Origin of the sequence: uncultured Gardnerella sp., from assembly GCF_947280595.1 — a bacterium.
GTDB classification, from domain to species: Bacteria; Actinomycetota; Actinomycetes; order Actinomycetales; family Bifidobacteriaceae; genus Bifidobacterium; species Bifidobacterium vaginale_A.
The window spans coordinates 1-57,671 of record NZ_CAMYOS010000007.1; the positions used below are offsets into that span (position 1 = coordinate 1).

Annotated in this window: 40 protein-coding genes and 4 tRNA genes (1 of these 44 running past the window's edge); 29 read left to right on the forward strand and 15 right to left on the reverse strand. The window is 39.4% G+C overall.

Annotated features, from left to right (window positions below; translation table 11 throughout):
* Positions 1 to 227: 227 nt before the first annotated feature.
* The 11 genes from rbsD (at position 228) to Q0X59_RS03325 (ending at position 14,681) form a co-directional block, all read left to right on the forward strand.
* Positions 228 to 623 carry a D-ribose pyranase gene (gene rbsD, locus Q0X59_RS03275; protein WP_103042853.1) on the forward strand — a complete coding sequence of 132 codons (396 nt, stop codon included), beginning with the start codon at positions 228 to 230 and terminating at the stop codon, positions 621 to 623.
* Positions 624 to 711: 88 nt separating this feature from the next.
* Positions 712 to 1,767, forward strand: coding sequence for a ribokinase (locus tag Q0X59_RS03280; RefSeq protein ID WP_296156388.1), 1,056 nt, complete (start codon positions 712 to 714; stop codon positions 1,765 to 1,767).
* A gap of 212 nt (positions 1,768 to 1,979) precedes the next feature.
* Positions 1,980 to 2,996 carry a ribose-phosphate diphosphokinase gene (locus Q0X59_RS03285; RefSeq protein WP_075524023.1) on the forward strand — a complete coding sequence of 339 codons (1,017 nt, stop codon included), beginning with the start codon at positions 1,980 to 1,982 and terminating at the stop codon, positions 2,994 to 2,996.
* A gap of 167 nt (positions 2,997 to 3,163) precedes the next feature.
* A complete protein-coding gene (gene rpsF, locus Q0X59_RS03290) occupies positions 3,164 to 3,460 on the forward strand; it encodes a 30S ribosomal protein S6 (protein WP_075524022.1) in 297 nt (98 codons plus the stop codon).
* A gap of 231 nt (positions 3,461 to 3,691) precedes the next feature.
* Positions 3,692 to 4,276, forward strand: coding sequence for a single-stranded DNA-binding protein (locus Q0X59_RS03295; protein ID WP_075524021.1), 585 nt, complete (start codon positions 3,692 to 3,694; stop codon positions 4,274 to 4,276).
* Between the two features lie 87 nt (positions 4,277 to 4,363).
* Positions 4,364 to 4,612, forward strand: a complete 249-nt coding sequence (rpsR, locus tag Q0X59_RS03300) for a 30S ribosomal protein S18 (RefSeq protein ID WP_004105399.1) — start codon at positions 4,364 to 4,366, stop codon at positions 4,610 to 4,612.
* Between the two features lie 16 nt (positions 4,613 to 4,628).
* Complete coding sequence (gene rplI / locus Q0X59_RS03305) at positions 4,629 to 5,075, forward strand: 50S ribosomal protein L9 (protein WP_075524020.1); 447 nt, start codon at positions 4,629 to 4,631, stop codon at positions 5,073 to 5,075.
* Positions 5,076 to 5,399: 324 nt separating this feature from the next.
* Positions 5,400 to 6,893: an Mbeg1-like protein gene (locus tag Q0X59_RS03310; protein ID WP_297643233.1), complete on the forward strand. Its 1,494-nt coding sequence runs from the start codon at positions 5,400 to 5,402 to the stop codon at positions 6,891 to 6,893.
* Positions 6,894 to 6,925: 32 nt separating this feature from the next.
* On the forward strand, positions 6,926 to 7,825 hold the full coding sequence (gene truA / locus Q0X59_RS03315; RefSeq protein ID WP_297643169.1) for a tRNA pseudouridine(38-40) synthase TruA: 900 nt from the start codon (positions 6,926 to 6,928) through the stop codon (positions 7,823 to 7,825).
* Positions 7,826 to 8,042: 217 nt separating this feature from the next.
* Positions 8,043 to 8,129, forward strand: a tRNA-Ser gene (locus Q0X59_RS03320).
* Between the two features lie 990 nt (positions 8,130 to 9,119).
* Entirely contained in the window at positions 9,120 to 14,681 is a 5,562-nt protein-coding gene (locus Q0X59_RS03325; RefSeq protein ID WP_297643171.1) for a sugar-binding protein, read from the forward strand.
* A 67-nt stretch (positions 14,682 to 14,748) separates the two neighbouring features.
* Here Q0X59_RS03325 and Q0X59_RS03330 read toward each other — a convergent pair whose 3' ends face one another.
* The gene (locus Q0X59_RS03330) at positions 14,749 to 15,867 is read right to left on the reverse strand and encodes a hypothetical protein (protein WP_297643174.1); all 1,119 of its coding nucleotides are present in this window, start codon (positions 15,865 to 15,867) and stop codon (positions 14,749 to 14,751) included.
* Positions 15,868 to 16,104: 237 nt separating this feature from the next.
* Here Q0X59_RS03330 and nusA point away from each other — a divergent pair, with 237 nt between their 5' ends.
* The 5 genes from nusA (at position 16,105) to Q0X59_RS03355 (ending at position 23,595) form a co-directional block, all read left to right on the forward strand.
* Positions 16,105 to 17,160, forward strand: a complete 1,056-nt coding sequence (gene nusA / locus Q0X59_RS03335; RefSeq protein WP_297643176.1) for a transcription termination factor NusA — start codon at positions 16,105 to 16,107, stop codon at positions 17,158 to 17,160.
* A 256-nt stretch (positions 17,161 to 17,416) separates the two neighbouring features.
* Positions 17,417 to 20,530, forward strand: a complete 3,114-nt coding sequence (gene infB, locus Q0X59_RS03340; RefSeq protein WP_297643178.1) for a translation initiation factor IF-2 — start codon at positions 17,417 to 17,419, stop codon at positions 20,528 to 20,530.
* A 2-nt stretch (positions 20,531 to 20,532) separates the two neighbouring features.
* The gene (gene rbfA / locus Q0X59_RS03345; protein ID WP_103042860.1) at positions 20,533 to 21,165 is read left to right on the forward strand and encodes a 30S ribosome-binding factor RbfA; all 633 of its coding nucleotides are present in this window, start codon (positions 20,533 to 20,535) and stop codon (positions 21,163 to 21,165) included.
* A 9-nt stretch (positions 21,166 to 21,174) separates the two neighbouring features.
* Positions 21,175 to 22,242: a tRNA pseudouridine(55) synthase TruB gene (gene truB / locus Q0X59_RS03350; RefSeq protein ID WP_075524013.1), complete on the forward strand. Its 1,068-nt coding sequence runs from the start codon at positions 21,175 to 21,177 to the stop codon at positions 22,240 to 22,242.
* A 75-nt stretch (positions 22,243 to 22,317) separates the two neighbouring features.
* Positions 22,318 to 23,595, forward strand: a complete 1,278-nt coding sequence (locus Q0X59_RS03355; RefSeq protein WP_297643235.1) for a riboflavin kinase — start codon at positions 22,318 to 22,320, stop codon at positions 23,593 to 23,595.
* A 77-nt stretch (positions 23,596 to 23,672) separates the two neighbouring features.
* Here the strand turns inward: Q0X59_RS03355 and radA are convergent, their stop codons facing one another.
* On the reverse strand, positions 23,673 to 25,214 hold the full coding sequence (gene radA, locus Q0X59_RS03360; protein ID WP_297643181.1) for a DNA repair protein RadA: 1,542 nt from the start codon (positions 25,212 to 25,214) through the stop codon (positions 23,673 to 23,675).
* Between the two features lie 115 nt (positions 25,215 to 25,329).
* Here radA and Q0X59_RS03365 point away from each other — a divergent pair, with 115 nt between their 5' ends.
* Both Q0X59_RS03365 and Q0X59_RS03370 read left to right on the forward strand, forming a co-directional pair.
* Positions 25,330 to 25,944, forward strand: coding sequence for a hypothetical protein (locus Q0X59_RS03365; RefSeq protein ID WP_075524010.1), 615 nt, complete (start codon positions 25,330 to 25,332; stop codon positions 25,942 to 25,944).
* 202 nt (positions 25,945 to 26,146) lie between these two features.
* Positions 26,147 to 26,236 carry an AURKAIP1/COX24 domain-containing protein gene (locus Q0X59_RS03370; protein ID WP_004268639.1) on the forward strand — a complete coding sequence of 30 codons (90 nt, stop codon included), beginning with the start codon at positions 26,147 to 26,149 and terminating at the stop codon, positions 26,234 to 26,236.
* Positions 26,237 to 26,533: 297 nt separating this feature from the next.
* On the opposite strand, the gene rpiA is transcribed toward Q0X59_RS03370, so the two are convergent.
* Both rpiA and Q0X59_RS03380 read right to left on the reverse strand, forming a co-directional pair.
* Positions 26,534 to 27,232, reverse strand: a complete 699-nt coding sequence (gene rpiA / locus Q0X59_RS03375; RefSeq protein WP_075524009.1) for a ribose-5-phosphate isomerase RpiA — start codon at positions 27,230 to 27,232, stop codon at positions 26,534 to 26,536.
* 175 nt (positions 27,233 to 27,407) lie between these two features.
* The gene (locus Q0X59_RS03380) at positions 27,408 to 28,520 is read right to left on the reverse strand and encodes an RNase H family protein (protein WP_297643184.1); all 1,113 of its coding nucleotides are present in this window, start codon (positions 28,518 to 28,520) and stop codon (positions 27,408 to 27,410) included.
* Between the two features lie 975 nt (positions 28,521 to 29,495).
* On the opposite strand from Q0X59_RS03380, the gene Q0X59_RS03385 reads away from it, so the two are divergent.
* Positions 29,496 to 38,384, forward strand: a complete 8,889-nt coding sequence (locus Q0X59_RS03385) for a hypothetical protein (RefSeq protein WP_297643186.1) — start codon at positions 29,496 to 29,498, stop codon at positions 38,382 to 38,384.
* Positions 38,385 to 38,567: 183 nt separating this feature from the next.
* Here Q0X59_RS03385 and pgm read toward each other — a convergent pair whose 3' ends face one another.
* The 3 genes from pgm to Q0X59_RS03400 all read right to left on the reverse strand — a co-directional run bounded on the left by pgm (position 38,568) and on the right by Q0X59_RS03400 (position 41,841).
* The gene (gene pgm, locus Q0X59_RS03390; RefSeq protein WP_297643188.1) at positions 38,568 to 40,241 is read right to left on the reverse strand and encodes a phosphoglucomutase (alpha-D-glucose-1,6-bisphosphate-dependent); all 1,674 of its coding nucleotides are present in this window, start codon (positions 40,239 to 40,241) and stop codon (positions 38,568 to 38,570) included.
* A gap of 6 nt (positions 40,242 to 40,247) precedes the next feature.
* Positions 40,248 to 41,384, reverse strand: a complete 1,137-nt coding sequence (locus Q0X59_RS03395) for a diacylglycerol kinase family protein (RefSeq protein WP_297643237.1) — start codon at positions 41,382 to 41,384, stop codon at positions 40,248 to 40,250.
* A gap of 202 nt (positions 41,385 to 41,586) precedes the next feature.
* On the reverse strand, positions 41,587 to 41,841 hold the full coding sequence (locus Q0X59_RS03400) for a DUF2530 domain-containing protein (protein WP_297643239.1): 255 nt from the start codon (positions 41,839 to 41,841) through the stop codon (positions 41,587 to 41,589).
* 192 nt (positions 41,842 to 42,033) lie between these two features.
* Here Q0X59_RS03400 and Q0X59_RS03405 point away from each other — a divergent pair, with 192 nt between their 5' ends.
* From Q0X59_RS03405 to Q0X59_RS03415, 3 genes are all read left to right on the forward strand, one after another.
* Positions 42,034 to 43,065, forward strand: a complete 1,032-nt coding sequence (locus Q0X59_RS03405) for a CHAP domain-containing protein (RefSeq protein WP_297643191.1) — start codon at positions 42,034 to 42,036, stop codon at positions 43,063 to 43,065.
* A 151-nt stretch (positions 43,066 to 43,216) separates the two neighbouring features.
* The gene (locus tag Q0X59_RS03410; protein ID WP_297643193.1) at positions 43,217 to 43,963 is read left to right on the forward strand and encodes a C40 family peptidase; all 747 of its coding nucleotides are present in this window, start codon (positions 43,217 to 43,219) and stop codon (positions 43,961 to 43,963) included.
* 192 nt (positions 43,964 to 44,155) lie between these two features.
* Entirely contained in the window at positions 44,156 to 45,175 is a 1,020-nt protein-coding gene (locus Q0X59_RS03415; protein WP_199172721.1) for a universal stress protein, read from the forward strand.
* Positions 45,176 to 45,577: 402 nt separating this feature from the next.
* On the opposite strand, the gene Q0X59_RS03420 is transcribed toward Q0X59_RS03415, so the two are convergent.
* A complete protein-coding gene (locus tag Q0X59_RS03420) occupies positions 45,578 to 46,828 on the reverse strand; it encodes a glycosyltransferase (protein WP_297643195.1) in 1,251 nt (416 codons plus the stop codon).
* Between the two features lie 112 nt (positions 46,829 to 46,940).
* Positions 46,941 to 47,360, reverse strand: a complete 420-nt coding sequence (locus Q0X59_RS03425) for an OsmC family protein (protein ID WP_075523023.1) — start codon at positions 47,358 to 47,360, stop codon at positions 46,941 to 46,943.
* 192 nt (positions 47,361 to 47,552) lie between these two features.
* Between Q0X59_RS03425 and Q0X59_RS03430 the strand changes: the two genes are divergently transcribed.
* From Q0X59_RS03430 to Q0X59_RS03450, 5 genes are all read left to right on the forward strand, one after another.
* Positions 47,553 to 49,523 carry a DEAD/DEAH box helicase gene (locus Q0X59_RS03430; RefSeq protein WP_297643198.1) on the forward strand — a complete coding sequence of 657 codons (1,971 nt, stop codon included), beginning with the start codon at positions 47,553 to 47,555 and terminating at the stop codon, positions 49,521 to 49,523.
* Between the two features lie 115 nt (positions 49,524 to 49,638).
* Positions 49,639 to 49,710 (forward strand) — tRNA-Glu (locus Q0X59_RS03435).
* Between the two features lie 174 nt (positions 49,711 to 49,884).
* Complete coding sequence (locus Q0X59_RS03440) at positions 49,885 to 50,967, forward strand: DUF4190 domain-containing protein (protein WP_297643200.1); 1,083 nt, start codon at positions 49,885 to 49,887, stop codon at positions 50,965 to 50,967.
* A 243-nt stretch (positions 50,968 to 51,210) separates the two neighbouring features.
* Positions 51,211 to 51,284 (forward strand) — tRNA-Asp (locus tag Q0X59_RS03445).
* A 42-nt stretch (positions 51,285 to 51,326) separates the two neighbouring features.
* Positions 51,327 to 51,399: transfer RNA gene (locus tag Q0X59_RS03450), tRNA-Phe, on the forward strand.
* Between the two features lie 231 nt (positions 51,400 to 51,630).
* Here the strand turns inward: Q0X59_RS03450 and galE are convergent.
* Entirely contained in the window at positions 51,631 to 52,641 is a 1,011-nt protein-coding gene (gene galE / locus Q0X59_RS03455; protein ID WP_296156586.1) for a UDP-glucose 4-epimerase GalE, read from the reverse strand.
* A gap of 173 nt (positions 52,642 to 52,814) precedes the next feature.
* On the opposite strand from galE, the gene Q0X59_RS03460 reads away from it, so the two are divergent.
* Positions 52,815 to 53,771: a tRNA (guanine-N7)-methyltransferase gene (locus Q0X59_RS03460; RefSeq protein WP_297643241.1), complete on the forward strand. Its 957-nt coding sequence runs from the start codon at positions 52,815 to 52,817 to the stop codon at positions 53,769 to 53,771.
* Positions 53,772 to 53,889: 118 nt separating this feature from the next.
* Positions 53,890 to 54,477, forward strand: a complete 588-nt coding sequence (rsmD, locus tag Q0X59_RS03465; RefSeq protein WP_297643202.1) for a 16S rRNA (guanine(966)-N(2))-methyltransferase RsmD — start codon at positions 53,890 to 53,892, stop codon at positions 54,475 to 54,477.
* Between the two features lie 81 nt (positions 54,478 to 54,558).
* Here rsmD and trmD read toward each other — a convergent pair whose 3' ends face one another.
* The 5 genes from trmD to Q0X59_RS03490 all read right to left on the reverse strand — a co-directional run.
* On the reverse strand, positions 54,559 to 55,440 hold the full coding sequence (trmD, locus tag Q0X59_RS03470) for a tRNA (guanosine(37)-N1)-methyltransferase TrmD (RefSeq protein WP_297643243.1): 882 nt from the start codon (positions 55,438 to 55,440) through the stop codon (positions 54,559 to 54,561).
* A gap of 218 nt (positions 55,441 to 55,658) precedes the next feature.
* The gene (gene rimM, locus Q0X59_RS03475; protein WP_075523028.1) at positions 55,659 to 56,249 is read right to left on the reverse strand and encodes a ribosome maturation factor RimM; all 591 of its coding nucleotides are present in this window, start codon (positions 56,247 to 56,249) and stop codon (positions 55,659 to 55,661) included.
* 27 nt (positions 56,250 to 56,276) lie between these two features.
* Positions 56,277 to 56,510, reverse strand: a complete 234-nt coding sequence (locus tag Q0X59_RS03480; protein WP_296156591.1) for an RNA-binding protein — start codon at positions 56,508 to 56,510, stop codon at positions 56,277 to 56,279.
* Between the two features lie 2 nt (positions 56,511 to 56,512).
* Positions 56,513 to 56,959, reverse strand: a complete 447-nt coding sequence (rpsP, locus tag Q0X59_RS03485) for a 30S ribosomal protein S16 (RefSeq protein ID WP_075523030.1) — start codon at positions 56,957 to 56,959, stop codon at positions 56,513 to 56,515.
* A gap of 124 nt (positions 56,960 to 57,083) precedes the next feature.
* Positions 57,084 to 57,671 carry the 3' portion of an endonuclease/exonuclease/phosphatase family protein gene (locus Q0X59_RS03490; protein WP_297643205.1) on the reverse strand. 465 nt of this gene lie beyond the right edge of the window, so only the last 588 of its 1,053 coding nucleotides appear in the window; the start codon falls outside the window, past its right edge; its stop codon occupies positions 57,084 to 57,086.

Sequence of the window (57,671 nt, forward strand, 5' to 3'; positions counted from 1 at the left end):
ATTAAAAAATAATTAAAAAATAATTAAAAAATAATTAAAAAATAATTAAAAAATAATTAAAAAATATGAAAATGATTATATGGCGTTGGAATCGTTGCTTGATTGTAAATTGATACAGCGTTTTCAACGCCATATTTTTAAGAAGACTAATCATTCTAAAGTAAGCGGCAATCACTGTCGATACCGCACAATTGTAGAGTTTTCACGTCATAATTTAAGGAGAGAAAATGCTTACTCATGGTGTTTTGAATGCGCAACTAGCTCAAGCTATGGCTGGATTAAGGCATAAAGATCAATTTGTGATTTCAGATTGTGGTCTTCCTGTACCTGATGGCGTTGAGGTTATTGATTTAGCACTAGTATTTGGCGTACCTCGTTTTAAAGATGTGTTGGATGCTATTAAAGGCGATTTAGTGCTCGAGTCTGGTGTGATGGCTGAAGAAGCTTTAGGAAAAGAGCCTGAATCTTTAGTAAAAGACGCATTTGCAGTACCTTTAACTTATGTTCCTCACGATGGTGAAGATGGTTTCAAAGCATTGGTATCTCAAGCAAAATTCGTGATTAGAAGTGGGGAAACAACGCCATATTCTAATGTGATTTTGCGTTGTGGTGTGCCTTTTTAAAAGTGAATTGTGTAGAAAAATTGCGCTTGTTTTAAGTTGAATTTTATTGTTTGCTGTTATTGGCAAAAATCTTAGTTAGAGGGATAAAATGAGGCATTACGAAGAACTTAGCTCGCTTGAGAATTTGAGTAAAATTGCGGCTGTAAAAAATTTAAATGCAAATAGTGAGTCTGATTGCGCGGCTTTATCGCGTAAAAATGGCATTGCAGTAGTTGGCTCAATGAACGCAGATTACACGATTGTGGCAGATCGTTTGCCTAATCCTGGAGAAACTGTAAATGGCAATGAGATATGCGTGCTTCCTGGAGGAAAATCTGGGAATCAAGCTGTATCTGCTGCAAAAATTGGTGCAAACGTTTGCATGTTTGGTGCAGTCGGAAATGATTCTAACGCTGATTTTCTTATAAATTCTTTGAAATCTGCTGGAGTAGATACAAAACATGTTCGTCATGTAGAAGATGTTAAAAGTGGAGCTACAGTAATCACAGTAGATTCTAAAAGTGGCGAAAATACAATAGTTTATGCTTCTGGATCTAACTGCAAAGTAGATGTTGAGTATATTGAATCGGACTCAGTAAAATCTGCTTTAACAAGCGCAAAAGTTTTAGGACTCTGTTTTGAAAGTCCTATGGAAACGGTTGCGCATTGTGCAAAATTAGCGCATGAAAATGGTGTTAAAGTATTGATTAACGATTCACCATTTTTAGATAAAATTCCTCAAGATTTAATTGATTCTTCAGATATTTTGCTTGTAAACGAACATGAGATGGCACAATTATTGCATATTCGTGAGCCTGAAGATGGCGATTGGGATTCGTTTGACTGGGAGCATACAGCGAAAGTTATGCATGATTTCGGTTTTGATGAAGCTATTGTGACTCTTGGATCAGAAGGCTCTGTTGTGTTGAATTATGCTGAAGAGGATCCTGTTTGCCGAATCCTGCCGCAAAAAGTTAAAGCAGTCGATACAACAGGATGCGGTGACGCTTTTATGGGCACAGTTTTAGCTTGCTTATCTTGCGATATGCAATTAGACGATGCTGCTGCTCTTGCTTCATACGTGTCTGCATACGCTGCTACTGGATTTGGCGCTCAAGCTTCATATGGAAGTGTAGAAGAGATTCGTAAATATTTTGGCAAGTGATTTTGAAAGCTTACTTTGAAGCACTTTGAATCTTTTTGAGCTTTTCGAATAGTTTCGAATCGTTTATATTCGTTTCAAATTGTTTTTGAAATTGTACTTTCGAATCGTACTTTCGAATCGTTTTGAATCGTTTTGAAATCGCCTATTTTCCTCACGACTTTACCAACTGGTAACATAAAGACCAGTATGTGCAATTTCGAAGGAAGGCTGATATGTCTACGATTCTTGAAGGTAATCCTACAAAGCACTTAATGCTGGTAACTGGTAGAGCATATCCGCAACTTGCGGATGAAACAGCACAATATCTTGGAATTGATGTACTAGAAACTACAGCTTACGATTTTGCAAATGGTGAGATGTACGTGCGTTTTACTCAGCCTGTTAGAGGAGCTGACGTATTTGTTTTACAAGCGCATACAGATCCTATTAACAATTGGATTATGGAACAATTGCTTATGGTTGATTCTTTGCGCAGAGCTTCCGCTAGAAGTATTAACGTTGTAGCTCCATTCTTCGGATATTCTCGCCAAGATAAAAAGCATCAAGGAAGAGAGCCTATTACAGCGCGATTGATGTTTGACTTATTCCGCGCTGCAGGTGCAACTCGCATCTTGACTGTAGATATGCATGCTGCTCAAGAGCAAGGATTCTTTGATGGTCCAGTTGATCATTTAACTGCAATGCCTGTGTTAATTGATTATGTGCGAAATACTATGAAGCTAGATAATGCAACAATTGTTTCGCCAGATGCTGGAAGAATTAAAGTTTCAGAACAATGGGCTGCAAAGTTAGGCGGTTTGCCTTTGGCGTTTATTCATAAAACGCGCGATATAACTCGTCCAAATCATGCAGAAGCTCATGGAATTATTGGAGATATCAAAGGTCGCGATTGTATTGTTGTTGACGATATGATTGACACAGCCGGAACGATTTGTGAAGCTGTTCGAACTTTGCGTCAAGCAGGTGCAAAGTCTGTAACTCTTGTTGCAACTCACGCTTTGCTTTCTGGTCCTGCAGTAGAACGACTTAAGAATTGCGGAGCTCGCGAAATTATTTTGACAGATACAGTTCCAGTTCCAGAAGAAAAGCGTTTAGAGAATATGACAGTTCTCTCTATTGCTCCGCTTTTAGCTGCTGGAATTAGATCCGTATTCCGTTCTGGCTCGCTCGTTTCATTGCGTAATGCACTTCCTGAAGATATGAAGCAGAGGAATATTTACGCGCATTAAGCGATAAATATGGATATTGGATCTTTTAGATTAAGCTAATTTTTACAGTCGTTACTTTAAGTTAAACTTAACAGGTTGTTCGTGTGGCAAATAAGCTACTGTGAACGACTTGCAAACACACTCCTGCTATGGAAAGCCCATAGCCGATAGTCCGAAGGAGGTGGGTGATGTCTGCACATAAGTATGAACTGATGTTCATTGCTGATCCAGAGCTTGATGATCGCGGTCTTAAGAAGTTGACTGAGCAATATCTTGAGCTCGTCACCAAAGAGGGCGGTTCTATTGATAACGCCGATTATTGGGGTCGTCGTAAGCTTGCTTATGAAATCAATGGCAAGACTGAAGGCAACTATGCTGTGGTGAGCTACACTGCTGAGCCATCTGTTAGCGATGAGCTTGACCGTGTTTTGAATCTTAATGAGTCTGTAATTCGTACGAAGATTCTTCGTAAGGATGCTAAGTAAACAGTAAAAACAGTAAAAATAAATAAGTACTGTATAAATCTGTAGATAAAAACTGTATATAAAGCAATAAGTAAAATTACACAAAATCACATTGATTTTATAAGACGGATTTTTTAAATCGCGTATATTGCGAAAAGCTTTAGAAAATCTGTGATATTTAAGAAAATCGATTGTATTTTGTAAAACGCAAGTCGAAAATATTCTCCAACTGCGATTCAAAGGGAGACTGATATGGCAGGTGAACCGGTTCTTACAGTGGTGGGAAACCTCATTGCAGATCCTGAATTAAGGAATACGCCTAGTGGCGCATCTTTAGCGAGTTTTACTGTGGCTTCTACGCCGCGCTCGTTTAATCGCAATTCAGGTAAATATGAGGACGGCGCTACTTTATTCATGCGTTGCACTGCTTGGAACGATTTAGCAACACATTGTGTAAATAGTATTCACAAAGGTGTTCGAGTAATTGTTCAAGGCCGTGTAGTTCAGAACTCATACGTAGCTAAAGATGGTTCTAAGCGTAATACTATTGAAATGGTTGTGGATGAGATTGGTCCATCACTAAGATATGCGACTGCTCAAATCACAAAAGTTTCATCAAATAGTGGTTTCGTTGGGAACGCCAATTCTTCAAATCAACCTATGAATGGTTCTAGCGGTTATGCTGGAGGTGCGAATTATACTAACACCAACAGTAATTCTATGAATGTAACTCCTGCAGAAGATCCGTGGAGTGCATCTGCTCCTTCAAATGATGGTTTTGCAACATTTGGTTCAACATCAGATTTTGGCGCAGCAGGTGATGAGCCTGAATTCTAAATTGAGTTTAGGAATTTAATAATTTGCTTATTTGCTTATATTTACTAATAAAACATCAGTTAAAACGTATTTGAGAGAGGACATCCTATGTCACGCAAAAGGCCGCAACCACCGGTCAAGCCTTTCAAGAAGAAGCCAAATCCTTTGAAGGCTGCCAAGATTACTGAAATTGATTACAAGGACGTTGCATTATTGCGCAAGTTCGTTTCGGACCGCGGTAAGATTCGTTCCCGTCGTATCACTGGTGTAACCGTTCAGGAACAGCGCAAGATCGCGAAAGCAGTGAAGAATGCTCGCGAAATGGCTTTGCTCCCATACGCCACCACCGGTCGCTGATTGAGAGGATAAGAACATGGCTGAAACCAAGGTTATTCTCACGAAGACTGTTGCCAACCTCGGTCACTCTGGTGACGTTGTTGAAGTTAAGTCTGGCTATGCACGTAATTATTTGATTCCTCAAGGCTTAGCTTTTGCTTGGAATAAGGGAGCTGCTTCACAAATTGAGGCAATGCGCCGCGCTCGCCTTGCTAAGGCTGTAGCCACTCGTGAAGAGGCTGTAGCTCAGAAGGCTCAAATTGAGGGCACTGTTGTAGAAATCTCTGCTAAGGTTTCCGAATCCGGTAAGCTTTTCGGTGGTATTTCTGCAGATAAGATTGCTTCTGCTTTGTCTTCTAAAGCTCAAGTTGAAGCTCGTGCAATTAGCGTTGCCGCTATTAAGACTACTGGTGAGTTCCCAGCAACAGTTACGTTGCATCCAGAAATCACTGCTTCCTTTACTGTTAAGGTTGTAGCCGAGTAGTTTGAATAATCTGTGTTTATAGGTGTCTTACATTTTATTTAGATATCTAATTCAGGTTTTTCATATAACTCGAGTAGTTAAACGTGTTTAGTCTTCTAGTTTGACTAGTTAAATTCCTTGAATTCTTTCTCCGGATTTTTGAATTCTTTGAATTCTTTGGATTTTTCGAATGTGTAAAGTAGAGCTAGAAGACAAGTCCATTTGGATTGATCTTAAGCATTTACCTCGTGCATGTATGTAAAGTGTTTACAGCGTGCGCGAGGTTTTTTCATGTGCTATATCATAAATTCACAGTATGGGCAATTAGTCTACTATCATATAAATATGCCTAATATTCTCGATTTAATTACAAGCGATTTTCGTACTTTTGCACAGCGTCCATTTAATGCTACTGATTCGCTTGTATTTTGTGAATTATCTTATCTTCGTATGCCTTCATCTGTGCCATTATATAGTGCGGATTCAAAAGGAATATCCACTGTTCCTATTACTGATTTACTCAGAGCTGAAGAGTTTTCAACGATGTTCTCTTGCGGTTCTCCTAAAGTGGATGAATTTCGTAAGAATTTACTTATGGCTGTTTTAGCAAATCCTAGATATCGCGGATTGCGTGTTGGCGAAGTTTTAGAACGCTTTGATGAATCGCATGAACAACAATTTGCTGGAGTTACTTTTGACTTAAGTAATTGTGAAGGTATTGATGATTCGTTTTTTGATGCAAGATCTAAGATGATTGGTTCTGGTTCTGGAGTAGCTGGTTCTGGAGCAACGGGTTCTGATTCTGTGTTTGGGGCAATAGGTTCTGATTCTGATTCAATTAACTCTGTTGACTCTGATTCTGCTGAAACTGACTCTGTTGTAAGTGATTCTGCTGAAACTGATTCTATTGAAACTAGTTCTATTGAAAACTCTTCTGATTCTGGAATTTCTAATAATTCTAGTCGATTCGGATTTTTTGCAAGTGCTGTAAAGCTTTTCAATAATATTCATAATATTTCGCAATTATTCGGTAAAAAATCCTCTATGTTCTCGAATCTTTCTAAGAAGAGATCATATTCTGGAGCGCTTGTAGTCGCATTTAGAGGTACTGATAATACGCTTGTTGGTTGGAAGGAAGATTTCAATATGGCATTTCGTTGCCCTATTCCAGCACAAGAATCTGCAGAAGAATATTTAACTTCTGTAGCGAAAAGATCTTCAAATAAGCGTTATAACTTGCGCTCAAATATACCTAGATTGCTTGTTGCAGGCCATTCAAAAGGCGGAAATATGGCAGTTTACGCGTCTATGAAGTTGGATTCGAATGATAAAAAATTAGGAAGTCGTATTGAGAAAATTTACTCTATGGATGGTCCCGGGTTTGCATCTGATGTAGTTAATATGGAAGTTTTTTCAGATGTTTCTTCGCGTGTTGAAAAAGTTGTTCCGACTTCTGCATTCATTGGATTGCTTATGGATTCAGCTTTAAAGTATCGCGTTACGCAAGCAGAATCTATAGGCTTAATGCAACATTTTGGAATGTATTGGCAAATTAAAGATGGCGATTTTGCTTATTGTGATTCCGTCACTCCGCGTGCTTTAGCGGTTTCAAATGCAGTTAATCATTGGATGTCTGGACTAGATTTTGACGATCGTAAGCGCAGAATAGAGAATGTGTATAACGCGTTATCTAGTTTAGGCTATTGCACTTTCGATGAGATGTCTTTGCATTGGTCTGAAGTGTTGCCTAAATTATGGCAAATAACTTCTAATCTAGATGTGAAGTCTAAAGAATTATTGCGAGATGTTTTAATGGCTTTCACTGGTTTATCAAAGTAGTTTGAAAAAAATAGAAAATATGAGGATATTTGATGAGGATTCGCTTAGATTTTGCGTATGACGGTAGTGGATTTTATGGTTGGGCTAAACAGCCTAATTTGCGAACCGTTCAAGGTGAATTGGAATCTGCTTTGCATAAAGTTTTGCGAGTTCCAGAGTGCGATTCAGTCAATCCTTTGCGTCTAACAGTTGCTGGACGTACTGATACAGGCGTTCACGCATCTCACCAAGTTTGTCATTTAGATGTTTCGCAAGATGTTCTAGAAAATTGTATTGGTCACATGTCTTGCGATTCTTTGAGTGCTCTTGAATACAGATTGCGTCACGTTTTACCTCAAGATATTTCTATTCATCGTGTTAGTGCAGCTCCGGATGGATTTGATGCTAGATTTTCAGCATTAGAGCGCACGTATGTGTATCGCATTGTTGACAGATCTGGTTTTGCGTTTGTAGATCCGCGTATGCGAGGATTTGTGTTACAAGTTGATTATGCGTTAAACGTTGATTGCATGAATCAAGCTGCCAAAATGATGGTTGGTTTGCATGATTTTGGATCTTTTGCAAAGCCAAATCCTGGTGGTACTACTATTCGCGAAGTTAAAAAAGCGTATTGGAATAGAATCTCACAGTGCGCTTGCGATCGTCTTGTTCCTCCTTTAGAGCAAGGTTTATTGGAGTTTACGATTGTTGCAGATGCTTTTGCGCATAATATGGTGCGCTCGCTTGTGAATGCTTCTGTGCAAATTGGCATGTCGAAGCGTTCTCTTGATTGGTTTGACGATAAAATTCATAATCCTGTTAGAGAAGGGTCAACTGGACCAATTGCACCTCATGGTTTGACTTTAGAAAATGTTGCTTATCCTTGTGATAGTGATTTAGCTCTTCGAGCTAATGCTATTCGCGCGCGCCGTGATATTTCTGAACTAAATTAGTTATTTAATTAGTTTTTTGTTTGTGATTTGGTTGGGTGATCTGGTTTGGCTGCTCTGGTTGGGTGAGTGGTTGTGAGTGTTTTGTGGTTGTTTTTTGGTTGTTTTATGGTTTTATTTATTTGCTCAAACTCGCAGGTAGCTTTGCATATTCGCACGTTGGTTTATAATCGAAAAGTTGCATTTGCTTTTAGCTCACAGTTTTGTGATTGCAATGATTGGATGAATGTCCGAGCGGTCTAAGGAGCACGCCTCGAAAGCGTGTGAGGGTTTACGCCCTCCGCGAGTTCAAATCTCGCTTCATCCGCGAATAGGGTTTCTGGCGATCGGCTAGAAGCCCTTTTTATATATATATATATATACTAGTGAGTAATGGCTGTTACTTGTCTCACAGACGTTACGCTCTTATGAGGTACATTGTCATTATGCTTGTGTTACTAGTATTTAGATTTTTAATTTAACTTTTTATTCCCAACAGGATTGGATTATGTTGGAATTTATTTAGAATCGCTCCACTTTTATATTGTTCGACCAAGCAACACCCATCCCTCACTAGTATTTTATGTGTGAATTTATTTGCCAGACGCGCTTTGCTATTAGTTAGGCAGAGATTTAAGATTTTTCGCACTGAATGAGATCTTTAGTGCCATTTTTTATCGCGCGCGCAGTAACATCTCAACACTTCGCTGGCAGGGAAGTCCACTGGACTTCCTCTCTGTGCCAGCTCACTCATCGAGGGAGCTTAAAGCGCACTATGCTGCTTTAATCTCGGTCGATTCGCAGCCCGATGGTGATTCATCGAATGAAGAAGAAAAATCGAAAAATCTCAGTGATTAACCGAAGATTAAAAGACTAAACATGCAAAGAGCTCTCGGAGTTTCTCTTAGAGCAATGTAAAAATCTTGCGATGAGAGAAACTCCGAGAGCTCAGCAACAACAAATAGGAAAATTCTGTAAACTAAACTATTATTTTGATTACAAACGGGGTGTTTAGTGGGGGAGTAAATGAATAATCATGTGTAAATAACATAAAACACACTGGTGATGTTGTTATAACAAATTTAGTGATGAAAATCACTGTATAAATAATTTGAAATTTATGAATATTTTGGTATTATACACAACGTATATCTGTAGTTTGCGCACGTTGTGTTGCGAAAAAATGATGCGAAAGATGATGCGAAAAACTAGCATTTGCGCTAATTATGGATGTCAAAAAATGAGAACAAACGATATTTCTGTTACTTTAGTTTTATGCAAAACGGCAGCAACAGTTGAATAAACGGAGCGAAGAAAAATGAAGAGGAATGTGAATATCAATAATTTTGTTGATTTACAAAAAATTGCAAAAAAGAATTCTTATGCGCCACTTTCTAAGAGTGTGTGCGCTGCGATGCTTGCAGGTGCAATGGTCCTTGGGGGGGGGGTATTCATTTCTCCTTCGCTTGCATATGCTGATGGGTATGTAGCGCCTGACGGAAACATTTACTACGGTTACAAGTCTGACGCGGATTATAGTAAAAACCGCATTAAAATTGAAGTTCATTACTACAGCAACAAAGAAGATGCTGATAAAGATGAGAACCGAGATCCTCTTGGCAAGTTTGTACGCGTAAAGTACGTTGCAAATCTTAATTCTAAAGATAATTCATTTGATAGATGGGCATTCCGTCCAATGTGGTGGTATGGTGTTCCAGCTGGTTTAACTGACGTACACAATATTATCTACAGCCGTTTTGAGAAGTATACAGATGCAGGAACGCCTTCTACTTCGCAGCCTTCTGCTCCGGGTATTAAAAAAGATAGTGATAACGTAACTAAGCACTACAAAGACGCAAAGGACTGGAAGAGTATTTCCAGATTCTACGTTGAAGATCCAAGCAAGCTTAAGTCTATGAACGGCTTGAAAACTCTACTTGGAATAGATGGCGGTCAAAACAAAGGTTACGATGGTAATACTGCAGGAAATTGGGAAGAATTTTATGCTGCATCTAAGGGCATGCAAGGAATGTTTATTGATTGGGAGTCTGCAGGTAAGCGCTTCTATGAGATGACTTACGTTGCAGAGTTGAAGGATGAAGCATGGAAGAACCGTGATGAGCATCCGCTTCGTTTTGCTGCTGGTGTTTACCGTTTTGCTGGTAATTGGCATATTGCTACTGGTCAGATTCATCGCGCTCCAAAGATTGCAGACAGCTTGAAGAACGTTAAATATCCATCTTTGACGACTGTTGTTAATGCTAATGAACTTAATGGTAATGAAAAGACTTCAGTTGAGAACGCTATTAAGAAAGCTAATGAAAACACAAATCATTTCACAGAGCTTCTTGAAAAGATTGATGTAGCTAAAGACGGTACTGCAACTCTTACTTTCCATGACAAGACAACGATTACAATGCCTGGAAAGTTGCTTGTAGTAGAAGATAAAAAAGATAACGTTAAGTTCCCACCTGTATACCCTGCTCCGATTGGCGTTGTAAATCCTAAGAGTTTAAGTGATAAGGATCAGCAGGCGATTATTGACGGATTTAAGAAAGCTAATAAAGACAAAGACTTCCTTAATAAAGTTAAGACTAATGATTCTGAAGCCTATAAGTTTGACAACACCAAGCATGAACTTACTATTACTTATACTGATGGCTCTACAATCACAGTTCCTTATTCATCTTTGGTGTATCAAGGTGCAACTATCGCTGATTGGGCTCCTTACGTTGTGCCTTCTCCAATTGAGGTTGAAAATCTTTCAAGCTTAAGTGAACAAGAAAAGAAACAGGTTACTGACGCTTTCGACACAGCAAACGCTGACTTGGATGTTTACAATAATGCAAAGAAGAATGGTGCAACTCCTGTAACATTTGATGATGGTTTTAAGAACGCTATCATTACTTGGGCTGATGGTTCTACTAGCGCAATTCCTTCATGGCAATTCTTAACTAAGAAGCCTGCTGCTCCAACTCCTCAGCCACCTGCTCCAAAGCCAGCTGAAGAAAAGAAGACGTTCACGGTTGATTTGCCGGTTAAACCTACTTCTGTTAATTTTAATCCATTCAATATGAAGGACTCGGATTTAACAGATACTAATAATTCTACGCAACTTGATTCTATTAAAGGCGTATTGAAAGCAAAGGGTGGTAAGGATTCTAAGAATCCAAATACAAAAGTAGCCATTGATAGCGTTGAATATAGTGTTGAAAACGGTATAGGCTACATCACATTTAAGGCAACTGGATACGAAAATGCCAAGTATCCAATGGGTATGTTCTTTAAGCAGAAACCTGGTATGCAAACTCCTAAGGAAACTGAACATAATCCACAAGGAAAGACTCAATATAAGTACAAAGTTCAGCCTGTAGAATATGAAGGTGATACCGCTAACGCTCTAGATTGGGTAAAGGCTTTGAAGCAGTTTGTTAAGTCTAACTACGGCAAAGATTTAACGAATGATCTTACAGTTACTGAAACATATGTATTGCCTGAAGGTATAAAACCTGTAGAAGGTACTCAAGGATTACAACGTTTCGTTAAAGGTGAGAATGACGATAATGGTGTAGCTACTATTCATATTGGTGATAAGGGAGTCTTAGAAGTACAAGGTTACGAAAAGGGAGATAGTAGTCCGAAGACTCTATTCACTGTTCCAGCGAGCGAGTTGTACGTTAAGAAGAATGCTAGTGGCATTGATCACACTGTTTCGGATTTGAAGGATCTTGCTAAAAAGATTCGCGATGCAAAGAAAAACAGTGGTGTAACAGACAACGATTTGAAGCGCGCTGGTATTGATGCTAGTGACAACACTATCAACGGCATGAATGACGAAAAGGCTCTTCGTGAGCTTATTCGCAAGCTTACTGATGCCAAGAAGGCGGAGTATAAGTACAATACAAATCCGTACGAGGTTAGTAATCCAACTGCGCAACCGACTGATAATGATTTCCAAGCTGCAGTTAAGCAATTCCTGAAAGCCAATTACGAGGATAGTAGCGCAACCGAGAAGATTGATAGTCTTACCTTTGATGCAAACAGCGCAACGCTAACAGGTAAGGGTTGGACTCCAAAAGCTGGTACTTCCTGCTTGGAGCTTAATTCTGATACGGTAACATATGGCATTACTACTGTTTCTATTAACGGTGACGGAAAGAGCGTTGACTTCAAGAATGGCGATACTGTTCTGTTTACAGTGTCTGCAACTGATCTCTACAAGAAGAAGCCTGTTGCTCCTGAACCTGCTCCAACTCCAGACGCTTTGGCGCAGATGAAGGAGGATGCGAAGAAGATTATCGATAAGAATCCGTATCTGACTCCTGAACAGAAGAAAGATTACAAGAAGCAGATTGATGATGCTAAGAATCAGACTGCTATTCAGGATATTCTTAAAGCTGCAAATGATAAAGGCAATGAGAATAAGAACAACACAACTGATCCTAATATTCAGCAAACCATTAACGATAACAAGAATGGTGGAAAGGAAAAGAAGGATCAGGAGCTTAAAGCTGCTAAAGAAGCTGCTACAAAAGCAATCAATGATCTTCCTAATTTGAGTGAGGAAGAGAAGAATACTCTTAAGGGTGAGGTTACTTCTGCAACTGACATTGCAGGTGTAAACACTGTTCTCGATAAAGCTAAGAAGCGCAATGAACTTGAGGGTGTTAAGAAAGAAGCTAAAGAGGAAGCTAAACAGCTTTACTTCCTTGATCACGGTACTGGTGCTGATGTAAATACTGCAGATACTCACGATGAGGACGCTGCTCTTAACAGCGTGCTGGGCTCTACTCCTGAAGAAGATTCTACTCTCAAAGCACTTGATGGTAAGTTGCAAGATTCTACTGCCACTGCAGATGATATTCGCAAAGCTTTAGATGCAGCAAAGAATGCTAATGTGAAAAACACGCAGAAAGCAAAAGATGTTGCAACAAAGAAACTTGAAGAGAAGAAAGATGCGCTTAAAAATGCTTATGACGCATTGACTCCTGATCAGCAAACACAAGCTAAAGATAAGTACGATGCTGCTATTCAAGCAATTGATAATGCTGAATCTTCTGTTAAGAAAGCAACTAAGCCTTCTCAAATCAAGACTGCTCTTGAAAGCGTGAAAGACGAAACCATAAACGCTGCAAATCAAGCAATCGAAGCTGCTAAGCCAAAGCACGATGCTTCTGGTAACACCAACGATAATGCTGCTGCTCTTGAAAAAGAGAAGAAGGAACAGATTGATCGCATCAATGAAAGTGACTTGCCTGAAGATAAGAAGCAAGAAGCTATTGGCAAAATCAACAAGGCTGATAAGCTTGGTGACCCAACTGGTATTGCTAACCGTTATTTGAAAGCTAAGAAGATTGATGATGCTAAGCAAGCTATTGACAACTTCAAGCATTTAAACAATGCTCAGAAGGATGCTTTTAAGGCAATTCTCAAAGATACTGATGCTTCTGATCACAAGAACGATGACGGCTCAACTTCTGACGACATTGACGATGTGCTCGCTAAAGCTGCAAACACAGATAATGCTATGGCTCATCTTGAAGAGTTGGAGAAGAAAGCAAACGACTTTAAGAATGAGCAAGGTGGCAACTACTCTAAGCCAACTACTTCTGAAGAAGATCAGAATAAGAAGAAAGCTTTCGATGATTATCTTTCGGATGCAACAACTCTAACTACAGCAGATAAGGGTGCTGATAAGAGCGCTGATGAAGTCAATACTTTGTATGACGATCTTCTTAAAGCAATGCGCGCTATTGATCCTAATGCAAAGAGCGCAGGTCTTAAGACTGATGCTCTTAAAGCTGAGATTGACTCCGATAATACCTACAAGCCAGATGCTACTGCAGATCCTGCAAAGCCGGGCAATCCTGTTTACAACACTTCTTCTAAAGAAAAGAAAGCTGAGTTTGACAAGGCTTTGGGTGAAGCTCAAACAGTTTTGAAGGAAGCTGCTAAAGCTGATATTTCTACTGCAGAGAATGAATCAAAAGAGCAAAAGGAGATTGACGCTGCTCTTGAAAAGCTTGTTAAAGCTCGCTTAGCTCTTGACGGCGTTGACACAACTGATTTGCAAAATGAGATTGATCAAGAATCTGCAACTACTTCTTCCGATGCGTATAAGTATGATTCTCAAGAAAAGCAGAACGCTTATAATAACGCTCTGAAAGCTGCTAAGAAACTCATCGAACAGTTGACTAGCGATAATCAGCAACAAGATCCATCTCAAGGTGACGCGCAGAAGCCAAAGACTCAAGCTGAAAAGCAAAAAGCTGTTAATGAAGCTCTTGCAAATCTTCAAGCTGCTCGCAAAGCTCTGCAAGGCGTTGCTCCATCTAATTCAGGTTCTGGAGATAGTGGCAGCACTGGCGTTTCAGATTCTGAGCCAACAACAGTAGACAAGAGTGAGTTGAACTTGCAAATTGATAGCACTGAGTCAGATATTAAAGATGGCAATGCTGGTACTTCCGGCACGTCTTCTAACAATGCATCTGGCGAAGGTAATTCTAATGCTATTAAGAAAGCTGTTGAGGATTCTAAAGAAGTTAAGGAAGCAGATTCTAAAGTTGCTCAAGCTCAAGCTAATTTGGATGCAGCATTAGAAGAAGCTAAGAAAGTTTATGAAGATCCTCAAGCCACTCAAGCTCAAGTTGATGCTGCAACATTAAAGCTTAAAACTGCTCGTAAAGCTTTGGAAGATGCAAAAGCTGCTGCAGCTAAAGTTCGCGCTGATGTGCTAAAGAAGTTGCTAAAGTCTAAGAAACTCAGTAAGACTGGCAGCAATGTATCTGTGATTGCTATGTTTGCTTCTATGATTTCAATAGCTGCAGGCGCAATCTTCGTTTCAAAGCGTCGCGGAATCTCACGTCACAGCAATAAGTGAGATTGTGAAGTAAAAAGCGCAAGTTAAAATCCTCGCTTATAATCTTCGGATTGTAAACGAGGATTTTTTATTTAGAAGACTTATAAGTTAAGCTTGAAGATTCGCCTGTAGGGTATCCGAGTGAGTATGCGCGAAGAAGCCTTGAAGTAACTAATTTTATAAGTATTCGCTTGAACTTATTGACTATGTCTTTCTCGTTTAAGCTTTTGTTTTCGCTTTTGTTGCTGATTTCTTCTTCGCTGTTATCGCTTTCTTCGACTTCGTTTTTACTGTTATAAGCAGTTATATACATACTTGTATTAAAAGCTAGAAGTTCTTCTCGAGCGCATTCCATATATGTGATCGCAGCAATGTCTAAAGTTTTTGTGCTAGTATAATCGCGTGTTTTTCCAGAAGATAGTGCATCAACTGGCATGTTATAAGTCTTCTTTCGCACATCTTCGCCATTTCCTGCAATGTGCATAAAAATATTTGATATGCTGGCGATATTATCGCTTAGTTTAATCAATTTTTTATCTAAATTCTTAGCTGCTAAAGTTTGTAAAATAAACGCAAGCCTGTCTTCGCCTGCAGCTGCTTGAGCTAAAGGATCGTGCGACAATCTCAAACTTTCATTGTTATGAGTAAATTCTCGAATGCTTTTAATAGCAGATATTTCTTCGTTTTTAGCGTAATCATTTATTTTGTTTGATGAATTGTTGAATGAATTGTTTGATTTTTGCGAAAGTTTAAGCATTATTTGTGCATTTTTTATTGTTGCTTCTGCAAATTTTGTATCGCATTGGATTGCGACTTCTTGCCATGCTTTTGCAGTTTCTTTAAGAAAAGAATCTTTAATTGATTCGCTTATTTTACCTTTAGATTTATTACCAAAGCTGCTATTTTTGCTGCTGTCTTTACTTGTGTTTTCGCTCTTGTTGTTGCTTGAGTCTTTGCTTGAGCTGACGCTTTTGCTGTTATCTGTTCCGCTGTTTTCGCTATCTACAATCTTTTGTTTTCTTTTTGCAATCGAATAAATTTTATTGCATAACTCCAACTCTTTTTGTGAAGTTTCAAGTGCTTGATTGTCAATACGAACAGATTTGCATGCAGATAAGTTAACAGTTAAACATATGCATAATGCTATGTAAATCAACGTTTTGCATATGTTTTTTGTGATTTTCAAGAAATCCTGAAGTGTCTGCATAATCTAATAGAATAGGCAAACAGTGTGACCAATTAGCAGCCTTGAGATTTTCAATAAATTGAGAGTCTTAAGAATATTTGTTAAATAATGGTCTAATTAGCGTGATTTTCTTAATAAAATTGCGTAAAGTTATCTAATTGGTTTAGATAATTATCTGATTGATTTAGATAACTTAAATAATTAAATAAGATAACAAAAACTGAAATTATAAATGAAATATACGAGAGGACGTGCACGATGGAATTGGATTTGGCGGGAATGCATCAGCTTGCGGCACAGCAGGGGATAAATGCCGAAGAGCTGGACGAGGCACTCGCCGAGGCTTTGCGTCTTGCATATATGAAAACTTCGCATCCTGCTAAGCATGCTCGCGTTGAGTTAGACGAGCGCGCTGGCACTTTTGTTGTATGGGCACGAGATGAGATTCCAGGTGTTCCTACGGAAGATAATCCTCATCCTTCGCCAACTCTTGGAGAAGAGTATGACGACACTCCTCATGATTTTGGTCGTCTTGCTGCTGCTACTGCGCGACAAGTTATTAGTCAGCTTTTCCGTAAAGCAGAAGATGATAGAGTTTTTGGAGCTTTTTCCGGTCAAAAAGGCAAATTGATTAACGGTATAATTCAGCAAGATTCCAAGGATTCTGCAAATATTCACGTTGCTGTTGGAGATGTTGAGGCTATTCTTCCTCGCCGAGAACAAGTTCCTGGTGAGCGTTATCGTCACGGAGAACGCATTCGCGTTTACGTTGTAAATGTTGCTCGTGGTTTGCGTGGCCCAGAAATAGTTGTTTCTAGATCTCACCCTGATTTAGTTAGACGTTTGTTTGAGCGTGAAGTTCCAGAGCTAGTTTCTGGAGCTGTTTCAATCATGTCTATTGCTCGTGAAGCTGGTGCTAGAACTAAGATTGCTGTTCGCGCGAATGCTGATGGAGTAAATCCTAAAGGTGCTTTAATTGGACCTGGCGGCGCTCGAGTTCGTGCTGTTATGGAAAATCTTGGTCAAGAGAAGATCGATATTGTTGATTGGTCTGAAGATCCTGCAAAATTTGTTTCGGCTGCTCTTTCTCCAGCTATTGCAACTCAAGTAACTGTTATAAGCGAAAAGAATCAGACTGCTATTGCTTATATACACGATGCACAACTTTCTTTGGCGATTGGCAAAGAAGGTCAGAATGCTCGTTTAGCTGCAAAGTTGACTGGTTGGAAGATTGGCGTTGAATCTGCTGAAGAACATGCTAAGAAAGTTGAGGCTGCTAAATTAGCTCAAGCTGATTCTTTAGCAAATAAGTAAATTTTTAGCAACTTCGGAATCCAACGTTTCCGGTATGCTATTAGCTGGAATCTGGGCAAATTGCTTAACAAGTTGCTTTGTGAGTTGTTAAGCATGTGGATGACTCTGCAGTCCAGCTGTAAACGAGGTACAAAATCATGGTCGCACGATGATATATCGCAAGGTAAAATATCGCACGATAATATATAAAAAGCTCGCAATAATATAACGTGGCTGCGTAAATATTCGCGCTGCCACAGACTGAGGAGAACACTGAGTGGTAAAAAAGCGCGTGTACGAACTAGCCAAAGAATTTGGTGTAGACAGTAAAACTGTGTTAGAGCGTTTGAAGAGCATGGGAGAATTTGTAAAATCTGCTTCTTCAACTGTTGAGGCCCCTGTAGCACGCCGTTTGAAGACGGCGTTTGCATCCGATAACAATAATGCAAGTGCTACACTAAAACCTTCGAATAATAAAGCAGCTGATTTTGCAAATGATTCTGTTTCTGCAAAAGGCTCATCTACAAATGTTGCGTCACATTCTTCATCTAAGCAAAGTGAGCAGAAAAAGCAAGTTACAAGTGATAATTCGGACGCTGACGTTGCTAAAGCTGTTAAAGATTCTAAAGCTACTAAAGCTGGCGATTCTAAGAGCGATTCTAAGAGCGATAAGTCTTCCTCAAAGTCACAATCTAAGCAATCGTCTAAAGAATCTTCAAAGTCGCAAGCTAAAAGTGAGCTTAGTGCTAATTCACACGTTGAAAATCATGATTCTCACGCTAATAGCGGAAGTGAAAAGTCTGAAAAGTCTGAAAAGTCTTCAGCTCCTAAGCCTGGCGCTCGAAATCGTTCTCATCAAAGTGTAAATACTTCTGGTAATAATTCTAATTCAGCTGGAAGTGCAAATAATAACGATCGACGTAGTGAACGTCATGAGTCAGCACGTTCTGGATTCCGTAATGGAAAATCTGGTCAAAGTCAGAACCAAAGCCAGAACCATTCTTCAGATTCTTCCCAAATGCCTCCACGTCCGCGTCCTCATCAAGTTCACGGAGCAAATTCTGGTACTCCTCGCCCTGGTAACAATCCATTCAGCAGAAAGCAAGGAATGCATGCTCCTACTCCAGGAGATATTCCTCGTCCTCATCCAATGTCGCGTCCATCATCAGAAAATGGTCGCGGTGGCAAACCTGGTCAGGGCGGTCAGGGAGCTGGCAATGGTCGCGGTCGCGGTCGTTCAGGAGCACGTCAAAATCAAGGTCAAGGTGCTCAAGGTGGATCATCACGTCAAGGTCAGTGGAGTGGTTCACGCCGTTCTCATTCTTCAGGTGGCGCAAATTCTCGTCAGACTTCTAGTAATGAATCTCGCTTTGCAAATGCACAAGCAGCAGCAGGATTCCAAGCAGCAGCTGCAGGTGCTCCAAATGGTGGACCATCGCGTGGTGGTCGTGGCAGAGCTGGAGCAGCAGGAGCATTCGGTCGTCAAGGCGGAAAATCTTCTAAAGCTCGTAAGAATCGTTTAGCGAAACGCCGTGAATATGAAGAGCTTAAAGCACCAGTGATTGGTGGTGTTCGTATTCCTTCTGGTAATGGCGCTACTATTCGTTTACGTCAAGGTTCAACGCTTTCTGATTTAGCTGAAAAAATCAACGTGAATCCAGCTGCTTTAGTAACAGTGCTTTTCCACTTAGGTGAGATGGCTACTGCTACACAATCTTTGGATGAGTCTACATTCCAAATTTTGGGTGAAGAAATTGGCTGGAATATTAGCATTGTTTCCGCTGAAGAAGAAGATAAAGAGCTTTTGCAACAATTCGACATTGATTTAGATGAAGAAGAATTGCAAGAAGATGATGATCTTTACTCTCGCCCTCCTGTAGTTACAGTTATGGGCCATGTCGATCATGGTAAGACTCGTTTGCTTGACACTATTCGTAAGTCGAATGTTATTGCTCGCGAAGCTGGTGGTATTACTCAGCGTATTGGTGCTTATCAAGTTACTGTGAATCTTGAAGGAAAACCTCGTAAGATTACATTCCTTGATACTCCAGGCCATGAAGCGTTCACTGCTATGCGCGCTCGTGGTGCTGAACTTACAGACGTTGCAATTTTGGTTGTTGCAGCAGATGATGGCGTTATGCCTCAGACAGTTGAAGCTATTAACCATGCTCAAGCTGCTCATGTGCCAATTGTTGTTGCTGTAAACAAGATTGATGTTGAAGGAGCTAACCCTGAAAAGGTGCGTGGTCAGCTCACTGAATATGGTTTAGTTGCTGAAGATTATGGTGGCGACACTATGTTTGTTGACATTTCTGCAAAGCAAGGCACTAATGTTGATAAACTTCTTGAAGCAGTTTTGCTTACTGCAGATGCTGAGCTTGATCCTAAAGCAAATCCAAATATGGACGCTAGAGGTGCAACTATTGAAGCTCGACTAGATAAAGGTCGTGGCGCTGTTGCTACAGTTCTTGTTCAGCAAGGCACACTTCATGTTGGTGATTCTATTGTTGCTGGTACTTCTTATGGTCGCGTTCGCGCTATGCTTGACGAAAACGGCAATCACTTACAAGATGCAACTCCATCAACTCCAGTTCAGGTTCTCGGCTTGACTTCTGTTCCAACAGCAGGTGATTTGTTCTTAGTTACTTCAGATGATCGTTCTGCTCGTCAAATTGCTGAGAAGCGTCAAGCTACTGAGCGTGCTGCTCAGCTTGCTAAGCGCCGTAAGGTTGTTTCTCTTGAAAGCCTTAAAGAACAGTTCGCTAAGTCTGAAGTTGATATGCTGAATATCGTTATTAAGGGTGATTCTTCTGGTTCTGTTGAAGCTTTGGAAGATTCCTTGATGAAGATTGAAGTCTCTGAGGAAGTTGGAATTCAAGTCATTCACAGAGGTGTTGGCGCAATTACTCAGAACGATGTGAACTTGGCAACAGTTGATAAAGCTGTGATTATTGGCTTTAATGTGCGTCCAAATCGTCAAGTTGCAGACTTGGCTGAGCGCGAAGGCGTGGAAGTTAAGTACTACTCTGTTATTTACAAAGCTATTGAAGATATTGAAGCTGCTTTGAAGGGTATGCTTAAGCCAGAATTTGAAGAGGTTGTTACTTCACATTCAGAGATTCGCGAAATCTTCCGCTCTTCCAAGTTCGGAAATATCGCAGGTGTTATGGTCCAAGACGGCGAAGTCAAGCGCGGTACGAAGTGCCGTATTTTGCGCAATGGCGTTGCAACAGTCAACGACTTGGAGATTTCCAGCTTGCGTAGATTCAAAGACGATGTTCAATCAGTCAAAGAAGGTTACGAAGCAGGTATTAACCTTGGTACTTTCAATGACATTGAGCTTGGCGATATAATCGAAACATTTGAGATGAAACAGATTGAGCGTAAGTAATTATGGCAGGAACTAATCCTCGTGCAGCTAAAATTGCTGCGCTTATACAGCGTGTAATTGCTTCTAATATGGAGTCGCATTTGCATGATAAGCGTCTTTCTAATGTAACTATTACAGAAGTACGCGTTACAAATGATTTGCAAATCGCGAAGGTTTATTGGACTCAGCTTTCTCATTCTGGTAAAGAGCAGGGGGAGCGTCAGCGTGCTTCCCAGGCTTTACAGCAGGCTCACGGACGTTTGCGTTCTTTGGTTGGAGCTAAAGCTGGATTGCGTTTGACTCCGCAATTGCAATTTATCTACGATGAAGTGCCAAGCGAAGCGCATGAAATTGAAGATATTTTGGTTACTGCGCGCGCGAGAGATAAAGAATTAGCTAAAGCTCGTGAAAACGCTAAATATGCGTGGGAAGCTGATCCATATAAAAAGCCTCGCGAAGTAGAGGATTTTGAGGATGAGGATGAGTTTGATGATTCTGATGAGTCCTACGATTCTGAGGATTCTTACGAGTCTGAGTCTGATGATTCTGAGGAGTCTGTTAAAAGCTTAGAAGATTCTAAGGATTCAGAAGATTCTGCTGAAGACTATGAAGATTCTGCTGAAGACTCACAGTTAGATAGTAGCGAATTGGACTAGATTTCTCTAATGAGTGATCAAGCAGCAGATTCAGGTCTTATTCTTATTGATAAGCCTAAGAATGTAACTAGTCATGATGTAGTTGCGTGTGTCCGACACCTTTTACACACAAAACGTGTTGGACACGCTGGAACTCTTGATCCTCAAGCAACAGGTTTGTTGATTATTGGATTTGGTAATGCTACGCGCTTGTTGAATTATTTGCTCGGTCATAATAAATCATATGAAGCTGTTATTCGTCTTGGCGAATCAACTACTACTGACGATGCTGATGGGCAGATAATTTCTTGTGATGGCATTGAAAAAATTTGCAAAATAGAAGATTCTTCTGTAATTCTTAAAGAATTACAGTCTGTAGTTTCTAAGAATTTTCTTGGAACTATTATGCAAGTTCCAACAGCATTTTCTGCAATTAAAATCAACGGTAAGCGCGCATATGATTTGGCTCGTGAAGGTAAAGAAGTACATTTAGAGCCTAGGGAAGTAGTTATTAGCGATTTTTCATTATTTGATCCGCAATTTTCTACAGGCTTAAGTGGTGCAAAAGTACTTGATTTGCATGCTAATGTTTCATGTTCAAGCGGTACGTATATTCGCGCTTTAGCTCGTGATTTAGGGCAATTGCTTGGCGTTGGAGGACATTTAATAAAATTAAGACGCACTAGTATTGGCGATTTTTCTGTGAAAGATGCTCGCGTGTTGAAGCTTTGTGCTAAAACTCATGAATTTAAAGATCGAGATGGCGTTTTACAACATCGCTTTAAAGCTGTTCCTGAATCTAATTTTGATGAAAGTAAAGATATAAATAAATATTGCATAAGTATGATAGAGAGTGCAAAATATACTCTTCCTTTGATTGAAGTTGATAGTAGTCAAGCTAAAGATTTGCGTTTTGGGCGCTGGATTACGATTGAAAATAGTCAAACGTATCCTGCAATCGCATATGTAAAGCACGAAAAAACTGGTGATTGTGACGTTGTAGCAGTGCTTCAAATTGCAAAAAATAGTAAATATAAGCAAATCAAACCTGTTGTGGTATTTCCGGCAACACAGAAGACTGGTAAACTAGACAAATAGTGGATAAGATCATGACTTTATACGATGATTTTGTGGCTAGTCGTGATAAACAGTGAACGTGATAGTAGGGGTATGATGAAGGTCATCGATATTCGACCAGATGCTAACGGTATGATCAATTGGCCAACGCTAAGTGCTGAGCGTAAGTCGGTTGTTACGATTGGAGCTTTTGACGGCATGCATCGTGGGCATCGTGAGATTATTGGCAAAACAGTAGATATTGCGCATCGCAATGGTGCTTTTTCTGTTGTGATTATGTTTAATCCACGTCCTAGTACTGTGCATAATAATCCAGATAAATATGACGACTTTGGTGATTCTGAAAGTCCTGTTCCTGTTGACGATCAAGCTTTGAGCAGCGTGCGTCAGCGTTTGCGAGTTATGGCAGATTTGGGCGTGGATCATGTTCTTGTAGTGCGTTACAGTTTAGCTTTTGCTGCAAAATCGTATCGTTTCTTCTTGGGACAGCTTGTTGGCAAGTTGGGTATGCGCGCATTAGTTTTAGGCAAGGATGCTGAGCTTGGTGCTCATCGTTCTGGCAATATTCACACTATTGGAGAACTTGCTCGCGCTACAGGCGTTTTTGAGTTAGTTGTTGTTGATGATTATGGTCCAGGAGATGTTCGAGTTCCAGATCCTATTGTTCGTGAATCTCCACAAGAAATAGGCGATCCATCAAATCCTTCAGACGGTATGAATAAAGCTGAATATCGTGCTTGGAGTAAGGGAATGCAAAATAAAAAGGTTCGCGCTTGGAGTTCTACGAATGTACGTTGGATGCTTGCAACTGGGCGTGTTAAAGAAGCTTTTGAAATTTTGTATCAGCCGCATCGTGTTGAAGGAACAGTAATTCATGGCGATGAGCGTGGACGTGAGCTTGGATTCCCAACTGCTAATTTAGGTGAAACTATTGATGGATATGTTCCTTCAGACGGAGTTTATGCAGGTTGGCTTATTGATTTAGATTCTGATGCTGTTAAAGGCGTTGGTGCTTCTGATAGTGAAGAAAATAATTCTTCGGATGTTATTCCAACTGCAAGCTTGTTGCGCCGCGATGAATTGCATTTGGGAGCGCGTTCTCCATGGCGTTTTAAAGCAGCGATTTCTATTGGTTCAAAGCCAACTTTTGCCTCTGATGGTGAGCAAAAACATACAGTAGAAGCTTATGCTTTAACTGATGAGTGGAAAGATTTGTATGGGCATCGAGTTTGTTTGGAGTTTGCTCATTTCTTGCGTCCTCAAATGACTTTCAGCTCATTGGATGAATTAAAAGATACGCTTAAGAACGATGTTGCGAAAGTAGAAGAGCTTATAAGCAAAGAAGATTGTGAAACTCAAGATTCTCTTGTTTAGCTGAAAGAGTGTTTTGCATAAAAATATTTGATTATGCAAGACTTAACATTCTCTTTTATAGTCGAAAAATAGTTTCACTAGCTTAATCCCAATGCTTCTAAAGCATCTTTTATACAATGTACTTCGATTATTTCCAATCCTTGTATATTAGGCTTTTTTCTCATCTTGCATACGATTGCGCGTTTATATCCAATTCTCTTGGCTTCTCGAAGTCTAGGTTCAATGCGCGATGCTGATCGTATTTGTCCGTTTAAGCTTACTTCTCCAATTGCGCAAGTCTTATCTATAACAGGCTTAGTTTTAGCTGCGCTCGCTAATGCTGCGATTATTGCAAGATCGCATGCAGGTTCTTTTGCTTTTGCTCCAGCGATTGTTGAAACATATAAGTCTTGAGATAAAAGATTTATATGACCATGTCTATATAGAACTGCTGTAAGCATTGCAATTCGATTCGCATCTGCTCCTGAAACAGCTCGTCTAGGTGTTGGAAGTGCGGAGTTAGTAACAAGAGCTTGTATTTCAATAGGCAAACTTCTATGCCCTTCTAAAGTCATTGTTACACAAGTTCCTTCTGTGTTATTTTCTTGAGAAGATAAAAATAGCCCTGAAGGGTCCACAACTTCTTCAATGCCTTCTCCGCTCATATCAAAGCATCCAACTTCATCAGTTGGTCCAAAACGATTTTTAACAGCTCTGAGCATGCGCAAAGCTGTTTGAGAATCACCTTCGAACTGGCATACTGTATCTACTAAGTGTTCTAATGTTCTAGGACCTGCTATTGAGCCATCTTTAGTGACATGTCCAACTAGAAGTACAGGAATTGAATAAGATTTAGCTACGTCAATAAGTGCGCTCGCAACTTCTCGAACTTGAGTTGATCCACCTGTAATACCTTCAACATCTTGTGAAACAATCGTTTGAGCGGAATCAACTATTGCTAATTCTGGTTGATATTTTTCTATAAGAGATAGAACTACGTCTAGGCTTGTAGTAGATGCTAAAAGAAGGTAATCGTTTATAGCGTTGATTCTAGAAGCTCTTAGTTTAACTTGCTCAGCAGATTCTTCTCCTGAAATATATAAAACTGGCTTAGATTTTGAAACTTCTGATTTTTTAGCTACTTTTCCAGCTGTTTCAAGTAATAAAGTCGATTTTCCAATTCCGGGTTCGCCAGCTATTAGTGTAACTGATCCTGGAACTAATCCGCCTCCTAAAACGCGATCGAATTCTTCAAATCCGCTTGATAATCTCATGTTATCGTTCGCTTGAATTTGTGTGATTGGCTGTGCTATGAAGTTGTTATCAGAGTAGTTTTGTGCTTCAAACTTGTTAAAAGAATAGTTATTCTCTGCTTTGTTTTGATTGTTGTTTTGATTCAGATTGTTCTGTTGACTTTGGTTGTTTTGCGTTCTTTTAGTATTTAAGTTTTGCATGTTGAACGTTTGCGTGCGAGTAGTAGATCTACGTGATTGTGACGCTTTAGAAACGCCTATAATTCGCGCTTCATGAAATTCGTTTACAGTTCCCCATTCTCCGCATTCTGGGCAGCGTCCATACCATTTTAGTCCGCTCCAACCGCATTGAGAGCAAAGATAATGAATTGTAGATTTTCCAGCCATGCTTAGACGCTATATGTCTTTCAAGACATTTGTCAAGACATTTGTAATGTTTTGTGTTTTTATATGTAATGAATTGTATTTATTTGCCGTCATCGCACTGTGAGATAATACAAGCATGTCATATAGCAGCAATTCAAATTCTAGTTCTCATTCTCATCGTGGGCTATTTATTGTTTTAGCTTCTGCAGGTTTAGTAGTTGTGCTTGCATTGTTATCTGCATTTGTGTGGCCTGGGTGGGCTTTGAATCATTCTGATAACACTCATTCTAAGCATGTTGCTACAGCGCCTAAGACGCCATCTATTCAAGCTAAAAAGTTGCCAACTAACGCTAGTGCTCTTTTGAAAGCAATGCCAGACAGTGTTCTTGATTTTGCTCGCGTAGATGCTTCTGCAAGTGCTATATGGAATAATGCATCTCCTTTAGAAGAATACACATTAAAGTATTCGACTGGAGAAAATGGAGATGATGTTTCCGTTATTGTTGCTCAATGGCCAACTAAAGATTCATCTACTAAGCAATATGAGGCTTTGGTTTCTGGCTTGAAAGGTGATGATTTAGCTACAGGAAAGATTCAAGTTTCTTCAAAGACAGTTGGCAGTTATATAGTGCGATCGTCTGAAGAAGATAAAAATCATGCTACTGTTATTTGGCAAAACGATACAGCTGTGTTCCAAGTTTCTGGTGCTAAACAAGCAGTAGAAAGATTCTATCGTAGTTTCCCTATGTGATTTCTTGTTTTTAAAGAAAATAGCGTGTAATACAAGATATTCTCATAATGCTTTATGTTGCGTTTTGCAATTTGTGACATATTGCTTTTAATACATGCTATATTTGGAAAATATTGCATTAAAATAGTGTTTTGGCGTGAAAGTCGTTAAAACGGTGTACCATTAGCCAAGTTGCACACTTTACTAGGATTGGAGGCTTCAAATGGGTTCTGTCATTAAGAAGCGCCGCAAGCGGATGAGCAAGAAGAAGCACCGCAAATTGCTGCGTAAGACTCGTCATCAGCGCAAGTAATATATGCTGAGCGCGTCTGCCCGTTTGGGGGCACGTAATACTTTTAAAGCGTCGGAGATTTCCGGCGCTTTTTATAATTTTGTTTGAGTTTTTTTGTTTGAGTTGGTTTGGGTTAATTTGAGTTGATTTTGGTTGGTTTGAATTAGCTTGAAATAACACTAATTAGCCTGAATAAATCTGAAATAGCTTGGATCAATCCGAAATAACAGGCTTTAAACCGGAATAATCCAATAATCCGCTTTTTAGATATAAAAAAATAGAGCCTGCAAAATCGCTGGCTCTACTTTTATTTTTTACTTACTTATTTGGATTTGTAAGAGTACGTGGTCCGTTTGGATCTCCTACGATCACTGTATCTACCATGTTTAAGAACAATCCGTGTTCCACAACGCCAACAGTTTCAATCAAATCTTTAGCTAATTCTTGTGGATGTTCAATACGCTCAAGATGTAAATCAACTACGAAGTTGTTTTCATCAGTGCGAACTTCTTTGCCATCTGCATCTAAACGCAATACTGGCTTGTATCCGCGCTTTTCAAACTTACGAATCACTTGAGCAGATCCGAATGGAATCACTTCAACAGGGAGAGGGAATTTGCCAATTGTATCTACTACTTTGCTTGCGTCAACAATCCACACAATCTTGTTTGAGTTAATTGCAACAATCTTTTCCCAAAGAAGAGCTGCTCCGCCACCTTTAATGCCATTAAAGTTTTTATCGACTTCGTCAGATCCGTCTATTGTGACGTCAATATGGTCAACTTCGTTGATGTCTAGAATTTTGATTCCGTAGCTCTCGGCTTGCTCTTGAGTGCGTCTTGAAGTTGTAACTCCTGTAAAGCTTAAGCCTTCTTCTTTTACTCTGCGTCCAAGTTCATCTACCAAAAAACGAACTGTAGAGCCTGTTCCAAGACCTACCATCATGCCATTTTTTACGATTTTTGCGGCTTCGATGCCTGCTGCTTTCTTAAGCGCATCTTGTTGTGCTTTATCCATTGTTCCTGCTTTCTTTTGTGATTACACAGCTTAATAGAAGTTTTGTGAAACTAAATGCGTTTTATACTTCCGTAAACTTATCAATAAGCTTCCGTAAACTTCTATATATGCTATGTGTGGTGCATAGTTATATGCACTCATATATACATATACATATTATCCTTTAGGTTGATTTTTAACGATTGTTTGAGTTGGTTTGTATATAAAAAGATGTTGGCTCTAATTGAAGTGTTCCGTCTGGCTGAACGTATCCGCTTATGTTGATTCTTCCGCTAATGAATCGAGCTTCGCCTGTAAAACTTGGACTTGTTGCAGGAGGTGGAGTGAATTTTAATATTCCAGATACGCTTAAGCCTTGTATGGATTTGTAATTATTTGTGTCTGATTCCTGTGTGTCTGTGTTTTGTGACTCTTGTGAGTCTGATTCTTGTGAGTTTGTGTTTTGTGCGTCTGGCTCTTTTGTTTCTGGCTCTTTTGTTTCTGTATTCTGTGACTCTTGTGAGTCTGACTCTTGTGTATCTGATTCTTGTGTGTCTGTGTTTAGCGATTCTATATTGTCTAAGTTGTCTAAGTTGTCTAAGTTGTCTAAAGGAAAATCGCTATTTTTAGTATCGCTATTCGTGGTATTGCTATTCGTAGTATCGCTATTTTCAAAATCAGGATTAGTATTATTCTCAACAGTGCGATTCGCGTGATACTCCTCATTAGAAATCTTGTTTTCAAGTAAAAGTTTTGCCTCGTCAGGAATATCTGTTCCGCTTGCATAAGGAGAAGAAAGTAGGGATTTCCAGCCTTCTAAAGGAAGATACCCTTTTTTTGCTCCTTTTGCACAATCTTCTGCATAAGTTCGAGCTAAAGTATCGACTTTTTCATTTCCAGCGTTTCCTGCATGCCCTTTAACCCAAACGAATTTTACAGATCCTTTTCTTTTAGATATTTCTGCATCAATCGCACGAATTAAATCAGAATTTTTAACCGGTTCATTTTTCGAATTTTTCCAACCATTCTTTTTCCAACCGTGAATCCAAGTAGTCGAACAGTTGATTGCATATTGTGAATCAGTTTCAATTGTTAAGTCTTCGCTTCCAGGATGCGCTCGCAAAGCTTCTAAAACAGCGCATAATTCACCAATTTGATTAGTTCCATTACTAGCTCCGCCAGCATCTGCGTTTCCTGTATGATTGTGTTCGTGAGCAGTTCCAATTTCATCGCTATGATCTGCCCAAGCCCATCCCATTGAACCATTCGGATTTCCAAGAGCTGAGCCGTCAGTAGAAACAACAATCATTTTTCAAGCCTTTCGAATTCCATTTTTACTCTAATAAATTATGATTTATATCACAAATTTTATCGTATATTAAAACAAAATCATCGATAATTTTAATCGCTTTGTGTTTTGTGCTTTTCCTGTTTTTATGTTTTCTGTTGGATTTTTTGATTGCGCGAGTGTCCATTTTATTAGTAGTTGAACACGTGTTTATTTTTATTAGTGTTTGAATAAGTGGCATATATTTTTATAAAAGTAATACAACACAACGTAATTTGTATTATAAGTGAAAAATTTTTTTGTTACTTTTAAAGTGCGATTTGCTAAATCGTTGATATTGCTAATAAATCTGGGGGGGGGGTATTAGTTTGTTAGTGTTCACTGACTTTTGTTTATATTTTGGATGAAAATTTGTCTAGCTTATAAGTAGTCTTATTTAGTGTATTGGAGGTTAAAAGTGTGCGTTTAACCTCCAATCAATAGTCATATTGTAATAACGAATGCCTATTATCGACCTTTATTTGTTATTACGTTATTACTTTGTAATTGTGACTATTTGAATTTTAAAAATGAAACAAATTTCATATGAGATTTGTGCGTAAAAAAGAGGGAATATGCGTATGACTACTACTAATTTAAAGCGCATTGTTGCACTATTTAGTGAAGCTTTAATGCTATATGCATGCTGCATTTCAAGGTGTTGCAAGTTGTTTTCCGCAAAGTTCATGTACTTGTGTAAATAAGTTTAAAATTTACAGAACTATATTTGCATAAATATTACTTTTTAGAAATTTGCAATGTTATTCGTTAATTTTTAAATGTATTGCTATAGGTTTTTGCGAATCTTTTAGTATGCGATTTTAAGGTTTTAAGATTTTAGCGTTTAACAGTTGTAAGTGGAGTTGCTTTTAAGTTATTGCTAATTACGCGATGCTTTTAGCGTGTGTGATGCTTAGAGCGTGTGGGTTGGTTGTGCGTTGGAGTGCACTAAGAGTTATGAGAATGTTTAAGTTAAGTGAAGTAATGAGCAGCATTTTGGCGATTATTCGCAGCATTTGGGCGATTATGCGAGATGCTTTCGCCTTTATAAGCAAGCGTGCCCAGAGTATAGCTAAAACTATTCTTATTTGTGTGATTTCGGTTGCGATGTGGCTTCCGATGTGCATTGCTCCAAGCGCTGCTATTGCTAGTGAAACTGTTGTATCTAAAGCAAACGATTCTAAAACTAGTGCGTCTAGTTCGTCTGATTCTTCCGATAGTTCCGATTCCTCCGATAGTTCAAATGCTGTATCTAACGCGTTGCGTTCCTTACAATTAGCTGCATCAAACTTAAGCGCAAATTCAAATAATCCTTTTACAAAAGCGTCTATTGCTAATAGATTTGTTAAAGATAGTTTTGGTTCTAATCTTTTCAATCTTAAAAATACGAGCAATCCTTTTAACGCTATATCTAGATTAAGTAATTTAGATGCGCAATCACAAAATCGCGCAGCGCAAAATCGCAGCGATGATCGCGATTCTTACCCGCCTTACACTCCTGGTTGCAATAAGGATTACGCTTTAGGTGAATGCTTCACTACTAAAGGTGATGGCGCTGGTTTGCGCGCTACTAACGGACACGATTTGGATGTTAATGGTATAGGATATAGGCAAGGTGGCGCTTTTGAGCGTAATCGTGGATACTATAAGAATGGCCCAGTTCCTGAAGATCCTTCCGGATCTAATCATTATGCTGAAACTTACTTCACGCCTTACCCTAAGGGTACGTATATTGTTAAGCGTCTTCGTAATCTTGCTTACGATGATGCAGGGCGAGGCATTGATACCAATAAAACACCTTTGGATGATGTTGCGGACTTCGTGTTCGTAAAGCGCACACCTAAGGCTTCCGGCGGCGGATTTGTGTGGGATGTTATTTTTAATGCTGGAGGTCGTACGCATGGTGCTGCAGATGCGCTAAATTACTTCACAGTTCCAGAAAATCAGATTCTAGACAAGGGTAGCGAAGGCGGAAGGCAGTATATTCAGCGCGTATTGTACACGGGTAGGGAACGTTCTGCTCTCTACTTAAAGAATAAGCATAATGAAGATTTAAAGAAGCAGAAGAAGCCAGAAGATCCGTCTTACGTTCCTCCTCGTGAAACTTGCTCATTCTCTTGGGATAATCCTAATGGTTTGTGCAGCATTGAAACTACCGGTGGCGATGTTTTGCCTAGTGAAACCATAGAAGATGCTTGGATTAAGTCGAATGATCAGATACGTGGCAACAATGGTTACTCGCATATTGTTAACACTCCTCAAATTGGCGAAGGTGGAAATCAGAAAGAGAACTATGAAAAGAACGGCAACTTCATAGGCACATGTAACGATGGCTATGCTCTTGACTGCATGCACAGCACGAATTACGCTTTCCCTTCTGGTGGTGACCATCAGCTTGCTCCTAAACTTGAAGGAGCGTATTCAAGAGGTTATAGCCCTGCGTATGTGAAGCTAATTGACAATCTTTATAAAGCTATTCGTGGCACAAAAAAGACTAAAATATTCCTCTTCACTAACAAGCTTAAAAACGGTGATTTGATTCCGTACACTTACAAGATTCATTTCACTACCACTACTGCTAGAGGCCATGAGAATGATTCGTTCTTCTATGGTGCAGGATCTTATTTTGGTGCAACTTCTCCTTCTTTAACGTATGGTAAGACTGATCCATTTGGCGCTTGGAGTAGCATTTACTCGCTGAAAGCAGCAGGTCGTTTTAGTAAGTCGTATCGTTACACTTCGTTGTATGAACAGTGGTATGGTGTGCCAAGAATTATGGATGTGCAGAGCCCGCGTCTTCACTTCCTTAGGGGTACTGGTTTAGGACCATTCGGCCCTGGTTTGAATAAAGATGGTGAATTCCCACTTGATGGTGATGATGATCCTTCAACTTACGGAAATAATGGTAAGTACATTTCTCGCTACGGTATATGCCTTGATTCCTCTGGTAAGGTTAATGAGAATTGTAAGATGGAGATTTCAAGTATGTTGCTTGAAGATGAGAATGGCAATCCTTTAATTAACAGGGCTTTGGCAAGTTCTCCAGGTATTCAAGAGACTAAAGATATTCGTTTACTTCCTGATTTTTATTCTCCAAATAACAATTATGCGCGTGGTAATCAGTGGTTCCGCTACCCGGGTGTGGACGATCATAATACTAAGGATTCAACTCCTGGAAGGCATAAACTTCAGCTGAAGTATCGTAACGATTACTATCAAATCAGCGAAACGCAGGATTTGTGGTACAGAATTATTACGCAAGCAGATGTGTTTAAGCCTTTGCAAACTGAAGAGTGGAATAAAGACGACAAAACTCCTACGTATTATTCTTACGATAAGCCTCTTCCGAATCCGATTGTGCTTAATTCTGGTAGTGAAAATAAGGGATTTGTTAATTTCGAAAACAATAAGGGTCGTTTGTATGATCAGGTGAAGTCTTTTGATCCTAACCTTTACACAGACGTGCTTAATAGCGATCTCATGGGTAACCAGTTCAAGTACGGTTCAGTAAAAGATACGTATCCACTTGATAGAACCTATGAAGGAAGTAAAGATAATGGCGCAAACGATGCAATAAAAGATAACGCTGTATACAAAGCTGAGTGGACGGATAAGTGGGGAGATAAGCTTATGTCGAACACTCTTAAGGATGCTGAAACTAAGATTGCTGTTAAAGTTCCTATTGTAACCGTTTCAAACCGTTGCGCTCATTCTAAGATTCTTGACGATTTTAAAGATGAAACTGATGAGTCTAATAGGTCTGCTTCTAATGGCGATCGCTCTGCAAATTATGCGAATAGAGATGGCGGTGATAGGGATAGCGGTGACCGAGATAGCGCTGACCGCGACTCTAATATTCCTGAATGCTGGCCTAAGCCTCAACAATCAACTGCGCGTAACGTTTGGTATATTTACTATGCTCCTAAAGGCTCAAAGCAGGGTGATCCTGTGCCTGAAAAGCTTATAAATAAGGCTAAAGATAAAGCTAGTGGTTTATATCGAACGTGGATGCGTAATGGTTACAGTGCACAGTTGCAGGATGGTAAAAGTCCTGAAGTTTTGCCAAATTACGTGTTTGTAAAATATTTAAAGATTACTTTCTGGGACGATTCAACTACTGTTATACCTGTTGTGTTCCCGTACGTTGATTACGAGAAGCCAACGTTGGATGTAAAAGTTAGCGTTAATAACGGTAAGCCTATGACTGTGCCTGCTGATGGTTTGAAGATTGCAACTAAGAGCAGGATTAAGTTCTGGGTTAAAGGCCATGACGACAGGAAGATTATGCTTGGCGTCAATGGTAAAAACGATGATCAGAGTAAGTACAATGCAGAAATCAAGAAGTATGTTGGTAAGGATTTCTACAACGACTTCGAAATGATAACCAAGAGTAAGTCTGGCAAAGATTGTGCTAAAAATGGATGCGGTAACTTTACTACAATAAGTTATGACGATTTTGTGCACGATAACGGTATGCCGAATACTGAGACAGACAAAGAGGGCTGGGTTATTAACGATAAATTCAACGGCTCTAATGGTGGTTCGCCTCAAGTTGACGTTGCAGATAGAGGTGTGCACGATTTAATATTCCACGGCTGGGATGAAGTTGGAAATTCTGTAATAAAGAAGATTAGGCTGATTATTGTATCTCCTGGCTACGGTTTGCCAAACGTTTGGTGGGATAAGAAGAGGAATGGCCATTATGTTGGGCGCGTGAATCCTTGGGATGAAGATAAGCGTGTGCGTTCAATTATGGTGAGAATTTGGCCGCGCGGTAAAGATGGTCCTGCGGAAACTAAGGATAAATCCCATGGCAAAGACTTGAGCTTTGACGAAAAGTGCCCTACGGATGGCAGCTGCTATGGCATTATTATTCAGCGGCATGGAAATACTGATCGTTGGGAGCAGGTTAATACTTATAAGGGTAAGAATTTAGCTGCTGGAGCAGATGCTTCTAGGGCGGCTGCTGATGACGATAGGGCTCATACATCTGACGATCAATTGCGTGAGAAATATTCAAAGCGTGTAATTACATCTGATCTCGATAAGCACTTCAAGGGCTGCACTGCTAAAGATGGCGACAGTTGCGAAATCACTTTTGATCCTGCAACAGGAAATATTGAGATTCCAGAATACTTTGCGGAAATTGGTTCCAGAATTTATGTGGACGCATACTCTGTAGCGGAAAATACTCCAAATAAGAGTCAAAATAATTTGTGGCCTATTATTGGAGATTATGCGGATCACTACAAGGATCACGAAGAGTCCGATCCGCTTCCGCTCGATATTACTTGGCCAAACGGCTTAGTGCAAGTAAGCCCATTTGAATTAAACGATTCTGAAACCGGAGCTTTGCTTACTTGGATGCGTCACGACAATAAGAATGAGCGAATTTTCGGATATCGCAAGGAAGAAATCGGTATTAAGGGCGAAGACAAGTACGATACTTACAACCGCTATGATGCTTCTAACTCATTTACTTACGCATACGGTGAATCGAAGAATCAGTACTCTTGCAAGGCGGATAATAACCACAAGAATGATTTGCAATGGAAGTTGTGCTTGGATATTAGTCCTAAGCGTATATCTCATGACGATTTCCCTACAGCTGAAACTGCTTCCAATATGAAGCATTCTAAGAAGAATCTCACTATAGATAAGCTGGAAGCAAAGGATGAAACTGTTCTAAATCCTGCTACGCATGAAGTTACACGATATGTGAATATGCGAAAAGATTACAAGTGGGATCTTAAAAGCACAAAGGTTAGTGGAAGAGACTCTGACCCTGGTCTTAAGTGGTACGGAGATAAAGACTTTGGCAACGAGTATTTAGTGTATAAGTGGGATATTAACACGCAAAAAAGGCTTAATACGAACGCTGTATTGGATTTGATTAAAGGAACGCCTGTAATTCCAGACCCAACAAATAAGCCGCAACCATCTCTCAAATACCTTGACGGTTCTAAAAATAAGCACGACATTTTATATGGCCCTGGAGGCAACGGTGGTTGGGATGGTGATCTTCCTGATCGCGGTAATTGGTACGGTTATGCTCCTAATGATGGAACTTGTAAATTAGCTTATTCTGACAATCTTGGAAAGTGCCAGTGGGAGAACGTTCTCGATTTAGTAAAGTACGATTCTGTATCTGAGTCTGGTCGTAAGGGTTCTTTTGCAGACGATGTAAACGTCAACATGGAGCTTAAAAAGAATGGCAAAGGGGAGTATGTTGAAACAGGTAATGAAGTTTCTATTACAGACAGAATAAACCAAGGCGAAAAGCATAGTACGTACGCAATTCACAAGCATTTCCTCATGCCTGGAGGAGCAAATGTCAACGGTCAAGCGGATGGCTTGGATATTGGTGACACGGATGCTGACACTAAAGACGGCATAAAGCACGGAGTCATACTTGAAAATAGGAGAGTAAGGTATGTAAACGACTATGATGATGTGCCAACTTTGAAAGGTAGTGAACGAGAAAATCAGGAACAGCATGCAAAAAGGTATTTCGCTAAGCGACCGTTCATGCATGCGCAACTGTACGTACACAATGGCTCGATTGTGAACGATCTTACATTCCGCGTAAATGGTGACCAAAATACCACAACAAACGTAATTAACGTGTGGTTTGTGCCTGTGGATGGTCAAAAGCCAACGATTAGCGGAAAAAGCTACCCTGAAAAAAATAAAGCTTGGAATATTCACGGCATCTGCATGCTCCCAGGTCAAGGCAAAAAGGATTGTACTCCAATCGATGACGATTTAATTGATTTAGAGAAGAACGATTGGTATCGCACGGATACTGGTACATTGCTTTTGCCTGAAAATTTGAAGCTGGAGGATGACTTTAACGCATATACGCCGACCGGTCAAATTGACGTAAAGATTAGTTGGCGTAAGTGGCTAAAAGTTGATACAGGTCAATCAAGTAAAGCGCTTTTAGGCAATTTGCAAATAGATATTGAAGCAGACGGCGTAAAAGATTCTAAAGGTAGAACTCCTCGAATACGTTTTGTGCGCGATGGATATGAAGATAAATATTTAATACGCCGATTTATTGAGCGTTACAGAAGCACGGATTTGCAAAATCCTGATCCCGCAAAGCCAACCACCTTTAGGATGTTTGCTAAAACTTCGGATTCCGTTGGAAACGAAAGCGAAGAAACTGCTGTGGGCTGCTTTAAAACTAAGTGGACGAAAATGGAAAGTCCAAGCGTTGTTGCCTACTATGATGGCGAAAACAACGATCAGCCTGCAAATTCAGACAATCTTTGGCTTAATGGCAACGACAGTTACGTTAAGAGGAATGGCCAAGCTGTTACAAACGCTCGCAGAAATAATGTTGTTAAAGTAACATCGCCTCAATATTCTAAGCGAATGGTAGTCTACTACAATCCTAATAACAGCGCTGATAATGCTGTAACTGAAGATAAGCTCAGTATTGGAAAAACGCTTTCTGTTTGCTGGTTTGGTAACAATAATTGGAGATATTGTGATGATAGTGAAAATAAGCCTTCTTCAGATGAAGTTGAGATTAAAAATGAAAACGGTAACGCTGTTGTTCTTTTCAAGAGAGGCAAGTTAGCTCCTGGAAGCGTGGTTAGAGCGCGTGCGCGAAGAGATATTGGACCATGGACGTGGATGCCTGGTGTTAAAAGCATTGAAGAACTCGTAGAAAATTCAGATGTGAGGAACGGGAATAGGAATAAGAGTGCTCGTGCGGCTTTAGTTGAGCCTGCTGGTGCAAGTAATCGTTCTAGCTCGCGTTCGTCTTCAAAAAATAGAGCTTCCGATGCTAATGAAGACACGCTTGACGTTCTTCCAATGGAAATAGCAAAAGAGAGAACAGACGAAGTGTGCAGGCCGGATGATGTTAAGCCAAGTGATTGGAAATCAAAGCCTTCCGATTGTGTGTACTTTGATGTTTCGATGCGCAGACGTATTGTGCAAGTGCACCCAATGCTGCTTAGTAATCCTGAGCAGCGAGCAATACGACTAGAGCTCACTAAAGAAAACCACAACACAGGAAAGTGGCTTGGTAACGATAGCGAAGTCGTCACAAATGATGACATAAAGCTGGGCGCTGGCAAGACTATGGTGACATTTAGAGAGTATGACTACAGGCAAACTGATGAGGACGGAAAGAATATTTATACACAGCCTAAAGTAACTCCTAGCTATGGATCTATACCTCAAGAAAAGCAAGATTTGGTTGTGTTTACTAGTGGTTGGCGAAGCCGCGTGCTTGTGCCACTTCCTCGAGATAATCAAGTTACGCGATTTGTGCGATTGCGCTCTGTTGATGGAATCAATAGCGACGGTGGTGGAAACACTAACAAAGGTCAGGATGACGATGGCTTAGGAAACGGTGCTGCAGATTATGTGGTAGACGTGCCTATGAAGAATGGAACTCAAGATAGGTCTAAAGCGCCTAAGATTGAGGGTAGGGCAGATGATCCTGGTCTTGTGCTGTCTCCGGATAAAAAGTCGCTGTTCTACGTTTACAATCTTTCGGACAAAACTCCAGTTAATTTTAACGATTTGCAATCAGTAGTAAATCTTAAGCTAAATAAGAAGTTGCATCCAGATGATGAGTGCAAAGGCTTAGATGGTAAAACACCTTTGCCATTTGCGGATTGCCAGCCTTCGCTACGAGCTGAAATAAAAGGTAACGATAAAGTTATTGCAGAAACGACTCGTACTGACGGTCTTAACGCAATAAATGGCAACATGATGTATACTCTGTCGGAAAGCTCAGAAAAGACGTCCTTCATAAACATTATTGATATGCAGGATATTACAGATAAAAATGGTCACAACGGCGGCGGATTCTCACATATTAACGTGTGTAGAAAAGTAGACGGCAAGCAGGTTTGCGGCGAAACTGCTGAAGATAATGCTTCTAGTCGTAAAGTAACTGATTTTGCTGGCAAACCTCGCTGGGGTAGCTCTGGAGCAATCGACCGTAGCTTTAAGCTTACTGACACGAATAAGATTTTTGAGTCTACGGGCAGTGACGGGCGAAATCGCTTGGATAACAGGCTTATTATGTCCCTTGGTGTGAGCTGGGTAGATAAGACGATTTACGATGCTCGCGGACGCGAATCTGAAGGAAGCGACCACGCAAAGCAAGACGCGAACGATAGTGTTGACGAAGCTGTAATGCCTGTGTACTTGGTTGCAACAGACAACGTTAAGCCAACAGTTAAAGCAGCTGGCGCGCTTGAAGGAACTAGTGTTACGAACCCTTACGGTGTTGACGTGGATAACATTGACTTCACGTTCAATACTAAAGACGAGAATAATCAGCATTCTGACTCTAGTGTTTCTAAAGATGGAGATAAGAAGAGATTCATAGACGCTTATGACGACTACGATACGCGCGCAACAGTTAAGAACAAGCTTAAGGTGTACGTTCGTAGGCTAAATGGCGGGAATCCGCAGAATCCTGAGTGGACTATCACTAAAGCTGACGGAAGTGTTGATACCGATGAACTTAAGAAGTTATTAGCACAAAATGGCAAAACTGCAATATACGCTGTGTATGCTCAAACTGAGGATTCGGTTGGCAATAAGAGCGAAGGCTATGGTGCTAGTAAAGATGATAAATCTGCAATACTCGGTTACATACAACTCGGCGGTATAAACGTTAAACCAATTGCTCTTCCATTTAGTGGTGGTAAAGCTGCAATATGGTTCACTTTGTTGTTTGGTGTTCTGCTTGCGCTGTTCTTGGCATCAGGCGCGTTTGGAAAGCGCGGATGGCTTGTATCAGTGTTTAGCTCTCGCGGATTCTCACGCGCTTTGATCAAGCATTGCAGCTCTTCTTTAAGAAACTATTAGAAGTAGTAGTTTCTTGAAGCAATTAAAGCTATAACGTATTTTCGTGATTGTAAATAATTTTAATTGCTTGTGTAGTTTTGTGTGCGTGTGAAAGCTTACACTATTGCATAATAAAAATAAGACTTGCGTTAGAATAATAGATTTAATTCCAACGCAAGTCTTAATTCAAATTTATAAGTTATTTTAAGCTAAAGCTTTATCTACTACAGCAGTAGCTTCTTCAAGAACTTTGTCTAGAGCTTCTGGAGAAACAAATGACTCAGCATAAACTTTGTAAATGTTTTCAGTTCCAGATGGGCGAGCAGCGAACCAATTATTCTTGGTAGTAACCTTCAAACCGCCAATCTTAGCACCGTTTCCAGGAGCTTCTGTAAGCTTTGCTGTAATATCTTCGCCAGCAAGCTTTGTCGCCTCAACATCGTTGCCACTTAGAGCTGCGAACTTCTGCTTCTGCTCAAGAGTAGTTGGAGTGTCTACGCGCTTATACCAGCTTTCGCCAAAGCGAGCAACCTGATCTTGGTGAAGTTGAGCTGGGTTCTTGCCTGTTTTTGCAGTAATTTCAGCTGCGAGCAAGTCTGGAATCAAGCCGTCCTTATCTGTAGTCCAAACGCGACCATCCTTGCGAAGGAAGCTCATTCCGGAGCTTTCTTCTCCGCCGAAAGCAACTTCGCCGCTAAAGAGTGGATCAACGAACCACTTGAATCCAACTGGTACTTCCACAAGCTTTGCGTTAATAGAAGCAGCTACGCGATCGATAAGGGAAGAAGACACAAGCGTCTTTCCGATTGCAGTATTCTTTGGCCAATTTGGACGAGCGCCACCGAACAAGTATTCAACGCACACAGCAATGTAATGATTTGGGTTCATAACGCCCCAGTTAGGGCACACAATTCCATGTCGATCTGCATCAGGATCTGTTCCGCCAACTAGATCATACTTATCCCAAGCGCCAGCGTTAAGCTGATCAACTAAGCCTTTCATTGCGTAAGGGGAGCTTGGATCCATTCGAATCTTACCATCGTGGTCAATTGTCATGAATCGCCAAGTTGGATCAACTTCTGGACGAACAACGCCAATATTCAATCCATACTTTTCGTTCATAAGTGGCCAGTAGTTTACGCTTGCTCCACCAAGTGGGTCGATTCCCAAACGTACGCCACTAGATCGAATCACATCGAAATCAATTACGTTTGCTAAATCACTTACATAGTGTTCGCGGTAATCGAAGCCTTCTACTAAATCAGATTTGATTGCTTCTTCGAAAGGCACGCGCTTTACTGACTTGTAGTTGTCAAGTAATTCGTTTGCGCGAGCTGCGATTGCGTTAGTTACGTCTGCAGGAGCAGGTCCTCCTGTTACAGGATCGTACTTAAAACCGCCGTCAGTTGGAGGATTGTGTGAAGGAGTTACAACAATGCCATCAGCTAAACCTTCACCGCTGAAACGTTGAGTGCCATCTGCTGCGCGATTATGCGTCAAAATTGCTTGTGACACAACAGGAGTTGGCACGAAGTCGCCACGCGAGTCCACACGAACGTGAACGCCGTTAGCAACTAAAACCTCAATAGCTGTCTTTTGAGCAGGCTCAGAAAGAGCATGCGTATCGCGACCAATATAAAGAGGTCCAGTTACGCCAGCTTTCTTGCGATATTCAGCAATAGCTTGCGTGATTGCAACAATGTGAGCTTCGTTAAACGAAGTTTTCAAAGCTGAACCACGGTGACCGGAAGTGCCGAAAATCACGCGCTGTTCTGGAATATTTGAATTTGGAACTTCATCATAGTATGCGCCGATTAAAGCATCGACGTTGACTAGATCTTCTGGGGTGGCGGGCATACCCGCATTTTTTGCTACCATAATTTTTTATTTTGCCACGGCGGTGGTATTTTGGCTTACAGAAGACTCTAAGCTTTCTGGTACTCGCACGCATAGTGCTTGTTTATCAACGCTAAAACGCAAGTGTTTTGTGTATCCTAGAATATCTCCGTCTACTTGTACAGGAGCGGATCTTTCCAGCAATACTTCAGCTTCTAAACCTTGAAGTTGTTCTATTTTAGAGTTTGTTGAAAGTGGACTTTGTTGAGCTTTTCCAGTAAGTGTTTGATGCACTACATCACCAAATAAATTAGCCCATCCAATCAATCCGCCAGTAGTATCAATAATCTCAAAATCAAGTATTCCATCATCGTATGAAGCTTCTGGCATAAGCGAGAACATAGGAATCTGCCCACAATTTCCAGACATTAGTGTGCGGAATGATATTTCTTTTTTGCTGCTTTTAGTTCCATCTATTTGTGTAAAAATCACATTTCCTCTATATTTTGGTGCAAATAAGTGTTTTACACCTGATACGAAGTATGCGAGCCAACTTATGTTCTTTTTTAGTGCTGGATTAGTGTCGTCAATCATTAACGCATCGAATCCTATGCCTGCAATAATTAAAAATGCGTGACCGTGATCTTCATAAGGTTTATCTAATATCGTTACGCGCCCCATATCTACGCGCAACGATCCATGTGATGTTGCAACTTGAAGAGCTGCATATGCATCATCTACAGGAATTCCCATATTTCTTGCGAATAAATTACCTGTTCCAATAGGTATAATTCCCATTGCGTGTTCTGTGCCGCTCATTGCGCTCGCAACTGTTCTAACTGTGCCATCTCCGCCGACTGCTACTACTACATCCGCTCCATGTTTAAGTGCTTCTAAAGCACATTCTCTACCATCTTTGTTTAGCAAAGTATCAATAATTTCATATTGCATTTCATGAGATTGGCAATATTCTTTTATTGTTTTGCGATATTGTTCTGCTTGAGGTTTAGAAGGATTTAGAATAAATGCGTAATGCACTAAATCGCCAGTTCTTGCTGCAACTGTTTCATTCATATGATGCTTCTTTAAGGCACGAGAAATAATCATGATGACGAAAGGCGCGCAAACAAGTGCAAACACAATCACCATGAGTATTATCGTGGCTTCAATTGGCATACTTATTATTTTTGCACAATATTTTATCAAAATGCGATATTTTTTATAATAATGTAAATATTTACGTTTTTTACACATTTGAATAGATAAATTTGAGTGCTTTTTAATAAATGTTTGAGATGTGTGGTGTTGGTTGTGGGTGTGTGCTGTTGGTTGTGTGTGTTGGCGTGAGCTGTTGGTTGTATGTCGTTGACGTTTAAGATGTGGATTTTTATTTGCCTAATCGGCGATAATCCCATCTATCGAAATGCTCCCAAATAAGTAATATTATTCCAATAAAAAATCCCATAGCACTTACAAATGTAAAGAAAAGGGGAATAACATGTAAAAGAGCAAGCAGTAGCGTAACAACTAGTGTAATAAACCATATAATCGTACCTATAGCAAATGTAGTGCGTAAATCTACGCGTAATGGTTTTGGCGTATCTTTTCGCGCATCTGGATTGATAATTGGTGCGAATTTCATAACGGCAATGATACAACGTGCTAAAGTCTTATATTTTTCTAAAGTCTTATATTTTTTCTTATAAAATAAGGCGTGGCTAGTCATCCGTAGTGCGTTGTATCCTTACTAAATTGAGAGTAAAAATGTGGGAAGTGTTTTTGGATTTTATTACGTTTCCTGCGTGTTTAGTTGATTTTTGTTGGGTGGTTTTTTATGAGACATGCTGCACATGGCGCTAAGAAAGTTTCACGTAGTGGTGATTCGTTTTTATCGCTTTTTGCATCCAGCCATGGATCTCATTCCGCTTCACATGTTTATAAGATTGACTCTGATTGTGGAGTAAATTGTGAAGTAAATTCCACTTCTGAGCTTAGTGTTGCGAATGAGTATGACGCAATTGTTTCTAATAGCGTTCACGATATTATTCCACAAACAAGGCGAGAAATTCGTTTAGCACGTTTAGCTACTGAAAGACGTAAAAGAACTATTATTTCTGCATCATTGATTGCGTTGGTTGGCGCTGTTATGACATCTAGCGTTGTTAATAGCTCTTCTAATTATTTAGTTGGTTCTAAGTCATATGAAGTCCCTGCTGATTCTTATCAGTCATCTGTAGAGAAGAATTCGGATTCTGCTTCTAGATCTTATAATCGCGTTGCGCTAAATAGAGTTCGTTCTACGAGATCAAGTTTTTATGAAAATAGAGCTGTTGTATTAAATGGTCTTTCTACTGCTTCTTCTCACAATTCTAAGTGGTCGCTTAATTCAGATACTAATTTCGATATTTCAGAGCTATCGCGTTCTGTTGCAAATAATCCGCAAGTTGCTTTATTGATGGAAGCAGATATAAGTAATTTGCCAAAAGGCTTTAATCCTAATCACGATAGTGGAGATAAAGGCAATACTTATGAATTCAGCCAATGCACGTGGTGGGTTTATGTGCGCCGTCATCAATTAGGCTTACCTGTAGGCTCACATATGGGGGATGGTCGTATGTGGGCTAATTCTGCGCGCGCTCTTGGCTATTGGGTTGATCGTAATGCAAGGCATCCGGGAGATATAATGGTATTTGCTCCGGGTCAAGCTGGTTCTGATCGTTATTATGGTCATGTTGCAATAGTCGAAAAAGTAAATTCCGATGGTTCTATTGAAACTTCGGAGTCTGGCGCAAAATTGCATGGCGGTACATTCTCGCGCAAATTTGAAGCTAGTGAAATTTCGAAATATCAATTCATTCACTATTAAATATTCTTATTTTTACGATAATTTTTCTTATATTTCTCGTTCTCGCTCATACTGTTTTATTTGTTCATACTTATGTGAGAACTATTGATTGTATGAATATGTGACTGTACTTAAATCAATTATGTATTAAGTTTATGCTAACATTTTCGAGATGGTTAAAAATAGCTTTTATTCACGTGTTTATGCTGCGATTGTTGCATGCGCGCTTATTCTTGCCATAATTCCAATCGCTAATGCATTTGCTGCTGATTCTAGTGATGCTAATGTTACGTCCACTCGTTCATTCCCTAAGGTCAACAGTGTAAAGCGTGATTTGTTTACGGAAGCTGTTTTTACTGATGTCGATTCTGATTCACATTGGGGTGGAATTGAAAGTCTAAAAGTTCCACAAACAAAAAGTGAAGCTGAGAGAAATGCTGATGCTGAGCGTCTTCGTATTTTAAATCGCCAAAATGCTTATAGTGAAGCAGCAAGCAGAAATTCAGATCGTGGTTCTGTAAATCGTGGCTCTTCAAGCAGAGAGCAATATTTTACTGTAGATCCTCCAGACGAGCGTTCAAGTGAAGCTTTGTTGAACTTTGCTGCTCAATTTGTTGGGAAAGTTCCTTACGTTTGGGGTGGCACAACTACTTCTGGTTGGGATTGCTCTGGTTTTGTTGGGTATGTTTACTCTAAGATGGGAGTAGATCTTCCTCGAACTGCAAGAGCTCAAGCTCAAGTTGGTAAAGCGGTTGCAAGCCTTGATGAAGCTCATCCTGGGGATATTATTGCTAGTAGTAGTCATGCAGCTATTTATGTAGGTAATGGCATGATTGTTAATGCGCAAAATAATGGTACTCAATATGCTCCGCTCAGGCAGATTTTCCGCGGATCATATTCAATTCGCCGCATACTTTAAGTTTTGAACGATTCAAGAATTATTATTGTTTCTTTTATTCTTTATTTCTAGCATATATTGTGTTTTTAAATATATGTTTTGCTTGCTTGATTTTGTGTCGCATTGACGTTGACGTTTGAAACGCGCTATTCTTGTTTTAAGTAATAAAATTAAGCATGACGATGTAGTTGTGCATACAAGACTGGAGGCGTGATTATGAACGATAAAGCCGTTCTTGTTGGTGTTGATGGATCGCACGCAAGTTATAAGGCTGCATGGTGGGCAGCGAATTACGCCAAACATGCTGGTTTACAATTACAAATTGTTTGTGCATATTCTTTACCAAGCTATGCAGCTGTTTCTTTTGATGCAACTTATTCAGCAATTGGAGATGATAATTTAGCGCATCGAGATGCTCAAGAGATACTTTCTAAAGCAAAAGCTGTTGCTAAAGAGCAAGGTGTAGATGCCACAACTCTTATAGTTACAGGAGATCCTTCTTCTGTATTTATTGAGCTTTCAAGAAATTATAAATTGATTGTTATTGGAAATCGTGGTAAAGGTGGTCTTGCAGAAAGATTGCTTGGCACTACGAGTTCTTCACTTCCTGCATATGCGTATTGCCCTATTGTGGTTGTTCCATATACTGATGACAATGGTCAGCGTATACATTTGAATAATACTATTCAAAAGATTGCTGTTGGTTCAGATGAGTCTAAATGGGGTTTGAAAGCTTTGGAAATTGCTTCAGATTTAGCTTATAGTTGGAATGCGCAGTTAGATGTGATTTCTGCTGCTCCTTACGTTCAAGGCGCAGAAGGCGATACTGCAGTTATGGAATCTTATATGGATGATCTAGAAGCTAGAGTTAAGCCGATTTTAGATAAGACTCCAGATTTGCAAATTCATTGCTCTGTTGTTCCTGGATCTGCTGTAACAGCTTTGACTCAAGCAAGTTTAACTCATGATCTTGTTGTAGTAGGTTCTCGCGGACGCGGAGGATTTACCGGATTATTACTTGGTTCTATCAGCCAAGGCTTGCTTCAACATTCTTCTAGACCAGTGTATGTTGTACCTCGCAAATATGTTGAATCGGATGCTGCAAAAGGTGCGTCTTTGGATTCTCATTCGATTCCTGTTGACGATATTAACGGTGTGCATGAAGTTGATGTACCTAAAGCAGATGTTTCTGAAGCTAAACAAATTGAAGAAACAATAGATCCATTGCATTAGATTTTCGCTGTATTTACTTCAAATTCATAGTTTGTTTTACAGAATTATCTTATTTGTTGTGGCTTCGCTCTAGGAGTTTCTCTCATTGCAAGATTTTTATTTTACTGTGTTTGTGAGGTGTGGGAATTACTTACCTCACAGGAGCTTCAACTTTTTACGCATTCTCAAATGTTGTTGCTTGTGGTAGTAAAAGTTAGATTTTAGCTTACTTTAGTTTTGTGAAGAGTTTGGATTAGGTGTAACTTTTTTTAAATACCGTTTCGCTTTTTATTGTTCGTTAAGTATTTCCCACACCTCACTAGTACACAATCTATACTTAATTTACTTTTAGTGAATAAATTCATAGTTTATGCGTTTACTTCAAATTCAGCAGCAATCTAGTTGCAAAGTTGCAAAGAATTTTCAGCTGTTTTTGAGAATATTAGCTAATCCTAGATTTTTCAGTCGTTCTTCGCGCTTTAACTTTTTATTCTCGAGTTCAGCTTTGTTTATTTCAATAGCTTGCTTATATATTTCGATTAACTCTTGAGCTTGTTTCTTAAAATCATTGTTTTTCGAATATTCAAGCACATTTGCTTTAAGCTGATCTTGCTCAACTTTATTCATATTTATGACTTTAGTGAAAACAGCTTTGAAATCCTCTTTAGAATCCCATTGATAGCCATTTTTCCCGCTAATAATTTGATTTTCATTAGGCGGATCATGTTTAACAAGTGCAAATAATCCAGAAGCCATTGCTTCAAGCATAGAAAGAGAATGCATTTCTGAAAGAGAAGCTGTTGTGTAATAATCCATTGCGTATAAATATTTAGTAATATCGTCATGCGCAATAGGTCCTAAAAGATAAATTCTATCTTCAAATCCTTTTTCTTTAACGTATTCTCGCAAATATTGAAAATCTGGTCCGCCGCCTATTACGAATAAGCGAGCTTTTTCGCGAGGAAAATCACAATAAATGAAATTATCAATAAGCTCTTGAATATTTTTCTCAGCGCCTATACGTCCAACGAATACAAATGATTTTGTAGAATCTGAAATATCGTATTTTTTACGGAATTCTTCACGGAAAGCAAGTCGTTCAGGTGTAGGTAGGAATTTTTTATATTCAACAGCATTGCTTAGAACAACAACTTTTTTATTCACTTTTTGGCGATCAATATAAGCTTGAGCCTTAGAAGACATGCTTGTAATAATTGTGGCGTTTTTGGAGAATCGCATGAAATATTTTGAAGAAATATTTTTTGAAAACTCAGTAAAATGTTTTAGTCCAATATAAAACAAGAATTTATCGTATTCTGTGTGAAGAGTATAAACAACAGGTATATGCTCTTTTTTAGCAACTTCCAAACCGATTTCACCAATACCAAATTCATTTTGGATATGTATGACATCAGGTTTGAAATTGATAGGGAATTTTTTGCGCATGTATCCAATTGGGATTGCAACGCGATATTTATAAAGTTTTTTAAGCATAAAACCTGGAACATAAACTACGCCGTCAACTAGCTTAGTTTTATATTGCTTTTCAGATCCAACAGTTACTACTAGTACTTCATGTCCCATTTCTTCATACATTTTTTTCAACATGTATGATTGTGTTGCTACGCCATTTATGTATGGTGGATACGTTTCAGTAAAAATAGCTATTTTCAAAGTTTCCTCCAATTACATAAACAACATATCTAGTATATTATGTTTTTCCAAAATTTTTGTACGAATTTTTGATTTTTTAATAATAATCAATCTTTTTGTATTTTTTATTTTCCTAATGTTTGATTGTTACAGAAATTCTCACAGGAGAAGAGGATTCGAGAGTGTGCTTGACTGTGCATCCTTTGTTAATATGTTTTTCCATTCTATCTTTTAATGCGATAACTTCCTCTTCTGTAAGTTTATGATCCGCGCTTGTTGCATCAACTGTTATATCTTCGTTAAATTGGCTGTAAGCTCCTTCGTCTGCATCGTATGTGCCACTTACTACTACGCGTGCGGAGGAGTCTTCTCCAATAGCATGTTCTATTGCGTATTGAGTGCTTAATGCAGTGCACCCAGCTAATGCTATTTGCATAAGCTCAACCGGATTGAACATTCCTTGCCCTTTGCCAAAAGTTAATCTAGCTCCATCATCGCTTAATGCTTCCCACGTGCCATCGTCTTTACGTTCTACCCATAATCTTCTGGACATTTTATGCTCCTTTGCTTTAGATGTGCATTGTGATTTTTTGTTTGTTTGCAAAATAATTTGTATGTGTATATGTTATCACTTTAATGTTTAATGCGTATTGTGCTCACCGTATGCTAATCTCGTCTAGTTCAAGATTTGTAGTAATTACGTGTAATCACTGAATCACTGTATAAATAATTATGAAAGGCTATTGTGCCACACACTCATTATGCTGCGCATTCAATGCACAGCGGCGCTAAAAATACTAACAAAAGTCGCCGTAATAATAAAAAATATAATTCAAATAATTCTAGAAACTCATCTTTCAATAAGGTTAATGAGTTTGATGCTACTAGCAAAAACGTTGGTAGAAATGCTGCTAAGAATGTTGCTAAGAATGCTAATAGCATCGCAGTCAAGAATGTTAATAAGGAATCTAGAAAGAACGCTAAAAAGCGAAATCCTTTTGAATATAAGGCAAACAATAAGGCAAATAATAAAAATCACGAGCTGAATTCTCGTAAAAGTCGTAATCGTAAAGCAGATAAATTACGTGAAAGATTGCGTGAAAAAGCTTTACAATACGAAGAAATGGCTATTCGTGAAGCAGAACAAGATTTTGCAAATAAGTCTTCATTAGAACCATTAGATAGCAGTAAGTCTTCATTGCATAATATTAAGTCTTCATCGGATAGAAATAAGTCTTTATCTCGTAAGTCTTTATCTCGTAAGTCTTCCGATTCAAGTATGAGATCTTTCGATAACCATAATAATTCTTCTGTTAATCCCAAGAAAAATTCTGTAATAATTCCAGATTGTGCAATTGAATCTCGTGAAAGTTATAAAGATGATGTAACTTTCGAGCAACTTGGAGTTCCATCTTCTATTGTTGATGTTTTGCGTGCAGATGGGAAAATAAATGCGTTTCCAATTCAGCAAGCTACTTTACCTGATTCTTTAAAAGGCAAAAATATTCTCGGGCGTGGTAGAACTGGTAGTGGTAAAACTTTAGCATTTGCGATTCCGCTAGTTTCTCGTTTAGCAGAAAATTTTGTTGATTTAATTAACTCTGATAAAAAATCTAAGAATCGTAAAAATGAGGATTTGCCTTCTCCGCGTGCGCTTATTTTAGCTCCTACTCGTGAGCTTGTTCATCAAATTGACGATGTTGTTGCACCCCTTGCTGCAGCTTATGGTATGCGCACGGTTACTGTTTACGGTGGAGTTAGGTATCAGCGTCAAATATCTCAGCTTAAACAAGGAGCTCAAATTGTGCTTGCTTGCCCTGGGCGTTTGGAGGATTTGCTACGTCAAGGTGCTCTTAGCCTTGAAAAAGTAATAGTCAGTGTGCTTGATGAAGCGGATGAAATGGCAGATATGGGTTTCCTTCCTGCTGTTACTAGACTTTTAGAGCAGGTTAAACCAGATGGTCAGCGTATGTTGTTCTCTGCTACTTTAGATAAACAAGTTGCTACTCTTGTGAATAAATTCTTGCCGAATGCTGTTGTTCATGCGCTTGACGATGCTGATAGTCAGGTTGATACTATGACGCATCATGTTTTTGCAGTATCTTCAGGGGATAAGTATGAAGTTTTGCGAAAGCTTGCGTCTGGTAAAAAGCGCTCAATATTCTTTACTCGTACAAAGTGTCAAGCTAAGAATATGGCGAAGAAATTTGTGCAACAGGGTATTCCAGCAGTGGATTTGCAAGGTAATCTTTCGCAAAGTCAGCGTGATAGACATCTTGCTGTTTTCGCGCAAGGCTTAGTGCGAGTTTTAGTTGCAACTGATGTTGCTGCTAGAGGTATTGACATTAGTGATGTTGCACTTGTTGTACAAACAGAGCCTCCTGAAGATCCTAAATCATTCTTACATCGTTCTGGTCGTACTGCTCGTGCAGGCGAAGAAGGCGATGTTGTAACTCTTGTGCTTCCAAATCAGAAGCGTTCTGCGCATATAATGCTTCGCCGTGCAGGTATTCATGCTCAAACTCAAGATGTGAATCAATCTTCTCCAATTCTTGATGAGATTGTTGGAGATGCAGCGCAGTTGCAAGAAGGTTGGAGTATGCCTGAGCCTAGCCAAGACAAGCGAAAGTCAAGGGGAGGTAGATCTCGCGGACGCGGTAGATATCGCGGACGCATGCATGAGCGTTCGCACAGCAAGAGTGAAGGGAATGAATGATATTTATTAAGTTTACGGAAACTTATTAAAAGCTTTTAAAATTCTAAACTTTGCCGACACGCCGATATTTGCAGATGCATAGTCAAAGTGTTAATATCATATGGTTTGGTTAAAGGCCCCCTTCGTCTAACGGTTAGGACACCAGACTTTCAATCTGACAACAAGAGTTCGACTCTCTTAGGGGGTACAAATTAAAACGTCACTTTTGTAAGTGGCGTTTTTTCATATCTCGAATTATGTGATTTTTGGGGATAGTGCGATTTTTGGAATAGCCACCGTTTTTACGTATGTTTTATATTGAAGTGTTAATTGTCCTATAAACACAATTAGAATGTAGTTAAAAGTGAGTAAGGAGGCTGAAATGTCTGTGAGAAATGATCAATACGAAAATTCTAGTAGTTCTGATAACAATAATTATCAAAATGCGAATAATGCTCAGAATTTAGCGAATAATGGCAATGCATCGTTTTCTGCAAATCAGAACTCTTATAATCAAAACTCTTACAATCAATCGCAATATAATCGATCTTCTCAGCCTAGCCAATATAATCAGCCTTATTTTAGTCAACAAAATCCTCAATATAATCAAAATCAGCAGTATTCGTCTAATCAGACGCAAGCTAACAGGCAGCAATTAAATCAGCAGCAGGTTAATCAGCAGCAGGTTAATCAGCAGCAATACGGTTATAATCAATATAATCAAAATCAACAGGCATGGCAGGCTCCTCAAGCTCAAAGATTCTCCAATCAGCCTTCCGCTACAGAAGCTAAATCTCCTTCTTATTCAAATCATAATCCTCAAGCTTTTTCTCCTGTTTCACGCGCTGTTCCGGGTAGCTATAATGCAAATAATTCGTCTCAATCTTCGTACGCATATAATAATTCTTATAATTCTCAAAAAACAGATGTAAAACAATGGCCTGATCTTTGGGGTGATTCATATTCTTCATCTGCAAGTGACGAAATTACGCATAATGATTCAAATCCTAAGCCAGTCGAGAAAAGCGATGAACTTAATAAATGTGCTTTTTGGGGTCTTATTCTTGCATTCTTCTTCCCGGTTGTAGGATTTATTTTATCTGTGATTGCATTAAGCCAAATCAGAAAGACTGGTGAGCGTGGAAGAGTAAGAGCTTGGATTGCAATTGTAGTTAGTATTTTAATTGTTATACTAGCGATTAACGGTTTAGCTAATCATCTCGATGCTCAAACTTCAAAGTATTATTACCCTGAGCATGCGTATATTAAAGTTGGAGAAGATGGAAAAGATGATTATTATAACGATTTAGACGATGATGGATACACTGATTACGTTGATCCTGGAACGTCTGATTCTTCTTCTGATTCTTCTTCTTCGTCTGACTCTTCTTCTGACTCAAATTCGTCCGATAGTCAAGATAATTCCAATTCATCGGATGCTAATTCTGATAGTTCAAGTGATTAGAACAAAGATTTTTTATGCTGATGTCGATTGATCTTGGCTGGTCTTGGTTTACATTGATTGATTGATTGATGTCGATTTAGATCGTTTGATGTCGATATTGATATTATTTTTGACGCAAATAGCTTTTTCGACACGCCGTAAATCCTTTAATTGTCACTAAGACACGCCGATTTTCATTTTTGACTTGCATTTGTTCGTTATTCATGTAAGATAGTGACTCGGCTGTTCAAGCGAACAAGCCATGGCCCCGTAGCTCAGTTGGTTAGAGCGCCGCCCTGTCACGGCGGAGGTCACCGGTTCAAGTCCGGCCGGGGTCGCGATGGTGGAAGCCCGGTTATTCCGGGTTTTTTATTCATCATGGCTCTGTAGCTCAGTTGGTAGAGCGAACGACTGAAAATCGTTAGGTCAGCGGATCGATCCCGCTCGGAGCCACGACTTGTGATTTAGCGCAGAAACTTTGTTTCAGCGCTTTTTTTTGTTTTATTTATCTGTCTAATTGTTTGTTGATAAGTTAAAAAATGATGTTATAGGCAAAATGGGGGTTATTTTGGGGGTTATTTCCCAAAATGGTCATAGGCAAAAAATTAAGCGATCACTAATTTAATTAGTAATCGCTTAATCGCTCAATTTAGTTAATTTAATTCATTTAGCTTATGAAGAAAATCAATCGGATTGCTTCCAAGATTCAACGTCAATATGATGTGCTGGATTTGCTTGCCAAGCTTTCCATGCAGACTCAACAATATCTTTAACGTTATACTGTGCGTGCCAATTCATCTCTTCGTTAATACGAGTTGGATTTCCAATCAATTGAGGAGGATCTCCAGCACGGCGTGGCAATACTGCTTCTTTGAATGGTAGTTTTGTCACTCTACGTACTTCTTCAACGATTTCGCGCACTGAAGTTCCAGTTCCTGTTCCAACGTTGAATGCGTCATACTTTCTTTCATCTAGATCCAAATATCTTAATGCAGCAATATGAGCATCTGCTAAATCTGAAACGTGAATGTAATCGCGAATGCAAGTTCCATCTGGCGTTGGATAGTCATCGCCAAAAATAGCAGGTGCTTTGCCGCGCTGCAATCGCTCTAAAAGCATAGGAATAAGATTCAAAACTGCAGGATCTTCTAGTTCAACTGGTCCGCATCCAGCTACGTTGAAGTAACGCAATGCGCAGAAGCGTATTCCATAAGGCTTTTCACAAGCGCGAGCCATCCATTCGCCAATGAGTTTGGTTTGTCCATATGGATTGATTGGGACCATAGGGGATACGTCTTCAGGAACTACCTCTACAGGTGGTTCACCATATGTTGCTGCTGAAGAAGAAAATACGAGTTTTTTAGCATCGCTATGGCGCATTCCTTCTAGAACGTTTAACATGCCATTGAGATTTTGCTCGTAGTACCAAAGTGGCTTTTCCATTGATTCGCCAACTTGTTTGCGTGCTGCAAAGTGTATTACTGCATCTACATGCTCACTACGCATGATTTCTGCAAGTCGCTCTCCTGAACCTTGGGCTGCAATGTCCATTCCGTAAAGTCGAGCACCTTCAATGCGTGTTGGTTTGCCGTAGCTTAAATCGTCCACAACGACGACTTCTTGCTTGGCTTTATGAAGTGCGTGTACAACGTGTGCGCCGATGTATCCGCATCCTCCTGTAACGAGAACAGTCATGATTGACCTTTCTAGATATGCTGATGAAACAAAAATGTTCGTTTTTGCTCACATCTGTTATGTTTTGCACTTTTAGTATACATCAATATGTAAAAATATTTTACATATTTTGTAATCTACAATAAAATACAAAAATGGCTAAACAGGTTTGAAGAATACGAGTCTGGATGATTATGAATAATGAAGATGCAGAACAAGAAAATAGTAGCATGATTTCAAAAGATCGTGCTGTGTTGTCTTTTGTTAGAAGATCTGCACGATTAGATGCTAGGTTGCAGCGCGCTAAAGATTCGTATTCTTCTAAATACTTACTAGATGTTTCTGAAGGTAATGGTTCTTTGCGCTTGACAAAGAATCTCATAATTGATCGAGAGTGGATTTCTAAAAATTGGGGGAATAGCAATCCACTTGTTGTAGAAATTGGCTCTGGTCAAGGCGAAAATATTGTTTCTGCAGCATCCGCTAATCCTAATACGAATTTTTTGGCGTTAGAAGTATATGATCCAGGTGTAGCGCATACTATGTTGCTTGCTTCTAAATGTGAAAGTTCGTGCGAATCTGAGTCTTCTAGCGAGTCTTCTAGTTCTTCTAGCGAGTCTTATAAATCATTAAAAGAATCTACTTATGATTCTTTTAACAATTCTTCTTATAACAATGAATCTAAAATCTCTAAAGGTCTAAAGAATTTAAGAATCGCACAAGTTAATGCTCCTGACTTTTTCAAGGCTTGTGATTCTAATGTGATTAGTGAAATATGGACTTTCTTTCCAGATCCTTGGCCGAAAATGAAGCATCATAAGCGTCGTATTGTTCAGAATGAACTAGCTCAAGATATTCACAAAGCATTATCAAAAGGCGGCTTTTGGAGGATTGCAACCGATATTGAAGATTATGCGTTGCATGTGCATGAAGTGATGGATAATAGGCTTGATTTTAAGAACATTGGACATAAATCTGTTAGTTTGCCAATTGAACATGTAGGTAAAGGTAATGCAGATGAAGCTGAGGCACTTCCTCATGCTGATTTTTGCGAATCGGAGAGATTTGAAGGTAGAGTTCTTACGAATTTTGAGCGTAAAGGACTAGAAGCATGTCGAGTAATTCATGATATTACTTATATGAGTATTTAAGCTCTTATGAGTGTTTAAGCTGCTATTATCGTTAAATGTGATAGTTGTTGAGATTACTGAGATTACTGAGATTTCTTATATTGCTGATATTGCTGAGATGTTGAGTAGGAAGTAAAGAATGCGTGTTATTTCTGGGCGATTCAAGTCTATGCCATTATCGTCTGCTAAATCGTGTACAAGACCTACTACAGATCGTGCGAAAGAGGCTATATTTTCACGTCTTGATGCATGGAATGTGCTTGAAAATGCTACTGTTCTCGATTTGTTTGCAGGAACAGGAGCTTTAGGTATTGAAGCATTATCTCGCGGAAGTTGCAAATTAGTATCTGTAGAAGCAAATTCTGCTGCTGCATCTCTTATTAGTAAAACAGCTAAACTACTACGCGAATCTGCGTTTTGGGATGATTGTCTTTCAATGAAAGTTGACAGTCGAAATGCAGAGCAATTTGTGAGGGATTATAAAGGGGAAGCGTTCCAGCTTATATTTATAGATCCTCCTTATGCTTATGAAACTTCTGATTGCGAAAAATTGTTACAGTGCATAATTGACAATGGAGTAGCAAGTGTTAAATCTGATACTTTAATTGTTCTTGAACGTAGCACAAGAAGTGTTTTGCCTAAGCTTCCTCAAGGATGGGAAATTTTTGACAATCGACATTACGGTGAAACTGCTGTGCTTTTTATACAATCTAGTAGTGTTGAATAAAAGAGTGTTCTAACAGTCGTTAATAAAAGCGCGTTTACGAAAGTGTTGAATAAAAGCGTTTTGTTCAAGTTATAGTAAATCTTAGTCGTTTAACTTACGTGGATGCTTTCCAGATACTTCCCACCCAAGATTTATAAGTGTTTTCCTGTCTGCTTTATCTAAAGAAGTGCAATCTAATTTCTCGATTAAATCTGGACGAATTGCGTCAGTTCTTTCTAAAGCTTCATCTCTTCTGAATCTATCGACTTTCGCATGATTTCCAGATGTAAGAACTTCAGGCACGCTTAACCCTCTCCATGTAGTTGGACGAGTGTATTGACGATGTTCTAGAAGCGCGTCATCTCCCGTGTAGGATTCTTCTACAATTGATTCAGGATTGCCCATAAAACCAGGCATTAAGCGAGTGATAGCTTCAACCATTACACTTACAGCTACTTCGCCTCCGTTAAGTACGTAATCGCCAATAGAATATTCGCGAACGTCTATTCCGCATGACTTGTAATAATCAGGAATTCTTGCATCGTAGCCTTCGTACCTTCCACATCCAAAAATCAAATGATTTGCTCTGCTTAATTCTGTTGCATTTACTTGATTAAAAAGTGGTGCGCAAGGATTTGGGAATATTAGTATAGGATAATTATTTTCTTTAATTGATGTATTAGTAAAGTTTTCATTAGTAATTTTATTAGATGTACTATTAGAGTTTTCATTAGTAATTTTACTAGAGGAATCATTTAAGCCTAATAACTCGTCTAAGCATTCAGACCATACTTCTGGTTTCATTACCATTCCAGCTCCGCCGCCAACAGGAGTATCGTCAACTGATTGATGAACATCATGCGTCCAATCGCGTAAGTTATATGCTTTTATGTTTAATAAGCCTTTATCTTGTGCTTTTCCGAGCAAGCTTAAATTGAGCATATTGAAATACTCTGGGAATACGGAAATAATGTCAATGTTCATCATAATTTGCTGTTTTAATTGAGCTTAAGAGTGCTTGTATTAGTTTGATTAGAATTTACGGAATTTGTGCTAATTGCTTTGTTCTAATTGTTTTGTGCTGAGTTTGTTCTTACGAGCTTGTGTTTAGTTTGTTCTTACGAGCTTTATATGTTGGACTCATTGTTTTGAGTGGTACAGCTATGCTTTTTATTTGAAGGATTTTATTGGATTATTTTCCATTAAAATCCGGGAATTAGTCCTCCAGGAGGGTTGATAGTTAAGTATTGATCCTTAATATCAATTTCTGGTACAAGCGCTTCAACAAACGGCACAAGAGCAGTTTTATTGTCTTCATCAATAGGATTAACAAGTCGAATTTTTAGCAAAGATTGCGCACCATCTAGAACATCTACAACTTTTCCTATAACTTGTTCAGGTTGCCCTAACTGGTTATTTTCGCATAATCTAGCTTCTAGTCCAACTAAATCCTTTATATACCAAGCGTTATGCTGTGCAAGATTTTCTGCGTTCTCAGCTGGAATATATAATTCCAACCCATTCAATGCTTCAGCGTCGTTCCTATTTAAGGATTCTTCAAATAGCAGAATCCATCTGTTTTTGAATGTTCTAGCATTTTCAACTACTAGTTCGCGCGATCCATCTTGAGTATATAGGTGAGTTCCTGGTTTAAATCTTTCATATGGTTCATCTGTGAAAACTTGTACAGTTACTTCACCTTTAAGACCTTGAGCCTTACCAATACGACAAACCCTCAGCAGGTTATTGTAATCCTGTTGAGGGTCGTCATATGCGCGTTGGTTTTCTGCCACGTTCAATCTCACTTATGTATGATTAAATCACTTACGTACATCCATAATATCAACTCGCACATTATGATCGCTTAACGCTTGCATAACAGTACGAATTGCATTAGCTGTACGTCCTGCGCGACCTATTACACGACCGATGTCTTCTGGGTTCACTCGAACTCGCAATAATTCACCGCGAGAATTTTCTAGTGAGCGTACAGAAACATCGTCTGGAAAGTCCACGATATTTTTAATGAGATGTTCCACAGCTTGAGCCAACATAACTACTCAGCCTTTTCCTCAGTATTGGCTTCTTCTGCTTCATTTGCAGCAGCTTCAATTGCAGCTTGAGCCTTAGCAGCTGCTTCAGACTTTGCAGCCTTAAGCTTTTGTGCTTCAGCTTCAACAGCTTCAACTCGAGCTTGCGCATCTGGGCCAGCTTCAGAAGTCTTTAATGTGCCTTCTGCACCTTCAAGACCTTTGAACTTCTGCCAGTCACCGGTAATCTTCAGAAGCTTTAATACTGGTTCGCTTGGTTGTGCGCCAACGCCAAGCCAGTACTGTGCGCGCTCAGAGTCAATCTGAATCAACGATGGCTGCTTATTTGGATCATATACGCCTATTTCTTCAATAGACTTGCCGTTACGCTTGTTGCGTGAATCGGAAATCACAATGCGGTAGTAGGCGTAGAATTTCTTGCCCAGTCGCTTAAGACGAATCTTGGTTGCCAAAATGGCTCTCCTTGTATCTAAAGTCGTGAAATTTCGTTAGGGTGTGGGGCACTCCTTACGAGAATTCACTATGTTCCTCACGTAGTTGTGAAGAGGGCTACAACATACGCAAATAACTTTTCTATTATGCATATCGGCTTGGACGATTTAACTTAAAACTTATGCAAGTAATATATGCCAAATGATCAGTGCCTTTCACAGCAATAGACTTATGTGATAGCGCATGAGATGAACAATTATGAGCGTTAAAAAGAATATGATCAAGTGTAAAATTCGGCCATCGTAGCCATGTAGGCCATGTGCGAAGTCTGCAGCCAAGTTCAATTGCGCTGTCTTTTAGACCAGATGACAATAATTTTCTAAAACTAGGATGATCAATTGTTGAGTTGAAATCGCCTGCAATAATAGTAATAACTTTGCTATTTTCTAATCTAAAAGTTTTTAGAATTTTAGAAAGTATTCTTATTCCTTCGCTCCACGATACGCATCCTCTCATAGGGGATTTTGGATGAGCAGATGCAAAATTTAATGTAATATCGTCAATTTTTGTTGTTACTAAAGGTACGTTTGACGCGTCAATATTTACTGTTTTGTCTAGTGTTCTTTGAGGAGAATATTTAGTAAAAATTGCGTTAAATCCGCCGTTGTCGTTTTCGCTTTCCTCGCCTAATTGTTGTGTTGAGAAGATATCTTCTATATGAAAATCATGTAA

Excerpts from the sequence above, each read along its gene's own strand:
- Q0X59_RS03400 (WP_297643239.1), bottom strand. The coding sequence starts at position 41,841 with ATGAAATTCGCACCAATTATCAATCCAGATGCGCGAAAAGATACGCCA.
- rpsF (WP_075524022.1), top strand. The coding sequence starts at position 3,164 with ATGTCTGCACATAAGTATGAACTGATGTTCATTGCTGATCCAGAGCTT.
- Q0X59_RS03370 (WP_004268639.1), top strand. The coding sequence starts at position 26,147 with ATGGGTTCTGTCATTAAGAAGCGCCGCAAGCGGATGAGCAAGAAGAAG.
- nusA (WP_297643176.1), top strand. The coding sequence starts at position 16,105 with ATGGAATTGGATTTGGCGGGAATGCATCAGCTTGCGGCACAGCAGGGG.
- Q0X59_RS03365 (WP_075524010.1), top strand. The coding sequence starts at position 25,330 with ATGTCATATAGCAGCAATTCAAATTCTAGTTCTCATTCTCATCGTGGG.
- Q0X59_RS03280 (WP_296156388.1), top strand. The coding sequence starts at position 712 with ATGAGGCATTACGAAGAACTTAGCTCGCTTGAGAATTTGAGTAAAATT.
- Q0X59_RS03405 (WP_297643191.1), top strand. The coding sequence starts at position 42,034 with ATGAGACATGCTGCACATGGCGCTAAGAAAGTTTCACGTAGTGGTGAT.
- Q0X59_RS03385 (WP_297643186.1), top strand. The coding sequence starts at position 29,496 with ATGAGAATGTTTAAGTTAAGTGAAGTAATGAGCAGCATTTTGGCGATT.
- Q0X59_RS03295 (WP_075524021.1), top strand. The coding sequence starts at position 3,692 with ATGGCAGGTGAACCGGTTCTTACAGTGGTGGGAAACCTCATTGCAGAT.
- Q0X59_RS03410 (WP_297643193.1), top strand. The coding sequence starts at position 43,217 with ATGGTTAAAAATAGCTTTTATTCACGTGTTTATGCTGCGATTGTTGCA.
- Q0X59_RS03285 (WP_075524023.1), top strand. The coding sequence starts at position 1,980 with ATGTCTACGATTCTTGAAGGTAATCCTACAAAGCACTTAATGCTGGTA.
- radA (WP_297643181.1), bottom strand. The coding sequence starts at position 25,214 with ATGGCTGGAAAATCTACAATTCATTATCTTTGCTCTCAATGCGGTTGG.
- Q0X59_RS03480 (WP_296156591.1), bottom strand. The coding sequence starts at position 56,510 with ATGTTGGCTCAAGCTGTGGAACATCTCATTAAAAATATCGTGGACTTT.
- pgm (WP_297643188.1), bottom strand. The coding sequence starts at position 40,241 with ATGGTAGCAAAAAATGCGGGTATGCCCGCCACCCCAGAAGATCTAGTC.
- Q0X59_RS03310 (WP_297643233.1), top strand. The coding sequence starts at position 5,400 with ATGCCTAATATTCTCGATTTAATTACAAGCGATTTTCGTACTTTTGCA.
- rsmD (WP_297643202.1), top strand. The coding sequence starts at position 53,890 with ATGCGTGTTATTTCTGGGCGATTCAAGTCTATGCCATTATCGTCTGCT.
- rbsD (WP_103042853.1), top strand. The coding sequence starts at position 228 with ATGCTTACTCATGGTGTTTTGAATGCGCAACTAGCTCAAGCTATGGCT.
- rbfA (WP_103042860.1), top strand. The coding sequence starts at position 20,533 with ATGGCAGGAACTAATCCTCGTGCAGCTAAAATTGCTGCGCTTATACAG.
- trmD (WP_297643243.1), bottom strand. The coding sequence starts at position 55,440 with ATGAACATTGACATTATTTCCGTATTCCCAGAGTATTTCAATATGCTC.
- Q0X59_RS03425 (WP_075523023.1), bottom strand. The coding sequence starts at position 47,360 with ATGTCCAGAAGATTATGGGTAGAACGTAAAGACGATGGCACGTGGGAA.
- rpiA (WP_075524009.1), bottom strand. The coding sequence starts at position 27,232 with ATGGATAAAGCACAACAAGATGCGCTTAAGAAAGCAGCAGGCATCGAA.
- truB (WP_075524013.1), top strand. The coding sequence starts at position 21,175 with ATGAGTGATCAAGCAGCAGATTCAGGTCTTATTCTTATTGATAAGCCT.
- Q0X59_RS03460 (WP_297643241.1), top strand. The coding sequence starts at position 52,815 with ATGAATAATGAAGATGCAGAACAAGAAAATAGTAGCATGATTTCAAAA.
- rpsR (WP_004105399.1), top strand. The coding sequence starts at position 4,364 with ATGTCACGCAAAAGGCCGCAACCACCGGTCAAGCCTTTCAAGAAGAAG.
- Q0X59_RS03355 (WP_297643235.1), top strand. The coding sequence starts at position 22,318 with ATGAAGGTCATCGATATTCGACCAGATGCTAACGGTATGATCAATTGG.
- Q0X59_RS03380 (WP_297643184.1), bottom strand. The coding sequence starts at position 28,520 with ATGATTGTTGTTTCTACTGACGGCTCAGCTCTTGGAAATCCGAATGGT.
- truA (WP_297643169.1), top strand. The coding sequence starts at position 6,926 with ATGAGGATTCGCTTAGATTTTGCGTATGACGGTAGTGGATTTTATGGT.
- Q0X59_RS03440 (WP_297643200.1), top strand. The coding sequence starts at position 49,885 with ATGTCTGTGAGAAATGATCAATACGAAAATTCTAGTAGTTCTGATAAC.
- galE (WP_296156586.1), bottom strand. The coding sequence starts at position 52,641 with ATGACTGTTCTCGTTACAGGAGGATGCGGATACATCGGCGCACACGTT.
- Q0X59_RS03330 (WP_297643174.1), bottom strand. The coding sequence starts at position 15,867 with ATGCAGACACTTCAGGATTTCTTGAAAATCACAAAAAACATATGCAAA.
- rplI (WP_075524020.1), top strand. The coding sequence starts at position 4,629 with ATGGCTGAAACCAAGGTTATTCTCACGAAGACTGTTGCCAACCTCGGT.
- Q0X59_RS03325 (WP_297643171.1), top strand. The coding sequence starts at position 9,120 with ATGAAGAGGAATGTGAATATCAATAATTTTGTTGATTTACAAAAAATT.